The sequence below is a fragment of the Bacillus sp. 165 genome (genome assembly GCF_017742235.1).
In the GTDB taxonomy this organism is placed as follows: domain Bacteria; phylum Bacillota; class Bacilli; order Bacillales; family Bacillaceae_G; genus JAGHKQ01.
The window spans coordinates 230,687-285,778 of sequence record NZ_JAGHKQ010000004.1 but is presented as its reverse complement, the minus strand read 5'-3'; the positions used below and the strand labels follow the sequence as shown (position 1 = coordinate 285,778).

The window sequence follows — 55,092 nt, the reverse complement described above, 5'->3', positions numbered from 1 at the left end:
TTTTCCTCTGTTCGTGAAACTGCATTGAGTAATAAATTTGCAAAAAACTGCCCTAAATCAAAGCCAATAGGTCCGAATGTCGCAAATTCTGGATCAATCACCTTTGTTTCCGTTTCTGAAGCAAAAATGCTTCCCGTATGTAAATCGCCGTGTATCAGCGCTTCTTTTCTCGTTAAAAACTTATATTTTAAGCGGGCTGCTTGTAGTTTCAAGCTTTTATCCTTCCATAAAGAATGAATAACAGGCTGCAACTCCGGCTCAAAATCGTTCGTTTCATAGTCAGCAAACGGATCAGTAAAAACTAAATCTTCTGTAATTTTACATAAGTCCGGATTCACAAACTGACCATCTAACTCACGTTTTTCAAATGCCTGCAATCCAAAATCTGATGTATAAAATAATGTTTTCGCTGTATATGTACCAATATGTTCAGATAAAAGCGGATACTCTTCCCCTTCAATTAATCCTTTTCTAGCAATCATTAAGCGAGATAAATCCTCCATGACAGTAACTGCAAGCTCTTCATTGTGATAATATACTTTTGGAACAAAGTCTGGTACGTATTTTGCAAATGTACGAAGCGCATTACTTTCAATAGTCGCCCGTTTTAACGACAGCGGCCAGCTTTCACCCACAACCTTCGCATACGGCAACGCTTGCTTGATAATAATCCCTTTCTTTCCATCCTCTATATGAAATACTAGATTCAGGTTTCCATCTCCAATTTCTTCACAAATAACAGCTGCATCCTCTGTAAAATATCCTAGTTGCGTTGCCAATTGAATCGCAGCTTCTTCTGTTAACGGCTTATAAGTTGTCATTAATTTCTCCCCCTTAATCTGGGGTTTCCCATAAGAAAAACCCCTTTCATCATCGAAAGAGGTTTGAAGACATTCTTCTCCCCTCTTATCTGTCCAGAAAAAATTCTGGTGGAATTAGCACCGTGCCTTACAGGCGCAAATCGCGCCCCATTTCACAATGGTATTACGGTCGGTTGCTGGGCTTCATCGGGCCAAGTCCCTCTGCCTGCTCTTGATAAGAGTACTATTTTTTTAAAAATTAAAAGATTCTGATGAACACTATACCAATTCGTTCAAAATGTTGTCAACAACTTTTTGATTATCAGTTATTTTATTTATATAACTCCGGCCGGCGGTCCTCAAACACCGGGATTCCGCGGCGCACCTCTTCAATCTTTGTAAAATCGAGCTTCGCCTGCAGAATTTCCTGCTTCTCACCAGCTTCCGCCACCACTTCTCCCCATGGATCAATTACGAGGGAATGTCCTGCAAATATATTATTAGGGTCTCTTCCAGCACGATTACATGCCACAATATAGCATTGATTTTCGATTGCACGGCAAATTAGCAATGTACGCCAATGAGTTAAACGAGCCAATGGCCACTCTGCTGCTACAAACACCACTTTTGCACCGTTTACTGTATGTGTCCGTACCCATTCTGGAAAACGAATATCATAGCAAATCAATCCTGCACATGGAGTACCGTCTAGCTCAAAATGTCCCGTTCCGTCTCCCGCAACTAAAAATTTATGCTCCTCCATCAGCTGGAATAAATGCACTTTGCTATATTCTCCAGCAAGTTCCCCTTGCCTTGTATAGACATACATTGTATTTGTAACACCTAGTTCCGTACGTTTGGCAATCGAACCACCTGCGATATTCACTTTATAATCTCTAGCAAGCCCTGCTAGCAGCTTCTTAGATTTTTTACCTTCTTCATCTGCAAGTGCATCTAAACGAGTTAAGTCATAGCCCGTTGTCCATAATTCCGGCAGTACAAGTACATCCGGCTCATTCTTCATTGCTTTCTCAATTTCTCGTTTCACATTTTCTATATTTCTATCAATATCACCAAAGGCAATATCTAGCTGTAAACAAGCTATTTTCATCCTTTCACCCCCACATTTTAAAACTTTCACTTTACAAACTACCCATAACGATATATGATTTTGCACTATAATTGCAAGAATTTTTCGAAGAGGTGAACATATGAAACAATTTCGAGCATCACAACTTTTGCACGAGCTGCCCACACAGTTCTTCGCCTCACTTGTCCAAAAGGTGAATAAAGTTATAGCACAAGGTCACGATGTTATTAATCTAGGGCAAGGCAATCCTGATCAGCCGACCCCGTTTCATATAGTACAAGCATTACAAAAGGCTGCCGCACAACCGGTTCATCATAAATATCCTCCATTTCGCGGACAGCCAAGCTTAAAAGAAGCTGTTGCAATTTTTTATGAGCGGGAATACGGAGTAAAATTAAATCCTGAAACCCAAGTAGCCATTTTATTCGGCGGCAAAGCAGGTCTTGTTGAATTGCCACTTTGTTTTACGGAACCTGGTGATACTATCTTAGTTCCAGACCCAGGCTATCCAGACTATTGGTCAGGTGCTGCACTTGCTAAAGTACATATGGAAATGATGCCTCTGTTAGCTGAAAATTTCTTTTTACCAGACTACAGTTCCATTACAGCAGAAACTGCCAACCTGGCAAAGCTTATGTTTTTAAATTATCCTAACAATCCTACTGGTGCAGTGGCAACAAAGGATTTTTTCGAAAAAACTGTATCTTTTGCCAATAAGCATGACATCTTAGTCGTTCACGACTTCGCATACGGCGCAATTGGCTTTGATGGTAAAAAGCCTGTTAGCTTCTTAGAGGCTGAAGGTGCAAAAGACACCGGAATTGAAATTTATACGTTATCGAAAACATACAATATGGCGGGCTGGCGCATTGCTTTTGCAGTTGGAAATGAAAGTGTCATAGAAGCTATCAATCTACTGCAAGACCACGTATATGTGAGTGTGTTTGGAGCTGTGCAAGAAGCAGCCTGCACAGCGTTATTAAGTTCACAAACATGTGTCGACGAGTTGAACGCTTGCTACGAGTCACGGCGGCATGCATTGATAAGCGCGTGCCATGATATTGGCTGGCAAGTAACTGCGCCAAAAGGATCCTTCTTTGCATGGCTTCCGGTTCCTGATGGATATACTTCCTCAGAGTTTGCCGATTTATTACTGGAAAAAGCTCATGTTGCGGTTGCACCCGGCATCGGCTTTGGTGAATTTGGCGAAGGCTATATCCGCGTAGGTCTTTTACATACAGAGGATCGACTAATTGAAGCAGTAAGACGAATCGAACAATTAGAAATTTTCAAAAAATATTGACAACATAATCAAATCGTGCAAAAATCCAATTATTAAAAATTTTATAATCCATTTCTTATCAAGAGCAGGCAGAGGGAACGAGCCCTACGAAGCCCGGCAACCGACTCCACATGGAGCACGGTGCTAATTCTCGCAGCAATTATGCTGACAGATGAGGAGAACGTGTATAAAAACCTCTCCTTGTCGAGAGGTTTTTTATATTAAGGAGGTCAAAAATGAGCGGAGTAACAGCAACCTATCTAATTCATGACAGTTCACATAATTTAATCAAAAAAGCAGAAGGTATCGCTCTTGGCTTAACGGTCGGTTCTTGGACTGATCTGCCTAGCTTAGAGCAGGAGCAGCTAAAAAAACATAAAGGCTCCATTCTTTCAATTGAGGAGCTCGAAGACAATGAAAGGACAAATGCCTATCTCGGTAAAAAAGTCACGCGCGGTCTTGTACGTATTCAGTATCCAAGCGTCAATTTTAGTTCAGATATCCCAGCAATTTTAACAACTGTATTCGGAAAGCTGTCTCTTGACGGCGAGATTAAACTCTTGAATTTAGAACTGTCAAACGATATCAAGGAAGCTTTCCCTGGTCCGAAATTTGGCATTGAAGGTATTCGCGACCTAGTTCAGGTACATAACCGTCCCCTTTTAATGAGTATTTTTAAAGGAATAATCGGGCGCGATATGAACTATTTGCAAACACAATTAAAAGAACAAGCTCTCGGCGGCGTGGATATCGTAAAAGACGATGAAATTTTATTTGATAATCCGCTTACACCGTTTGAAGAACGTATAACAACCGGACAAGGCGTACTGCGTGAGGTCTACGAGGAGCATGGTATTCGTACGTTATATGCGATAAACCTTACAGGCCGTACATACGAGCTAAAAGAAAAAGCGAAAAAAGCGGCCGCTCTCGGTGCTGATGCGTTATTGTTTAACGTATTCTCCTACGGGATAGATGTACTGCAATCCTTAGCTGAAGATCCAGATATTCATATACCGATAATGGCGCATCCAGCAGTAAGCGGCGCTTGGATTCCATCTGAGTTTTACGGTGTATCACCATCCCTACTGCTCGGAAAGCTGCTTCGTCAGGCGGGTGCAGACTTTGTTTTGTTTCCGTCTCCGTATGGAAGTGTGGCAATGGAAAAAACAGACACCTTGCGTATCGCAGAGCAGTTGCGTTCAAAGATAGAACCATTCAAGAAAAGTTTCCCAGTGCCATCTGCCGGGATACATCCAGGTCTCGTACCTCTCCTTGTGCGCGACTTCGGTCTTGATTGCATCATTAATGCAGGCGGCGGTGTACATGGCCACTCTCAAGGAACCATCGCCGGCGGTAAAGCGTTCCGTGCTGCCATTGATACAACACTAAAAGGTCAATCATTAAGCGCAAGTGATAATGTATATTTACAAGAAGCACTTCATTTATGGGGCAATCCAACTGAAGAGGTGACAGCATGACGATCAAAATTTTTTGCGACTTTGACGGTACCATCACAGACAGCGATAACATAGTTGCAATTATGAAGCAATTTGGCCCTTCAGAAACGGAAAGTATAAAAAACAAAGTACTGCAGCAAGAAATCTCTATTCGTGAAGGAGTAACCGAAATGTTCGCTCTCCTTCCGTCAACACTTAAAGAAGACATGATCACATCAGTAAAACAAAAAGCACTTATCCGCCCAGGCTTTTCAGAGTTTATCAAATTTATACAGAAGCAGCGTGTGGAATTTTACGTTGTAAGCGGCGGCATGGACTTTTTCGTGTATCCCTTGCTAGATAGCTTAATAGATCGCAGCAGCATTTACTGCAACGAAGCAGATTTTACAGGCACATCCATTCAAGTGAATTGGATTCATAGCTGTGATAACATCTGCAAGAATGAATGCGGACTATGTAAACCATCCATCATTCGTAAGTTGACCAAGTCTGAAGATTACAAGATCGTGATTGGAGATTCCATTACCGACCTGCAAGCGGCTAAACTCGCAGACAAAGTATTTGCTAGAGATTTTCTTGCTGCTAAATGTGAAGAGCTTGATATTACATACACGCCATTTACAACTTTTTCTGATATTCAAATCGAGCTTGAAAGCATACTGGGGGTGAACATATGAAAAAACTCTTTACATGCTGGCAAGAATTAAGCGAGGTAAAGCAAGCACTCGCTTCACGGAATTGGTTTCCTGCGACAAGCGGCAATATTTCCCTTAAAGTGAGCGAAGAACCGCTTACCTTCTTAATATCGGCAAGCGGAATGGATAAAACAAAAACAACGCCAGAAGATTTTTTACTTGTAAACCATGAAGGCAAGCCGGTACTAGAAACTGATTTACGTCCATCTGCGGAAACGCTGCTGCATGTTCACATTTACAACAATACCAATGCCCGATGCGTGCTGCACATTCATACAGTCGATAACAATGTGATTACAAATCTCTTTGATAAGGAAGTAGTCCTAAAAGATCAGGAAATCATAAAAGCACTAGGCATTTGGGAGGAGGGAGCAGAAATTCGTATCCCTATTATTCCTAACCATGCTCATATTCCTACGCTCGGAGACAGTTTTCTGCCATATGTTCAAGGAGACAGTGGTGCTGTTTTAATTAAAAATCACGGCATTACTGTTTGGGGAACAGACAGCTTTGATGCCAAACGAAGATTGGAAGCCTATGAGTTTTTATTCAATTTTTATTTAAACCTTTTAACCTATCAAAAACATTCTATTCCAGTATAATAAGGAGGCTGCTATCATGGCACAAATACGTATTCATGAAATCAACACCCGCATCGAAGAGGAGCAAGAAGTTCTTGCATTTTTAGAAAAGCAGGAAGTAATCTATGAAAAATGGGATATTACAAGGCTCCCTGCCCACCTGAAAGAAAACTATGCATTAACAGATAAAAATAAAGAAGAAATATTAACAATATTCCACCAAGAGATTTCGAATATTTCCGAGCGCCGGGGATATAAAGCAAGTGATGTTATTTCTCTGTCTGACGCCACACCAAACTTAGATCAGCTATTAGAAAATTTCCAGCGGGAACATCACCATACTGATGATGAAGTTCGCTTGATCGTCAGCGGTCACGGTATTTTCATCATCCAAGGAAAAGACGGCCGTTTCTTCGACGTCGAGTTGGAACCCGGTGACCTCATTTCCGTTCCTGAAAATACACGTCACTATTTTACATTGCAAGATGATCGAAAAGTCGTTGCCGTTCGTATTTTTGTTACGAGCGAAGGCTGGGTGCCTGTTTATTAATAGAACAAGAACATTTTTACCAAAAAGCGGCTGTGTATTCAGCCGCTTTTTCTCTGAGTGAATTTCCCTTTGTCCACTTTTTGAACAAATCGTGACTAAATTTTGAACAAAATTTGAATAATTTGTGACAAATTTGTTAACATTGTGCTATAATAAAGACACAAATTAAAAAATGAATTTTCTAAAAAATAAAGGGGATGAGCTTATGTATCTAATCAGCGCGTTAATTATCGGAGTCATTTGTGGAGCAGTTCCTGCAATAACAGGAGCTTTAAAAGAAAAGTTAGAAATCGGTATGTTTGGGTTTTTAGCATCTGTTGCAAGCGCTGTCATCCTAGGTTTTTATTTATCCGTACCTGTTGCAATCGCATTTACATATTTTATGGTGAGAAAACCAAAACACGATGTCATCATTATTCCGTTTCCGAAAAAAAGCTCTCAAGAGGCTCTCTGAGAGCTTTTTTATTTCCTTTGTTTATTGATATAATGTAGGATGATCCTTTTTTATTTTCGTTTAGGAGGCTTATATATGATTAAACTTGTAAAGGACACACAATATTGGGAAGTATGGAACGATGAAGGTATACTCACTGTCCACTATGGCAAAATCGGAGATATCGGCAAAGCCGAAGAACTAGAAGCTGACAATGCAGAGGAAACGATGCAAAAGCTTGCCGAAGAAAAACTGCAGGAAGGTTATACATACGTTGAAGAAGACTCCTTAACAGAATTTGTTATCCAGTATCAGTATGAAGGTGACGAGCAAGAAGCGCTAGACTCCCGTTATTATATAGAAGAAATCATGAACGAATGCCTCGGATGGACAGGCAATGGCTTTTGCGGCGGCGGAGATATGAGCGAAGGTCTTATGAACATTTATTGCTTTGTTCTCAATGTCAATATTGCGACAGAGACGATAATAGAAGAACTTGAGCACCAAAATGCACTCCAAGGTGCAGTTTTAGCATACTGCAGCTCAGATGACGAATTCCAAGTTGTGTACCCCGTATAAAAAATGCCTCGCTCACCAGCGAGGCATTTTTAGTATAGCAGGGGTCCATCGGTACACTAGCATTCCCGCCGATATCTTCTCGCTCCTCCCAATGCTACCCAGCATAAAAAGGTCCTGCACATACCTGTACAGGACCTTTTTTATTGATTTTCTGCTAAAAACTGAAATAGTTCTTTTAGATGAAGAGCGTCTGTTCCATAGCTGACAGACACGTATACAACTCGGTCAATCTCCGCTTCCATCAACAAATCGATAAGTTCGCGCTCATGCTCTAATGCCATATAGTATTCCATTTGATCGTGCATTTCTTTTGTCGTACGTATAACGTAACGGCTTTCTTCATCCATACCGTACTCAAAGTGCGGCGTAAACTTATATTTCTTTTTCAGAGCCTCTTTTTGCGAATCAGTAATAGCTATTGTTTTCGTTCTCTGAACAATATCCACAATTTCATCAAACCGGTTAAAACTCTCCATTATATCCATCCTTTCTTATTTAATATATTTTTTATATAACGCTTGCGTTCCGCTATCTTCTTCCCCAGCTTCAGCAAGCTCATCATACAATAGCCGTGCAAGTGACAGCCCCGGAGTTTCTAATCCCATTGCATCAGCTTCTTCTAATGCTATATCCATATCTTTAATAAAGTGTTTGATATAGAAACCAGGCTCAAAATTCTCTTGTATCATTCGCGGAGCTAAATTACTTAACGACCAGCTTCCAGCTGCCCCCGTCTCAATGCTTTGCAGCACACGTTCCGGATCCAATCCTGCTTTCTTCGCATAAGCAACTGCTTCACATACCCCCATCATGTTAGAAGCAATAGCAATTTGATTACACATTTTCGTATGCTGACCACTACCCGCCGAACCTTGCAATACAACATTTTTCCCCAGCACTTCTAAAAGCGGCAAGCATGCTTGAAACACTTCTTCCTCTCCTCCAACCATAATGGCAAGGCGAGCTTCCTTCGCTCCTACGTCGCCACCAGATACAGGAGCATCGAGTGAATGCATATTACGCTTCTTCGCTTCTTCATAAAGACGCTTTGCCAATGTTGGCGTAGATGTAGTAAAGTCGATAAAGATCGCACCCTCTTTTGCATACTCAAGCATACCATCTTCCCCAAGATAAATTTCCTCTACATCACGAGGATAACCAACCATCGTCATAATGACATCGGCTTCTTGCACTGCTTGTGCTGGAGATTCCCTCCACAGAGCCCCTTCTTGCAGTAACTCTTCCGCTTTTTCCTTTGTTCGATTATATATGTATACAGTATATCCCGCCTTAATTAAATGGCGAACCATGCTTTTTCCCATTACGCCTGTTCCAATAAACGCAATGGATGTGCTCTCTGATGACATATGCTTCATAGTAAATCTCCTCTTTTTTCTTTCAGTATACCTTATTTAACTTAAAACTTCACCCTTGTGATTGCACCAAACGAATATGAGCAACCTGATGATTGCCCTGTCATAGGTATAAAGCAAGTGCCCTTTCCAAACTCATCGATTGTTTAGTTTCAGGATGATAAAATGTTTTTATAAAATCCTCCTTCTTCATAGAATGGAGCAATACAGTCCACCGTGTATGCAATGCTTCTAATAAACAAATGGACACATCAATAGATAAATCATAATCGGCGCATGCCGCCCATTTTTTCTCATCATACGGTTTAATTACAGGTTCTTCTTCTGTAAGTGCAGATCTAGCTGTTCATATGGCTGTCTGCTAGATGGTGAATCACTTGGCTTGCACATCCACCTTCTCGATAAGGAATAGATAATTGAACTTCTGTTAGAGTTGCAACAGCATTCCCTTTATCCTCAAATTAGGTACGTATATAAAATAGCTTATGGCAAACAGGCGTCTTCATGCAAAAACCCGTCAATGACGGGTTTTTTTATTTCTCGTATAATGTTGCTATTGAAGTTTATCCTTTCGATACTGGCACACCTGATTTTTACCATTTATCTTCGCCTGATACAAAGCGTTGTTAGCTTGTTCAATCATTCTTTCTCTGCTAACACCCTTTTCGTACTGAACGACTCCAAAACTGCATGTCATCTTTTTGACGCCGCTAAAATGTTTTGTTTCAATCAAAAAACGCAAAGCTTCCGCTGCTTTAAATGCTTCTCTTCCATTCATATTTGGCAGAAGCAAAATAAATTCTTCGCCTCCCCATCTTGCAAAGATATCTTCTGTACGAAGGCGTTTTTTTACAAGCTCAGTAAGCTGAATCAACGCAAGATCCCCATAGTCATTCCCGTACACTTCATTAACTTTTTTAAAATCATCAATGTCAAAAAGAACGAGAGATAACGGATGCTTTGTATGCTTCATGCGCTCCCATTCTTCTGTAAAAAACGACTGGAATTTAAAACGATTATAAATGTTCGTCAAGGAATCTCTAGTAGCAAGCCTCTCATGTTCTTGGCTTTCTTTTTCTAACTCCGTAATATCAGTGCAGTTTACAATAAAGCGACTCACATCATCCGGAATTTGCGAGACACGAATCATAAATACATATTCTATGTCCTCTGTATTTTTCATTTTAACTTTTTTATAACTATGCAGACACTCATCAATCCATAGCATTTGATTGGCCGGATAATAATAGCCGCGCTCATTAATAAACGATTCTGCAAATGAAAGATATTCTTCCTCATAACTTCCTAAATCATCATACCCGAAAAAATTCAGAAATGTCATATTGCAGTCCACGATACGATCATCCTCTACAATAAACAATAGATCGTCTTGAAATTCTAGAATGGCTTGCATCATTTCTTTTTGCTGCTGCAATTCTTTTTCCAAGGACATTTGATACAAGCATCGATGAACAATTTCAAGAAGTTTCTCTCCTGAAACGGGTTTTAAGATAAAATGCTGTACATTATGTTGTATCAAATCAATAACAGAATCAGTCGATGCAGCATCAATTATCACTATAACCTCTGTTTTCATGTTTCCTGCCTTTTGGATAAAGGAAAGCGCGGAAGAAGCCGAACTATTTAAAATAACAATTTGCGGTCTTACATTTTGAAAGATAGCCCAGCCTTTTTGGATATCTTCAGCGAAGAATAAGCATTTTGGCCGAAGAGTCTCAATTGTTTTTTTTTCTGTTTTTTCCGACTCTTCAATATAAAGCACATTGATTTCAAGATCTGTCAATAAATCCTGAAAAATAGTATTTTCTAACAAAAAGTCTAAAATTTTAAACACGGATGTCACTCATTTCGTGTTTATTCTTTCTTTTTCATCATTTATTGTATGTTTTTTCTACGTCGACAGTTTGTGCCAATATCCCGTAAGTTTTAAAAAAATAAAAAAACTTGGTAACCACCAAGTTTTCAAAAAGATTCCATCACCCATGCTATATGTTTTTTTGGGTAAGCTAAGAAAGGGCAAGCAGGAAATATCACATCCATTTTTCTGCCCAATGTTGAATTTCAGTAAGAGAGCGTTGTAGCTCGGTTCCTTTTTGCGTAAGCGCGTATTCGATCCGGACTGGTGTTTCAGGATACACAGATCGTATCACGATTCCGCACTCTTCCAGTTCCTTTAGCCGCTCTGCGAGCATTTTCTGGCTGATATTTGGAATCGTTTCGGTCAATTCATTAAATCTCTTTGGACCATTCATCATCACATGCAAAATTAAACCATTCCAACGCTTTCCAAGCAAACCGAACGCTGCTTCGTATTTAGGACAAACTTGAAACGAATCCATCAATACACCTTCTTTCAAACAATAAAATTTCGTAATATTAGAACTAAGCAAAACTCTTGACACTTTTATTATCTTTTTTTATTCTTATACACATGTATACTTACCATTCGTAAGTATAGTGATTCAACCGCTATACTTATTATTGAAAAATTATACAATATACCACAATCTTTAGACAATACATGGAGGAATAATAATGGAAAAAGACTTTTTTACTATTCTGAACGAGCGTACATCCACTCGTGCCTATAATCCAGAAAAAGAAATCTCACCGGGAGAGTTAGCAGAACTGCTGGAAGCTGCAATGCAAGCCCCTTCTGCTTGGAATCTGCAGCATTGGAAATTTTTAGTGTTCCATGGGGATGAAGCGCAGCAAAAGTTGCTTCCTATTGCCTATAATCAACAGCAAATCGTAGATGCTTCTGCGGTCATTGCTGTGTTAGGTGATTTAGAGGCTGAGAAGAAAGTTGACTCTGTATTCGGTCCTGCAGTAGCAAGCGGCTATATGGCAGCAGAAGCGAAGGAACGCTTAGCGCAAAATGTAGCCAGCGCATACCAAAATCCGCAAAATGCACGTGATGCAGCCATGACAAATGCCTCTTTAGCTGCCATGCAATTTATACTAGCAGCCCAAGCACAAGGCTGGAATACGTGTGCAATCGGCGGTTTTAATTCACAAGCATTAATGGAAACATTTAACGTATCTTCCCGTTATGTTCCAGTTATGTTAATTACTATCGGCGAAGCATCTTTAAAAGGACATCCGACTTCCCGCTTAAGTATAAAAGAGATGGTAGAATGGGTGTAATTGTTGAATTACTAGCTAGCCTTGCAATGCAGGGCTAGCTTTATTTATAGAGATAAAACTAAGTTAAAAGCAAAAAGCACCCGTTACAACGGATGCTTACTTATACCCCTATAACATATCGTTAGTGACGCTTATTAGGCAGCCTTTTACCCGGATCACCTTGACCCTTCCTATTTTGCTCAGCTTTTTTCTGTTTTTCATGCACTTTTTCGACAAAATCATGTGTGCTTTCCATAGATGATCCTCCTTAATTAAAGAAACTCGCTGTTACTTTAACCATAAAACATTCGAAACATACACACTTTATCGAATCTTTCTAACGCTTCACTTTCACACCAAGGGGCAAATAATATGACAAATTATTTGTAATCTGTCCTCCTACACGACATCCAATGCTGCTTGCTTTTCCATTTAGCAAAAAACTGCCGTACATTACATGCAATTCCTTCTCCATACCAGAAACTTTCGTTTTAACAGTCGGTAAATCGACATAGGCTTGATAGACGAATCCGTAATCTTCATATGACTTATACACACCTTCTAACCGTTTTTGTCCGGCCTCATTAAAAATTTCAATCGTATCGCCTTCTCGTCCGAAAATCGGCTTTTTAACATAGGGCAGGCTCTTCTCTTCAAACGGATCAGGCTCTAAGTATGTAGGCAAAAAATATTCTGTAATCCAAGCGTGTTCTTCTTCCGTAAAATACGGATGCTGTTCCTCACTCAATCCCCAAATAACAGCCTGCACTGCTTTGTTTTGGAGTAAAAAAGCGGAAGGCGGATTTATAATGGCAAGTTTGTTTTGACACACTAAATCCAGTAGCATACCTCCGATTGGCACTCCTTCTTCATCATAATCGAGCAACAAGCATTCAATCGGAAACGTTTGCCGATATAAAACATCAATTTTTCTACCACACTCATCATATAATCCTTCATTTTCCAGAATCTGCAGCTTTTCAAGAGGTACAAACCGAGAATCAGCACCATACAATTGCTGTAAATACAACACAGTATATTTGTCTTCTATGTTCTGGTCATGTGCAGTGAACACTATGTATGCATCGTCTTTTTGTACTTGTTGCTTTGCAAGTTTCACAGCTTGCTGAATAGCTTCCTGTAATACCGCTTCTTCTCCTTCATTTATATCAATCGATCCAAACCTATCACATACTTTTTTATTGACAAAAAATAACTCCTTAATAAAGGTAGGAGTATCCGCATTTAACTCAAGCACTTTAAATGTCCCTGCAGACTCTACAAAATCAACACGGGCAATGACAGATTCCGAAAGCAAAGAAGGCATCTTTAGAAATGATAACGATTCTTGTAAGTACCCCATTTCAAGCAGCGTCTCATCATCGAGCTGGCGAAGAAGCTGTGCAACTTTAAAAAATATATGTCCAACCCTATTGGTTGCTTCCCGAATTTTTTCTCGCTGTTTATTTTCTCTCAGCAGCACATCATATAAAGCATACTCTTCTCCATATAAATCCGGCCAAAACTCAGGAATCCCTCTATAAAATATATCCCGTTCCATTATGAACCGCTCACCTTTGAACCTTTTCCAAATCCGCTCTTGAATTCTGGGCTATTTTTATATGTTTTATATTTGCTGTCTGCTCGCAATCCTGCTACAGAAGAAAACATTCTTCCCGCAAAATAATAATATCCGAAATGGGGTGAATTTCTATCATCACACTCCCATACTCCCTCGTCACTGTCAAATTCATAGTCATTACACTGCAGATCATCCGGCACCGGCGGCAGCGATTGTTGCGAATTACAGCCTGCCATACCTGCAGCAAAAGCAGTCACTACTCCTGCAAGTACTTTTTTTGTTTTTCTCATGAACACCCTCCCTCTCATCTCTTTCTTACATACTATTATATGATAAAATATAAGCAATATATAGAAAAGGAGCAGAAACAATGGAACTCACTTACTTTTCGCTTCGCACAGATGACTCGTACGAACCCTTATATACATATAAAGAAGGCACTATCGATCCAAATGAGATATATGCGCGCCAGCTTTGTGAATACTTTGTAAAAAATGGTTTACAGTATGAACTCATAAGCAACGAAATGGAACAAAATATGGAAATGCTGATTGTTAAAGAAATTGGTCCTTCTATACGTATAGAGGGGGAGCGATTGTATACAAATACAAATGAAGGACTGCACCTAGAGTTCCGCCAATACAACTCTCCATCCGACATGCCATTATTATACACGCTTGAAATTAACAAATACGGTCGCGGCCATTGGGACATTATCCGTTACTTATTAAAAGACTATATAGATATACCAGGCATTGGCATACGAAAACGGGATAGCGCAGAATTAGACGAGGACCGTAACTGTTATGTAATGTATGTAACCCCTGAGATTTACTAATATCTTTTACCCTACAATTATGCTACAATTTTCAAAGCATATATAGAATGATAATGGGGGATACGGCTTGAAATTCAATCCAAACTACATGGCGTTATTATGCTACTTGGTAACTGCTTTGCTTCTCTTTTTGATTGGGGATGTATTTGATATAGATTGGCTGCAACTTCATAAAGAAACCTATTTTCGAGACGGATCGCTAAAAGAAATTTCGGCTTCTGTGATTCCATGTATACTTGCTTTACCAGTATACTTTCTCGTTTCCTATAAAATGAAGAAAGTATAAAAAACGAGCACGGTGAACTCACCTGTGCTCGTTTTTTATATCAACATATGTCTAACAATCCTTCTTTTATAAGAATACTATCATTATTTTTAAAAGAAGATTATACGTTCCTATCTTTTTAGCATTCATACCTCTAAAAAAGGTGCCTTTTTTATATCCATCGTTACGAATGCCCGTCCCTTTTCAAACTACCAGAATATACTAGTAGCAGAAAGGAGGGAGATAACCATGTCTTTTTACCACAACCACTCCAATTCTAAGGGTTCAAATGTTCCAGGCCAAAAAAATAAACTGGCCGGACTAACTAAAGGCCAACGAGACACATTGCAATTTGAGCAAATGTTTATCCGCGATTTAGCTATCCCTCAAACCACAAGAAAGAAAAAGGGCTTTATTGATAATACTTCTAATCTCGCTGCCCCAGAAATAAGCGATGGACAATTAATAAATGAGGACCCTTGCCGCTCTCAACGCAGATCTCGCCGTTCTGATTTCCGATCCAGGCGACGTTCTCAACGCAGATCCCGCCGTTCTGATTCCCGATCCGCTCGACATTCTCAACGCAGATCTCGTCGCTCTAGTTCCCGATCCACTCGACATTCTCAACGCAGATCTCGTCGCTCTAGTTCCCGATCCACTCGACGTTCTCAACGCCAGTCTCGTCGCTCTGGTTCCCGATCCGCTCGACGTTCTCAACGCCAGTCTCGTCGCTCTAGTTCCCGATCCGCTCGACGTTCTCAACGCAGATCTCGCCGTTCTGATTCCCGATCCGCTCGACGTTCTCAACGCCAGTCTCGTCGCTCTGGTTCCCGATCCGCTCGACGCCAGTCTCGTCGCTCTAGTTCCCGATCCGCTCGACGTTCTCAACGCAGATCTCGCCGTTCTGATTCCCGATCCGCTCGACGTTCGCAGCGCAGATCTTTTTAAAAATAAGGGATTTTGTCCAATCCTCTAGTAGACAAGTAACATATTTTGTAGCAGGGAGGTGAACAGTATGTTCAATTTCGGTGGTCATCGCTGCGGTGATGATGAATTTGTAGCAGGTGCACGCGACCATGGCCATGGCCATGTACATGGTATTGTAAGAGGGCTAGCCCCAGGTCAAGAGGTCGCAGTATGGTTTGACTCTTCAGGCTTCATTCGTGCGCGATTTCAAACAACACAAGGTAACTTTACATTATTTTTAATCGGTGGAGTCGTGGTTCGTATCTTAACAAGAGATATTAGAGCAATTGCTCTTTTATAAAGTATACTTTCCATTAGCGCGTATTGCCGCACCTTAATATGGGATAAAAAAACGAACAAGGCAATCCTTGTTCGTTTTCTACATATTACAAGTCGCACGTTTCTTCTACCGTTTGCACGAGCTGTTTTAAAAGCTCAACCGAAGCCTCTAACGCTAACGAGTAGTACCGTTGCGTTCCTTTTTGTTCAATGGTGACAAGGTGATTATCTCGAAGCACCTTCAAATGATGGGAGATGGCCGGACGTGATAAAGAGGAATGTTCAGTAATCTCATTTACGGTTAAAGCATCATGCTGTGCTAACAGTAAAATGATATCTTGCCTTGCCGTATCGCTCAACGCTTGAAAAAGCGGAATACATGCACGAAATGTTTCAATTGCTTTTTGTCCCATAGAATTTCTCCTTTATTTTACACTCAATTCGTTTAAACTTATAAACGAATCGTAGTAGAAAATAGAGGTGTTGTCAAGGGCTTCCTTTTTGCATTGCTTTATGGAAAGATAATTAGACATAGTAGAATTTATGACATGCAGAATCTATTACACCTATTTTCATTAGGAGTTGGAAACAGGTGAACCGACGCAGATGCAAAACTCTCCCACTGCATTGTTCCCTGCAATTATTTCAATAGTTAAGTCTTTGATAGCAGGAAACGTTTCCGCAAACGAATTTCCTCTTGGAATAGAATTAGATACCTCTGAACCGCTCATTGTTGTAACTGTAAATTGAACTACGGCGTTATTATCCGATCCACTCTGATTCAAGCTTACTATTACTGTTGCCGGTACAAATGAACCATCACTCGTCTTCCAAACTAAACGTGAATTTGGAGTTTGGTTACTAAAATCAAAATTCCCGCAAACATTACATGTTCCGCCGCAAACAACTGTAGTGTTTGAATCTGGTGAACAGCATGGATACCACATAAGCTTGCACCTCCTTTCTAAGATATTATAAAATCAACAATCTGTATGAAATATACTAAAAAGGAGAATATTCATAGTCCCCTTCTTCTGGCTACTTCAAAACTATGCTCAATAATTGTATTAAGCAAAAATTGCCTTGTATAAAGTGATACAAAATTTACCGTGCGTTCCAGCAGGTACACTAACTATTCTAAGAGCAGCAGGATTATTTACTGATACAGCAACGGAATTTCCTGACGGTACATTTATTGGAGAAGAACCACCATTAATATCTAAAACATTTGCATTGATAATTCCAGGTCCTGCATTAAAAATTTCAAATGTACCTTGAAAATAATCATTTACGGCTGGCCCTTGCCATGCTATGAAGGGAACTTCAGCTGATCCAAGAGATCCTGTCAAATTCCCGCAAATTTTTTCTTGAAATACAACTCTATCAGGACAACAATTTCCTTTAGACCCACACATTACACAATTCTCCTTTTATATTATAATTTTTTATCCAAATACTCGTTTATATAACGTAATACACCATTTCCCAGTTGTTCCCGCTACCGCTCCTCGTTGTCCATTAGTTTGAACGATGAAGGTACTCGGATTATTTACTGATACAGCTTTGCTCGTTCCTGGCGGTGCAGTAAACACCACTCCATTGACTGAGAAATCTATTGTTCCCGGTCCAGCACTAAATACTTCAAATGTACCTTGAATATAGTCATTAGTTGCAGGAGCTACCCACACTGCCTGATCGATCGGATCTGTAATATTTCCACAAAGTTGCTCTTGGAAAATCATCGCATCTGGACAACAATCTCCCCCAAAAGCATTTGATCCACACATTCCACATTTCTCCTTTACTTATAAGCTTGTACATGCTCTACAATACTATTAAATGCAGTATCGACATGCTTGGTGACAAAAACTTGTCCGATTTTGTCACAATTAAACATAAAAGCCATACTTTGTACTATAGTAAATTTTAATAGATATGAGGGAATATTTGATGAGTAAGAACAACTGCAAAAACTCTCGTTTTCCGAAGCCTTTTCCATTTGCTTTTCCGGTTTCTTCACCATGCCCGGAACCTTTTCCTAAGCCCTGTCACAAACCGCATAAACCATTATCAAAGGAAATTATATGTACTGAATTATGCGGAAATCTTTTATTACACAACGAATCACTAGAGATTTGGAAAGAAGAAATTCAAGCCAGGGCAGTCGTGACACTCTCCGTATTTAACAGCTTTAGAAGTCCTTCTCCTATGCAAGTAACTGTTACTAGAAACATCGGTCTTCCTACTATTTTAATAGTACCTCCTGGGAACACACTATCGGCTACTATTGAAGATGTACATTCTATCACTGTTACATGTGAAGGAACGAGTGCTTGCGAAGGAAAATACTGCTTAAACATATGCTTTCCACCTGCATTCGAAAAAAGAAAAACCTGGGATAATCAGTAATACAGGCGGGCTTACTGCCTACGGGTTAATTGTAGTAAGTTGAGAGGATAATTATAAGGAGCAACTGTATATTTTAATTCGAAACAAGAAGCTTCATTTTTATATTAGAGTACTTTATCATATGAGCTTCAATAAAAAATGTCATGAACTTATATAAGTGTGTCATGCATTGTACTGTGTTTCTAATTATTTGCTCCAAAACAAAAAAAGCCGGCAAACACCGGCTTTTTTCAATAATTATATGCTTTTTACAAGCTCGACAACTTCTTCAGCTGTAGACATGCTTAGTGCTTTTTGCGCTAGTTCTTCCATTTGTGCTTTGGATAGCTTACGGATTTGCGTACGTGCCGGCAAAATAGACGTTGCGCTCATGCTGAACTCGTCTAAGCCAAGTCCAATAAGTAGCGGAATTGCTAGTGGATCTCCGCCCATTTCACCACACATGCCTGCCCACTTGCCTTCTTTATGCGCAGCATCAATGACCATTTTCACAAGACGTAAGATAGCAGGATTGTACGGCTGATACAAGTACGCTACTTGTTCATTCATACGGTCTGCTGCCATAGTGTATTGAATTAAGTCATTTGTTCCAACAGAGAAGAAGTCCACTTCTTTTGCAAATTGGTCTGCAAGCACTGCAGAAGAAGGAATTTCTACCATCATTCCTACTTCAATGTTGTCAGATACTTGTACGCCGGATGCAGTAAGTTTGTCCTTTTCTTCTATAAGAATTGCCTTAGCTTCACGGAACTCGTTGAGCGTCGCAATCATTGGGAACATAATCTTTAAGTTTCCATATACGCTTGCACGCAGTAATGCACGCAGTTGTGTACGGAAGATGTCTTGCTCATCTAAGCAAAGACGGATAGCACGATACCCTAAAAACGGGTTCATTTCTTTCGGTAAATGTAAGTATGGCAATTCTTTGTCGCCGCCGATATCTAGCGTACGGACAACAACTGGTTTTCCTTCCATACTCTCAAGAACCGTTTTGTATGCTTCAAATTGCTCTTCTTCTGTCGGAAGATTGTCACGGCCCATATACAAGAACTCTGTACGATATAAGCCAACGCCTTCTCCCCCGTTATCAATAACACCTTTTACATCGTTTGGTGTACCGATGTTCGCGACAAGCTCAACATGGTGACCATCCTCTGTAACTGTAGCTTCGTTTTTCAACTTCGCCCATTCTGTTTTTTGCGCTTCAAACTGTGCCTTTTTATCTTCGTACTCACGAAGAATCTCTTCAGAAGGGTTTACGATAACGTTCCCATCCAAACCGTCAACAATTACAAAGTCCCCATTTTGAATCTTCTCTGTTACTTCTTTTGTGCCGACAACTGCTGGAATTTCCATAGAACGAGCCATAATAGCAGAGTGAGATGTACGTCCCCCTATATCTGTCGTAAATCCTTTAGCGTATTTACGGTTGAGCTGTGCCGTATCAGACGGAGTCAAATCTTCTGCGATAATGATTACTTCTTCAGAAATTGTGCTTGGATTCGCAAAGCGAACACCTAGCAAATGAGCAAGTACACGCTTTGTTACATCGCGGATATCTGCCGCACGTTCTTTCATATACTCGTTGTCCATGCTTTCAAACATGCTCACAAACATAGAAGCCACTTCATTAAGGGCAAATTCAGCATTGGCGCTCTCATTTTGAATCTTATCTTTTACAGGGTTCAGAAGCTCAGGGTCATTTAACACTAACAGATGCGCTTCAAAGATAGCTGCTTTATCTGCACCAAGTTCAGCAAAAGCATGATTCTTGATTGCTTCCAGCTCTGTTTTTGACTGTGCTAAAGCAGCTTCCAAACGTACAATTTCAGCACCTGCATCAGCGATTGTTTTCTTCTCAATAGTTAAATCAGGGTTTTCTAAACGGAACGCCTTAGCGATAGCGATTCCGCTGGATGCGGCAATACCCTGGATGTGTAATGTCATTATTCGCCTAAGCCTTCTTTAGCGATTGTTTCTTCAATAGCTGCTAATGCTTGCGCCGCATCTTCACCATTTGCAGTAATTTTAATTTCTGTACCTTGTTGAATACCAAGTGACATAACACCCATGATGGATTTTAAGTTCACAGTTTTCCCGCTATATTCTAAGTTGATATCAGAGTTGAATTTGCTTGCAGTATTTACTAAAAGAGTCGCCGGACGAGCGTGAATTCCAGAATCAGCAGTAACTTTAAAGATTTTTTCCATTTCTATCAATCTCCTTCATTTCCATCATTTTTCATTTAGGTTGTATAGACATTTACTCTACAATACATATTTTATACAATAGGTAATGCAGGGTCAACTACATTACCTATTATAAATTATGAACTTTTTCAAACAAAATCCTACACTTATTTAATAGAAATAATGTCCTTTTCTCCTTTTTGCACCATCTTTCCTGCTTCCAATTCCACATGCTGTCCTTCAGACAAGTTTGTGAATACAACCGGTGTAATAATAGAAGGAACATTCTTTTTCACAAAATCTAAATCGACTTTTAGAAGCTTCTGTCCTTGCTTCACTTTATCTCCTTGTGCCACAAACACTTCAAAGCCTTCACCTTTCAATTTCACTGTATCAATACCGAAGTGAATTAAAATTTCGCGGCCACCCTCAGATTGAATGCCGATCGCATGCTTTGTTGGGAATACGTTGACAATTTCTCCATCTACAGGAGACACTACTGTACCTTCAATTGGATCAATCGCAAATCCATCCCCCATCATTTTCCCGGAAAATACTTGATCTGGTACTTCTGTAATAGATAACAGCTTTCCTTCGATTGGAGAAACAATCACTTCGTCTGTTTTGCTTGGAGCAGGACTCTCTGCTTTAGGAGCTTCCTTAACAACTACAGGTGTTTTTCCTTTCATGATGTCATGAATTTGGGACTTCAATGTATCAGATTTCGGTCCGAAAATTGCTTGAATGTTATTGCCTACTTCAAGAACACCTGCTGCGCCAAGCTCTTTTAAACGAGCTTTGTTTACTTCTTTTTGGTCCTTTACTTGTACACGCAAACGAGTGATACAAGCATCTAATGAACCAATGTTTTCTCTTCCGCCAAGCGCCATAAGAACTTCACGAGGAAGCTCGCCCGCTTCTACCGGAGCACTCTCATCATCAGTATCGGCCACTACTTCACGCCCCGGAGTCATAAGGTTCCATTTACGGATTGCAAAACGGAAACCGAAGTAATAAATCACTGCAAACACTAAACCAACAACTGGTATCCACCACCACGCTGTACGGTTAGGAAGGACACCGAATAGTAAGAAGTCAATTAGACCTCCAGAGAAGGTCATCCCTACTTTTACATTTAACAATTGCATTGTCATGAAAGAAAGACCTGCGAAAATCGCATGAATACCGAATAATACAGGAGCTACGAATAAGAATGAGAATTCGATTGGCTCTGTAATACCTGTTAAGAAAGACGTTAATGCTGCAGAACCTAAAATACCCGCTGCTAACGTTTTGTTTTCCGGACGAGCTTCATGGTACATTGCTAACGCTGCTGCCGGAAGACCGAACATCATGAATGGGAATTTCCCTACCATGAATGTACCAGCTGTTAATTCTACACCGTCTTTTAATTGTGCAAAGAAGATTTTTTGATCTCCGCGTATGATATCTCCAGCTTTGTCAGTATACTCACCAAACTCAAACCAGAATGGAGCGTAGAAAATATGATGTAAACCAAACGGAATTAGAGAACGCTCAATCACACCGAATATGAAAGCTGACAGTGTTAAGTTCGCATTAACCATGTTATGAGAGAATGCGTTTAGACCTGCTTGAACAGGGGGCCACACGAAGCACATTACGATACCAAGCACCAAAGCAAATGTTGCAGTGGCAATCGGAACGAAGCGCTTTCCTGCAAAGAAGCCTAAATAAGAAGGCAATTCGATATTAAAATATTTTTTATAACAATATGCTGCTAAAATACCAACGATAATACCGCCAAACACACCTGTTTGAAGCGTCGGAATGCCGACTACATTCGCAAAGGCTGGATCTGTTCCAATCATATCTGGAGTTACAGCTTTGAACACGCTCATCGTTTTGTTCATAATCAAGAAACCAACGATAGCCGCAAGACCTGCAACGCCGTCTCCTCCTGCTAATCCTACGGCTACCCCTACTGCGAATAATAGCGCAAGGTTCCCGAAAATAATATCACCAGACTGTTCCATAACTTTTGCTACTAATACAAACCATTCTGCTTTTAATGCCGGAATACGGTCTGTAAGTGCCGGGTTTTGGAATGCATTACCTAATGCAAGTAAAATACCTGCTGCGGGCAAGATTGCAACTGGTAGCATTAAAGCCTTACCAACTTTTTGAAGAACACCAAAGATTTGTTTAAACACTTGGCTCTTCCTCCTTATATTTTATTTTTCACCTGCGACAAACAAAAAAGGCATGAGTAAAAAAGCGCAGAATTATAGCTTTATTTCGGATATTATATCCTAAAGCTATCATTCAATACTCTTCTTTACTCATGCCTGATCGAATCAGTAACACGTTAAGAATGGATATTAGATGAGTTCGATATATAACTGCTACTCGAGAAAACGATTTCTTTTTCTCGTTTCAACAGTTGTCGAAAGTGATGAATTTCTATGAAATCGATTATACACAGCTCATGTAAGCGATTCAATAGTTTTTTTGAATTTTATTTTTTCGACAAATTCAGACAAAAGTAAATTACTTTTAACTGAGCATAATTGGACTACTTATACACCTTCTCTAGAGAGCAAGGGAATTGCTTCATAATCAAGGACTACTCCCATCGAACTAACCCTTACAGTACGCTCTCTGTCTTGCTTTGCACAAGCCGGTGCAAATGCATCGTTAAATACACCGTTTCTGCCTCATATACCGGCTTTTGCAATTGCTTTTGCATGATTTTTACAAGTTTCCACGCTAAGTCGTATAGCACTGGGTACTCTTCTTTTAAAATTTCCGCAAAGCGTTTTGGCTCCTGTACCTCTTCTCCACTTTTTACCCGTTCAATTGCGTAATGGAGATGGCGGACGAGACGTAAAAAATGAATACTTTCTTTATCAATCTCAATCCTTAATTCCTCTTCGATGAAAGAAATCAGCTTACCTATGAACCTTGAGTTTTGATTCACAGCCGCAAGCTCTGAATCCGTTACAGAACTGTAGATATGCAAAGCAATAAAGCCAATTTCCCCTTCAGGTAAATGAATATTCAGTCTTTTATTAATAAAGTCCACTACTTCAGCAGCTATTTTATACTCATCCGGATATAGTGCCTTCGTTTCCAGCAAAAAGGGATTATCGATTGCAAAGCCTTGCTTTAATCGTTTAATTGCAAAGGCAATATGATCTGTCAGGGCAATGTGAATATGCTCATTTAAAGGTGCTTCAACACGGCTTTGAATATGAAGCATCACATCGTTCATAATCTCAATAAGCCGCTCGCTTACATGCGGAACGAGGAGTTTGTATTGCTCACGCTCACGTTCATTTTTCAATACAAACATTTTTTCTGCTAGCTCTCCGGACAGTTCGTCACCAGCCTTTTTCCCAAATCCAATTCCTTTGCCAATAACGACGACCTCTCCATGCTCTGGGTGCCCGCCAATGATGACATTATTATTTAATACTTTTTTAATCTTGAGACCCTTTTCCATAACACTCCACCCTTTTTATTGCCAACTGCTTTTCATCTTACAAAATTAAAATTGTTTTCGTCAATGAAAAGAATGTACCAATTTTTCGCACCCTGTTTTTTAGACAAATAAAGCTCAGACACTTATAATGAAAGAGTGATTTTGTCAAGTTAATATATAAAAACTATCGAAGGGAGTCAATGCGGGATGATAAAAATGTTTGTCAGCGATATAGATGGAACGATGATGCGAGACGGCGGATTGATTGATAACAATGATGTAGAAGCGTTAAAGCAAATGAGCGAGGAAGGGGTTATTTTATGTTTCGCATCCGGACGCTTGGATAATGAAATTGCCGATTTGATGATAGATGTCGGCAGCCACTTTCATCGTATCAGCATCAATGGCGGATTTATTTATACCAACGAAAATAAACTGCTTCACTCTGCTACCTTTGATCCTTCCATTTTAGCTCAGTTATATGAAATGACAAGAACAGATAAATTTCTTTCATATGTCAGCGATGAGCATGATTACTATATTGAACAAAAAACTCCTAAGGTACTCGAACTTGAAGAACGTGTCACCATGACTTCCATTGAAGAGCCTCTTCTTGCAGAAAAGCTTGGAACAACCTTTTTCCCAAATAAATTCAGCATCGGGGGATTACAACCTGACCTATTAGAGCTACAAAAACAAGTAGAGGCAAAATTCGAAGGACTTGTCAATACCTTTATTTCTGCGGAGCAATGCCTGGATATTATGCCTGCAAACGTAAGTAAAGGCGCTGCCATTTCTGTACTACTAAATGAACATGGAATAAAGCAAAAGGAAATGGCTTGCATCGGTGATTCCTATAATGATATCTCCATGTTTGAGTTAACTCCGCACAGTTTTGCCATGATGATTGCAGACGATGCCGTAAAACAGCATGCAGCACATACCGTACATACAGTAAAAGAAGCGGTCGATTACGTAAGAGATTACAATAAGAAGCTGCAAGCTGCAAATTAAAAAACACTATTGAGCCGTTGCTCAATAGTGTTTTTTTATGCAAAATTCGGCATATTCTAAGCATAACAACATAGGAACGGCTTGATTGGATGGAAGCAGCAATTATTGGCAGCATCATTTCAGCAATGGTGACTGGCACAGGTGCCATACCTATTTTATTTATGAGAAACGTCACTCACAGTCTTCGCGATATTTTATTGGCTTATACAGCAGGAGTTATGGTCGCAGCCTCCATGTTCGGACTAATCCCCGAAGCACTAGGACAATCCAATTTGGCCGTTTTTATAATTGGAATCACTCTCGGCACACTGACTTTGTTAGCTCTTGAGTTTGTGCTTCCGCATATTGAAATCGAAGACATGCATTTTACAGAAGGCATTGAACAAAAAGCAATGCTTGTCATCGCCGCTATTACTCTTCACAATTTACCCGAAGGCTTATCAGTAGGGGTTAGCTATGCAAGCCAAAACGAATCGCTCGGCGGGTTAATCGCCTTTGCCATCGGGATTCAAAATGCGCCCGAAGGCTTTCTTGTCGCCTTATTTTTAGTGAATCAAAATATCGGCAAATGGAAAGCGCTCGGTTTGGCAACGCTTGTAGAGGCAGTCAAAATTATTACCGCTCTTGTTGGATACTTTGCGAGCAGCTATGTCAGCGGTCTCGTTCCCTACGGCCTGTCCTTCGCGGCAGGTGCCATGCTGTTTATTGTATATAAAGAGCTTATTCCTGAAAGCCATGGCGATGGACATGCCAGAACAGCAACCGTTTCCTTTATTACAGGTGTGGTGACAATGATTTATTTATTAACAGTATTCTATTAGACAAGTGGCTTCTTTCTGTAATATAGTATATTTTTTCTAATTTTACTCACTCTATATCTTAGGGAAGGAGTGAAATATATGATTAAGGTTGAAGATATTTTATTGAATATGCAAGATATGGATGATTTAGTGAAAAAACAAGTTTCTGTAGCAAATAAAAACATACTTGTTTTGTATTTAAAAACAATGGTCAGTGCTCAAACCTTTGAAAGCTTCATCATTCAGACCATGAACCGTAAGCAGAACGAAGAATACTGCAATTTAAAGCAAATCTTTCCTTCCGCTGTAATTGTTACAAATGATACTGCGGACGAAATTATCGAAAGCCTTTTAGCAGGCTTTACCCTCCTTATAGACCAGAACGAAATGATAAAAGTCGATACATATTCAGTACAATTTCGCTCCATCTCGCCTTCGGAATTTGAACCAACTGTCCAAGGGCCGCAGGATAGCTTAACCGAGTCGCTTGAAACAAATTTATCACTTGTTCGGCGTAGGCTTCGCTCCCCTCATTTAAAAACCAAGTTTTTTACAATTGGGAACGAATCAAAAACATCTGTCTGCGTTATGTATATGGAAAATATCGCAAATGAAGAAAATATTAGCTTTGTTTCTAAGCGACTGAAAAATATTACTGATAATGCGATATTCAGTGGATTGACTCTGGCTGAGTTTCTTTCAGATAATCCTATTTCTCCATACCCTCAACTTCGCACCACCGGTCATCCGGAATTGATTGCAAGGATGCTGTTAGATGGACGAATTGCCACCTTTATAGATGGTGCGCCAGATTGCGTAGTTGGTCCAATAGCTTTTCAAGAATTGTTTATTACATCCGATGATTACATTCGACACTGGACTTGGAGCTCTGTAATAAAAATATTGCGATTTATAGGTTTTTATGTGAGTTTATTGCTGACTTCTTCCTATGTATCCGTCTTAACATATCATTCAGAAATGCTGCCGCCAAGGCTGCTGTTGTTAATTGCACAATCACGCTTGCAAGTTCCAATCCCCCCAGTTCTTGAAGTCTTATTAATTGAAGTGATTTTAGATGTTATTCGCGAATCCTCATCAAGGATGCCTACCAGAATCGGACAATCTCTTGGCATCGTTGGAGCAATTGTCACTGGTACAGCGGCGGTAGATGCAGGGTTGTTCAGTAATGTTTTAATTGTTTTAGCTTCCATGACTGCATTAATGGTGGGCTTACCAGGCAGTCCAAATATAACATTTTCCCTACTGTTTATGAGATATATCTTTATTATTTTTGCTGGATGGCTTGGTATGTTCGGGCAATTCATTGCCTTAACGTTCATGCTCATCCAATTGTTAAATTTGACTTCTTTGGGAACACCTTTATTCGCTCCTGTGATTCCGCGTGCCTGGAGTGATTTGAGAGATTCTATCATTTTATTCCCTCAAAAGTGGAGAACGAAAAGAATGGCTATCAGTCGTCCGAAACAAATGCAAAAAGAAATGGGAAAGGAGAAAAAATAAATGGATGTTCACAAGCAGCATGTATTAAATGCATACCACGTCATCTTTCTTATACAAGGCGCCATGACTGGAATCCAGCTTTTAAGTCTTTCCCATGACTTGTCAGACGTAGGCTATAGTATGTGGGTTATTCCTCTTTTGTTAGGAATCATTTACCAAATCATATTAGTTTATACGATAGCGCTATGCCGCCAATATCCAAATGACACAATTCTTGTTATTAATCAAAAGGTGTTAGGCAACTTCCTCGGCAAAGCAATGAATATATTGCTTTTTGTTTACACATCATTGATTATAGTGCTAACAATACGTCCTTATATAATAGTCGTGATTCTTTATACTATCAGTAAGGAAAACTTACGCATATGGTTCCTTTTCTTTCTATTATTTAACACGATCTATTTGTGCAAAGGCGGTATTAAACTAATTGCGCGTTTTTCTACAGTATCTTTTTTTTTCAGTATTATGATGCTGATATTAATTATAAATGTCTTCTTTGAAGGCACATGGTCTCATCTGCTGCCTTTACTGAATACAACAATAAAGGATACTGCTTTGGGCCTTCATAAAGGAAGCCCAGCGTTTTTCGGCTGGGAGCTTATTTTATTTTATTTCCCTTCTATTATCGAGAAAAAAAAGGCATTAAAACATGCTAGTATCGGATTATGGCTTACTGCTTGTGTATATTTCATTAGCTTAATAGCCAATATCATTTATTTTAATACATGGCAGCTTCAGCACAATGTATTTCCGTATAACAGCTTGCTGCAATCATTCCACTCCTCCTTTATCGAAAGGTTAGAAAATATAGGTACCTATGTAGGAATGTTTTTAGTCCTGTCCACAGCAGCTACTTATCTTTGGGCAGCGACGACTGCATTTGGAAATATAGTAAAAAAAGAAAGCCATTGGCATGTGTATGTTGTTGGAGGGATTTTATTTATGTTCATGTGTACTCCGTATTCAAAAACAGCCCATTCCTATATCTTGGCTGTTGTTCAATACTTAGCATATGGCATTTATCTTTTACCACTGCTATTGATGCTCATTCGAAAGGTGAGAGTATGAAACAATTTATTTTTTTAATATGCTTGCTTATTATACAAACTGGGTGCAGCGAGTCAGTTAAAACTCCTTATATTGAAGATAAAGGTCTTATAACACACTTGGCTGTGGATACAAATAATAAAGGAGGTGTCACCGTTACCGCAGCAGTTCCTGTTGCTTCTCAATATTCAAAGAAAAATGTAAATTTTTATTCCGCTTCCGGCAAAAGATTCCGAGGTGCGCTTATTAAACTATCAAGCTTCAGTGACAAATATCTTGAAGTATCGCAGCTGCAGTCGGTGATCATCAGTGAAGCATTCGCAAAAAAATACGGTGTGCAGCAGGTGATACAAAAGTTATATAATTCTCCGAAAGCAAGTGATAATATAAAATTGGCCATAACAAAAGGCCCCGCCCAAAAAATACTGAAAGGAAAGTATGAGGGAATGCCACTCATTATTCCATATATCGCGACTGTGTTAACACCAAAACAAAGCAATTTATTCAGCTCATTCGCCACATTTAGGAGCTTCATACTTTATGCCACAAGCGCAACACGAGATCCTGCGATTCCTTACTTAGAAGAACAAAACAATCACCTAACAATTACGGGAAATGTTATGTTTAAACACTTTAAGTACATAAGGAAATTAGGCCCGGAAGAAAGCTCTGTTGTAGCAGTTATATTTGGCAAAAAGAAATTTGTTAATGTACTAGATATAGCTGTTAAAGAAAATAATAAAAAATACAGCTTGACTATTAATGACGCACAGAAAAAACTTCGTCTAAAAGTCATCGAGGATTCCACAGCTCCTCTTGTAAATATAGATCTGCATTTAAAAATATTTGCCGTAACTTATGAAGGTACCTTCAATATTGAAAATCCAAAAAATATAAAAAAAGCAGAACAGGTCATTGCAAAGGCGCTTAAAAACGCAGTGTATGAGGAACTCTTAACGCTGCAAAACGAAAACGTCGATCTATTAGGATTAGGAGAGGAATTTCGTAAAAAAACCAGGGGCAAATGGACACAAAAGAAATGGGAGGAAATCTATCCAAAAATAAAATTTAAAGTCCATGTCACAACCAAATTACTAGACAATGCTGTCCAAATACAGTAAGAAATACGAACACAGACCGCACCGCTTTCTGGACAAAGGAACCTGTTCGTAAAAAAAATCGGCTTTGCATAGTCTATTTAATAAAATGTTTCTTGTGTTCTACATCAGTGTATAAGGTTATTTATGCAAAAGGGAGCATATCTTCTAAAATTCAACAATGTATCATCAAGTAAAAAGCCTGCATATGCAGGCTTTTTACTTATTACGGTTAATCGAAGTAATGAACTTATACCGATCACCACGGTAAATACATTTTACATATTCAAGCGGCAAATCACCAACGGCATATGATACTTGCTCTACTACTAACACAGGCGCTTTTTTGCTGATATTTAAATACTCGGCTTCATTTTCTGTCGCAACTGACGCTTCAATCGTCTGTGTAGCACTCATTAATTTGTAGCCTAAGTTTTTCTCTAAATGCTCATACAATGAATGTTGTAAAATTTCTTCGTTAATGTCCTTCACCAAAGAAGGAGATAGATATGTTGTTTCAATTGCAATCGGTTCATCGTCCGCCAAACGGGTGCGGCGCACTTCATACACCGGACTTCCTTCTTCGAGTTGTAGCTCCTGCGCCACTTTTGTGGAAGCTGAACCAATTTGAAAGCTCAGCAACTCGCTGCTTGGCTTTAAGCCCCGCGCGACCATATCCTCTGTAAAACCGGTCATGCTTTGCAGCTTTTGCTCCATCTTCGGAAGTTGTACAAATGTGCCTATACCGCGCTTTCTCTGCAAATATCCTTGCTCCACCAAGTTGTTAATCGCTTGCCGAATCGTCATGCGGCTCACTTCAAATTGATCGCACAGTTCATTTTCAGACGGAATTTTATCTCCCGGCTTCAGATACCCTTCATCAATGCGTGTTTTAACCCATTCTTGAATTTGATAATAAATCGGGAATGGAGAATGCTTGTCGATGCTCATTCAAACTCTCCTCACTGCATAAAGATAATGCTTCTTCATCTGCAATAATAGTTACATTTGAGTGGCGTTGTAACACAGTTGCCGGACAACCCTCACTCACCGTACCTGCAATCATCGCTTTTACAGCTTCTGCTTTTTTCGGCCCCATTGCTACAAGTAAAATTTGCTTCGCTTTCATGATAGACGCAATTCCCATAGTAATTGCATGCGCCGGTACATCTTCTTCCTTCTCAAAGAAACGGCGGTTTGCTTGGCGAGTCGATTCTGTCAGCTCTACAATATGCGTTGTGGAATCGAACGGCGTTCCTGGTTCATTGAAGCCGATATGACCATTTTCTCCAATTCCTAAAATTTGTATATCTACTGAGTGCGTGTCTACAATAGCTTCATATCGTTTGCATTCTGCTTCCAAATCTTCTGCCATGCCCCCTGGTACAAACGTTTCTTTAAACGTAAGATGATCGAATAATTGCTCTTTCATGAAATAATGATAACTGTTTTTATCTTCATACGGTAAATTCACGTACTCGTCTAAGTTTATGGTTGTAACACCACTTGCATCAAGTTTATTTTCACGCATACATGCATAAATGCCCAGCGGTGAGCTGCCCGTAGCCATCCCTAATGTAACATTCTCCTTTGATTGTACCATGTTTTTGATTATTTCGTATCCTGCTTTTGCCAATTCTTGCTGATTTTTTACTACAATAATATTCATTCCGACACCTCATTCATATGTTTTCCCAAACGAATTGTATCCTTTACATACAAATCTTGTGACATCACTACAAAATCTGCATCTTTTCCTGCTTCTAACGTCCCTTTGTTTTTAAGTCCAAATTCCTTCGCTTGGTTGATTGATGTCATCCACACAGCTTCTTCAATAGAGCATCCTGTAAACGCAATAACATTACGAAAAGCTGCATCCATTGTCAAAATGCTGCCAGCCAATGTTCCGTCTTCTAGACGCGCGCTTCCTTCCTTCACATAGACCGGCTGTCCACCAAGCTCATACGTACCTTCTTCCAGTCCTTTTGCACGCATAGCATCAGTGATAACACTGACCTTTTTCGGACCTTTCAGCATATATGCCAGCTTGACCATATCAGGGTGAATGTGAATACCGTCCGTAATCACTTCTACCATCACATTAGGATTTAATAACACCTGACCGACTACACCAGGCTCGCGATGATGTAACCCTCTCATTTGGTTATAAAGGTGTGTCGCATGGGGAATATTACGTCCTTGGAAATCATGTGCATAGGCATCCGTATGGCCGCAAGAGCCGATTACGCCAGTTTCTTGAAATACTAGCTCTAGTTCCTGTGCTCCTTCTTCTTCAGGTGCATAAGTTACAAGCTTAATTAAACCTCCAGATATTTCCTGCCATTTTTTGAATAAATCTACATCCGGCTTTACGATATGCTCCAACGGCTGGGCACCGGCACGCTTTTTTGATACGAATGGACCTTCTAAATGCATATATTCAAAATGAGCTCCGATTTCCTTTGCTTCCTTTGCTGCTTGCAATGCTTTTTCTATTGATGCATGAGCTTGTGTCATTGTAGTCGGAAAGAAGGTTGTGACTCCTTCCTTCATTAGTTCATGGCTTAATTTTACAAGTGTATTAGCATTTGCATCCATTACATCAATCTCATATCCGCCGTGAATATGAACATCTATCATCCCTGGAATAATGATATCACCTTGTCCATCCTGTACATCTTCTTGTATGGGGACGTAGCTTTCCATTAAACCTATCTCGTCAATTTTGTCAGTATAGCGAATAAAACCGTTTTCAATTATTTCATTTCCAGTGTAAATTTTCGTATTGATTATAACCCTTGTACTCATCTTGAATTCAATCCTTCCTAGTCTCGGGTAGTTTTTTTCTTATTTTGTCCGCCTTAAACGTCATCATTGTTGTTGATATTTTACAATTTCATATTAATATATATATGATTAGTTGTCTATACATTATGGGTTAAATTTATATTTATGTAAAATAAAAAAAGCGCCTATGCGCCCTTTTTATGCTCTACAAGACAAAAGCGGTTTCCATCCAAATCTTGAAAAACTGTTTGAGTACCCCATTCTTCTTCCATCGGTGGAGTAAGAAATGTTACGCCTTTTTCAATCAACATTTTATATTTTTCTTCAATATTACTTGTAGTTAAACGAATAAGCGGACTATAGCCAATTGTGGAGAGCATTTTCTCCGCTTCCTCTTCACTGTTCCATTTTAATGGGTTATGCAAAGAAAGTTCCAAATTCGGCTGATCCTTCGGTGTCACCGTAATCCAGCGGGGTGATTCTAAATAATCGCCAAAAGCATCGTACGTATGCTGCTGAAAGCCTAATACATCTGTGTAAAACTTTAAGGCGGCAAGCTCATCACGCACATAAACACCTACTACCGATACATTTGTTATCATCTCTCCCACTCCCCTAGAGCTTCTTTTTTAGTAATTTCGCTTTAGAGGATGCGCATTCCTTCTTAAATCATTCTCCAAAAACCTACATTCTATGGTTGCTACTTCAATAGAGGAAATAACAATTCTCCTTCTATTTCAAGGTTTTTTCCATCTGTGACAAATTCGACATCTCCATGCTTAGCTGTCGAAAAAACCCGGATACCATGCTTTTTTAAACGCTTTCTTACTACTTGATGCGGATGTCCATACGGATTATGCTTATCGTATGAGATAACAGCAAACTGAGGATTCACAGCATGCAAAAATGCTTTAGATGTGGAGGTATAAGAGCCATGATGTCCTACTTTTAACACATCCGCGTGTGTATCGTACCTTTTTATGATCATTTCCTCTGTCGCTGTATCCGCATCCCCCATTAATAAAAAATCCGCATGCTTGTATCGCAGCTTCAGGACAATGGAGGATTCATTGTTCTGCTCTTTTGCTTTTCCATTATTCAACACTTGAATCACAACATTGGGATCAATGGGCAAATACTGTCCCTCTTTAGCAAAAATGAACGGAATGTGCCGCTTGCGTATCGTACGAATATATTCTAAATACGTATATGAGTTATAACGTTTCCCACTATCGAGCACCATACGAACCGGAACTTGCTGGAGTACAGTAATCAAACCGCCGATATGATCAATATCTGGATGCGTGCTAATCACTAAATCAATCCCGCCGATTTTCTTTTCCTCAAGCTTACGGACTACCAGTTCTCCCGCTTCATGAGGTCCTCCGTCAATCAAAATGGTTTTTCCATTCGGAAGCACAATTAACGTACAGTCCCCTTGTCCGACATTAAAAAATGAAATCGATAACTTAGGATAGTACTCCCGGTAATATTGTGTCTCATATTGAAAGGACGGAATGGTATGTGCAGGAAAATTCTGTTTAGCAAAGGCACTTGCAGCTAAACAAAAACAGAGAAAAGAAAGAATGCAAGGGACAAAGATAATCCGCACATACTTCATCTCTACTTCTCCTTTTTCTCCTTAGTATATCTCGGCTCACTCTATTCAATGTACTAAAATTTTAAAAATACAAGTTTTCTAGTTACACACTGCATTGCGCCTATTGTTATACCAACATAGCTGCACGATTCCATGCTTTTCCTGTTTCATTCTGTATATAAAAAAGATCGTGACTCATGCCCTAAGCTTTTATTCTGCAGGCAGCTCCCGCAGGGAATCGAAGAATAGATCAGCTTCTTGCTCCCCTTCGACTTGATCGGGTAACGGTGGTAATTCCTCTAAGGTTTGCAGCCCAAAGCTATCTAAAAATTCCTTAGTTGTCCCATATAAAATCGGACGCCCTGTTCCTTCTGCACGTCCTACTTCTTTTATTAATAAGCGTGAGATGAGAGTTTGGAGCGCTTTTTCTGTTTTTACCCCTCGCACCTCTTCTATTTCTGCTCTCGTAATTGGCTGACGATATACTATAATGGCCAATGTCTCTAATGCAGCTTGTGACAAGCTTGCGGAAGTTGGCGTGTTGACCAGCTTTTTGTAATACAAAGCATGCTCCTTACGTGTAGCCAGCTGATATACATTTGCATAGCGGACAAGCTGAAAGCCTCGCCCTCCTTCATTGTAGTCAGCCTGTAACTCTTCTAATAATAACTCCGCTTCTTCTATATTGATTTCTAGAACATGCGCAATTTGTTTCACCTGTATCCCTTCATCTCCCGCTACAAACAGCAGTCCTTCCACAATCGCTTTTAACTCTCGTTGCTCCAAGCAGCTTCATACTCCTTTCTTTGTTTCATTATAAAAATCTCATCAAAGTTTCGTTCCTGCTCAATTTCTATTTCCTGTGTCTTCATCAACTCTAACACTGCAAGAAACGTAACGACAACCATATCACGTTCTTCAAATGGAAATAAGCTAAAAAAGCTTTTTCGGCCGTCTATGTCCAACTCTTGCAAAATTTCCTTCATACGCTTCTCAATCGAAATTTCTTGTCTCGTAATTCGGGTTTGCATCGGTTTTTGCAATTTTTTTCGTCTCATTAATTTCTGAAACGCTGAAAGCATATCATAAAGCGTGACATCAATAGGTAATTTCGTCTCTATTTCTTGTTCAAACTGTCCTAATTCCACAGGCGGTCTCGTAAATACATGTGACCGTTCTTCTCCTCGCTCTTTTAAATTACTTGCGGCTGTTTTAAATTTTTTGTATTCTAACAACCTTTGCATCAATTCTTCTCGAGGATCCTCTTCGACATCAGAAAACTCATCGTCAAATAATTCGTTCTCCTGTTTTGGAAGCAGCATTTTGCTTTTAATGGCTAGCAGCGTAGCTGCCATCACCAAAAATTCACTCGCTACGTCCAGCTCCAGCTCCTTCATCGTATGTATATAAGTCAAATATTGCTCTGTAATTTCTGCCACAGGAATATTATATATATCAATTTCGTACCGATTGATTAAATGCAGCAATAAATCCAACGGCCCTTCAAATGCATCAATTTTTACGCTGTACTGCACAAAACATCCCACCATTTTTTTTCTGTAACATTCTAAGTATAGAGCATTGGCACGTACTATCCAATATGATTTTGCATTTAGGAAGAAATTTGAAGGAAGCAAGCTCTAAAATAGACAGACGCCCACGCATCTGCCCACCACCTACATATGATATGAATGTAATCAGCACACAACTTGTAGGAGGTTAAAAACTATGGGAAACACTGAAGGATATTACGGCGGATTTGCTTTAATCGTAGTGCTTTTCATTCTTTTAATTATCGTTGGAGCAGCTTGCATCTGCTAATAACCATTCGGCAGCCGGAGTTTCCGGCTGCTTATTTTATGGTACACTATAAGAAAAAGGAGGATACCCCATATGTACCCACAAGCCTACATACAGTATTTGCTCCAATTTCATTGCCACCGTGATTATTTTGAATGTCATGAAATATTAGAAGAACATTGGAAAGCTGACCCGCCAAAAGAACGAAAAGTATATTGGGTAGGGTTAATTCAACTTGCAGTATCGCTATATCACCAAAGACGCAAAAACTTTAACGGTGCGGAACGAATGATGAAAAAAGCCGTTGCGATTCTAACACAACATAAGGAAGCCATGGAACAGTTAGGACTGGATTATACACTGCTTTCCCAAGAGTTAACAACTCGACTGCAGCAAATTCAAGATAAAAAGCTCTATACAAGTATCAACTTGCCCATTAAAGATTCAGCATTATTGGCTCTTTGCGCAAAGTTATGCACTAGTAATGGACTAGTATGGGGACAAAAAAGCGATATGGCAAATAACGACCTCATCCATAAACATAGTCATCGTGACCGAAGTGATGTGATTAACGAACGCTTAAGACAAATCAAACTCCGTAAAGAAACACTATAAATAAAGGCTTCATTTGCTGTGCAAATGAAGCCTTTATCATAAACTTACTTTACTTTGTTCAATACTTTGGCATCTTTCACAAAAAGCAGCCGTATGTTCATTACCGCATACAGCAATACTAGGCATCATGTTGTAAAGCTCATTGACCATCTTTGTTCCGATTCCTGCATGCCTATGCGAAGGTGTCACGCAAATATGTTGAATTTGCACAACTCCATCTTCTTTTTTCACTGTCCCGATAATACCTAAAATATCGTCCTCTTCTTTCCATAAATACAATTGCCAATTTTGATTAGATTCATATTCCTTAATGGTTGCCTGCAGCTTTTTTATCTCTTTTTCCGTTGGCATAAACGAAAGCAGACCCATTGCAATTTTTTCGTAGTTTTTCTTAAATCGAATTAGCATATAAGATTATCCCTTCTTATCGAAAAAACTTTCCTATTAAAGATAGTAAGTAAAGAAAAGCTACAGCTGCGATAATCAGCATTAAAACTTTTTCCTGTTTTCTGCCCTTATCATTTTTCAATGAAATCAGCTCTCCTGATGTAACATAGAATTTGTATTTAATTCTACACCATTTCTGTTTGAGTGAGAAGTCATAGTTTTCGCAAACAAAAACAAATAATAAAGGATTTTGAGTTTCTAGTCAAATGGTAATATTTTTCCACACTCTCTATATATGCTTGTTCTAGTAGTATTGTTCATCATTTTAAAGTACATAATGCGACTCTTTTACCAGCACTATACAAACAGGCTATTGCAGGGATTTGCTTCACTCATTTCGAATTATTTCCTTTAATAATATACTTAGATGGAGGTATGTACATGCAAGCAGGAACTGTCGTATGCTTTGAACGAACATTTACAAAAGAAGATGTTCTTCAGTTTGCCGTTCTTTCTGGTGATAGGGGGAATCACCATATGATTCCTGATGAACAAGGCCGGTTGATGGCACAAGGGCTGCTTACAGCCACTTTACCGACAAAAATCGGTGGAGATTATAATTTTATTGCCCGCGAAATTAAGTTTACTTTTCTTCGTCCCGTTTTTACCGGTGATATCATTCGCTGTGAAGTAACTGTAGACGAAACGGAACAAGAAAACGGACGTTTGAATGTGCTGTCATCCTTTTTCTGTGTCAATCAACATGGGAAAGAAGTATTGAACGGCAAATTTAAGGGCGTTATCCTGCAATAAAAAAGAGAGGCAATCCGCCTCTCTTTTCATATTAAAACTTGTCCTCAGTATTAGATTCATCAAACACGCGTACTTCTTTCATTACATCGCCTTGACGCATTTTTAACACTGTATCCATACCGCTTGTTACTTCTCCAAATACAGTGTGCACACCATCTAAGTGCGGCTGCGGCTCATGAACGATAAAAAATTGGCTTCCGCCTGTGTTTCGGCCTGCATGTGCCATAGATAATACTCCTGCTTTATGTCTATTTGGATTACCTTCTGTCTCACAAGGGATTGTATAGCCAGGTCCCCCAGTACCATTTCCAATTGGACAGCCGCCTTGGCTCACAAATCCAGGGATTACGCGATGGAATGTCAATCCATCATAAAAACCTTGACGCGCAAGCTTCTCAAAGTTTTCTACAGTGCCAGGCGCTTCTTTATCAAAAAATTTCAATTCGATTTTCTCACCGTTTTCCATTAATATATATCCTTTTTTCATATGTATAACCTCCTTGATATCGACTCTTGTCCATAATACCATATTTTCACAAAAAAACAAAAGCAGGGGGAGGTTATGCCACTAACTCAAATAACAGTATAACCCGCTTATCCTTTGCAATGTCCTCCGGATATAAAAAAACCTACGCTGCTCGCTTGAAAAGTAATGCCTGCTTTTTGCAAGCATTCTTCAATCAGTTCTGAAAAAATATATTCTTGATTATCCTTATGTCGACCTATTCCTAATGCAATCGGAGAGACAATTCGCCCATCTCGTCCTTATCCTAGTTTCGGTTCAACAAATCCATTCCAGTGCCAATCACATTATACAATATCTCTTGTGTTGCTTTCTTTATTTCCTCATGACGCACAAGATATATAGTTAGCGATAAATCTGACTTTTCCTTTTAAAATACGAAAATCCATCTAAAGTCTGATGACAATGCATAAAAATATACTATAATGAGCTTATTGCCCTAAAAAATTTATAAATAAAAGGAGCGATCTTCGTTGAAAACGAAATGGATAGCGTTTCTTCTTGTACTAGTTGCCTTATTCATTCCAACATCCGCGTTTGCTGATGCGGTTGAAGGAGAAACTATTGTAACACTTGGAGAAAACCTTACAGACCAACAAAAACAGCAAATATTAGATGAAATGCAAGCCCCTAAAAATGCGCAAATGATTACTGTAACTAATGCTGAAGAGCATAAATACTTGGGGCAATACGTTCCTGTGGCACAAATTGGGACAAAGGCACTATCTTCTTCCATGATTACGTATACGAAAAAGGGATCCGGCTTAGTCGTACAAACACGAAATATCACATGGGTTACAGAAGCAATGTATACAAATGCTTTAATTACAGCAGGTCTTAAGGATGCAAATATTTATATTACAGCACCATTTAAAGTATCTGGCACTGCAGCTTTGACTGGTATCATGAAAGCTTACGAAGTTTCAGCAGATAAAACAATTCCGGAAGATGTAAAGCAAGTGGCAAACCAAGAGATGGTAGAAACAGCCAAGCTTGGAGATAAAATTGGATCAGATAAAGCAGTTCAGCTTATCACTGCGATAAAAGAAGAGATTGCCAAAAATCCGCCACAAACTACGGAAGAATTACGCGCACTCATCCAAAAACTTGCTGACCAACTGGGTATTTCCCTAACAGAGGATCAGTTAAACAACTTAGTGACGCTGTTTGAAAAAATGAAAGACTTAAATATTGACTGGAACCAAGTTGGCGATCAGCTAAATAAGGCTAAAGATCAAATCGCAGCATTTATTAACTCAGAAGAAGGCCAAAACTTCTTAGACAAATTAAAATCCTTCTTTGCAAGTCTGTTCGATTTTGTTGCATCTCTTTTTAAATAAAAAATGAAGCGTGGGATATTTTCCGCGCTTCATTTTTTGTTCCATATATTCATTTATTATTTTCTTGCTGCCGGCGCACATTACGAGGGTGAACAATACTTGGGCGAAGCTTATCTCCAGTAACAGTCGGACGAATCACAATTTGCATAAGAGCCCCTCCATCAAATGGAAGAAATGGCCATAAATAAGGCGTTTGCAAAGAACGAATAGAAACCATGTAAAGAAATATCACTGTAATTGCGACAATAAATCCTATTTCATGAAAAACGGCCGTTGCTACAATAACCATCATTTTAGCGACCTTATTTGCTAATCCAAGCTCATAGCTAGGTGTAGCGTACGCCCCAATTACAGAAACCGCTATATATAAAATTACCTCAGGTACAAACAATCCTACTTCAATGGCAATTTGTCCGATCAAAACGGCAGAAATCAAACCAAGAGCAGTAGACAACGATGATGGCGTATGAATAGATGCCATCCGTAAAAATTCGACCCCTATTTCTCCTAAAATAATTTGTAAAAAAATAGGAATATTCGTTACTTCATTTGGCCCAATAAACGCAAGCCGAGGCGGAAGCAGAGACGGATCAAATACAAAAACAAGCCAAAACGGAAGTAAAAATAATGAAGCCATTATTCCAGTAAATCTAACCCACCGAAGCAGTGTGCCCACTGCTGGATTTTGCCGATACTCTTCTGCATGCTGTACATGATGAAAGTATGTGGTTGGAGTAATCATCACGCTTGGTGATGTATCGACTATGATTAATACATGACCTTCTAATAAATGAGTCGCAGCGACGTCCGGCCGTTCCGTGTAACGAACAAGCGGAAAGGGATTATATCCTTGCTTTACCAAAAACTCCTCTAATGTTTTATCAGACATCGTCAATCCGTCAATATCGATACTGCCGATCTCTTTTTTTATAATTTTAATTAAATCCAGGTCTGCTACATCCTCTATGTAGGAAATACATATATCGCTTTTAGAACGCTGTCCAACACGGATGATTTCATTACGAAGTCTCTCATCCCGTATACGTCTCCGAATGAGAGCAGTATTAACGACAATGTTCTCTGTAAATCCATCCCGTGCCCCGCGGACCACCTTTTCCGTATCAGGCTCTTGCGGCGTTCTTCCAGGATAACTTCGAACATCCACAATAAATGCTTGTTCTTCTCCTTCTACAAAAATGACAATTAACCCAGACAATACCTGCAATACAATGTCTTCCATATTATCCGCTTTGCTTACCTGCTGATGTACAAGACGATTTTCTATGATTTTAGCAGCTTTATTCCCTGGATGCTCAACATCGTTCGTATCAACCATTTCCTCAAGAATTTGAATAATATATGCCGTATCGCACAAGCCGTTAACATATAAAACGGTAACGTCTCGTTCCAGCACTTTCATTTTGCGGATACCTATATCATAGGTAATACCGATTCCTAAGCGCTGCTTTATATAGTTCTCATTGTCGGTGATAAACGTCGAAATTGGAATCTTAATCGCTTCTTTTTCCTTCTGCTTTTGAGCCATAATATCCACTCCTTTCCAAAATTAATTGAATTGCCTTTTTTGTGACAGGTGATCCTAGTTTACTGTCATCATTGCCGCACATTTTCCCTATATCTCCAATTCCCACAATAATTGGTATATCTTTTAATTGATCTAAACAATACACGGTATCTCCGTTAATGCGGCCAATCTCAATATCAGGCAACCCAAATTTATCGACGCCGTATTCCGTTAAATGTCCATATCTATCTATGCTCACATCTACTCTCGTCCATTCACAATGATGAGTATTAGATGCCACTGCTAGAACTCCTAACACATGAATTTCCGCATGATTGGCTACATATTTCAGTGCTTTTTCTCCTGATCCTTCACCGATAAAGCCGCTATCATCAAACATCACAAAAACAGGGTCATATGGTGTCTGCTTAATCAAATTAACAATATCTCGTCCTGTTAACCGCGTAGGATTGCTTTGCGAGGCAGAAATACAGCGTCCGCCAAACTCTTTCGCTAACAATTCTATCGTCCGTTGTGCATACTCATCTCCGTCAGTCACCAAAATAACCCTTCTTTTCATATTTCATTATCCTTTCGGCTTAAAAATCAGCGCTGCTAAAAAAGCAAATGTAATCGCAGCAGATATACCGGCAGAAGTTAATTGAAAAATCCCCATTCCTATGCCAATAAATCCATGTTTTTTTGCTGCCACCATCGCTCCGTGCATAAGAGAATGACCAAAGCTTGTAATAGGAACAGTTGCTCCTGCTCCGGCAAAGCGAATTAAATTATCATACAACCCGAATCCATCCAAAACTGCTCCTAGTACGACAAAACTGCTCATAACATGAGCTGGTGTAAGTTTCGCTACATCTAAAAGCAACTGCCCAACTACACAGATAGCTCCGCCGACTAAAAAAGCATATACAAAATCCATCGTTCTCTACACTCCCTTCGCTGCTTCAAATACGACCCCATGAGCGATTGTAGGTATTGTTTCTTTCTGCTGTACCATCGTCGGACTCAATAGCGCTCCTGTTGCAACTACCAAAATTCTTTTTAAATTTCCAAGTTTTATTTCTTTCAACAGATGTGCATATGTAACAACTGCAGAGCAGGCACAGCCACTGCCGCCTGCAAATACTTCTTGGTCTTCATGATAGATCATTAAACCGCAATCATTGTAGACACTCCCCAAATCGTATCCTTCCTCTAAGAGCATCTGCCTCATAATAGGAGAACCTACACCTGATAAATCTCCCGTTACTATCAAATCATAGTCTTTCGCTGTTCGGTTTAAATCTTCAAAATGCTGTTGAATTGTATGTGCCGCTGCCGGAGCCATGGCAGATCCCATATCAAACGGATCTTTTATACCAAGATCCTGAACCTTTCCAATTGTAGCAGACGTTATCTTAATAGGACTAGGCTCTTGGCTTACTAGAGCGCACCCTGATCCTGTCACAGTAAAGGTAGCTGTCTTCGGCTTTTGTCCGCCATATTCAGTAGGATAGCGAAATTGTCGTTCTGCCGTTGCATTATGGCTGCTAGTCGCTGCCAAAATTCGATTCGCAAAACCTCCATCCACCAAAGCAGAACCTACCGCTAGTGTTTCCATGGACGTAGAGCAGGCACCAAACATGCACAAAAACGGGACACCAAGCGCTCTTGCAACATAATTAGCAGTGACATTTTGATTTAATAAATCTCCTGCTAATAAAAAATTAATATCGCTCGGCTGTAAATTCGCTTGTTTTAAACTTGTACCGATAGCATCAAACATTAACCGGCGCTCGGCAAGCTCCCAGTTGTCTTCTCCGCAGTGCAAATCTTCATACTTAGTATCAAATAATGCTCCGAGCGGGCCGAGAGCTTCTCTTGGTCCTACTGCTGTACCCGTTGCATTTACATATACATCATTCTCAAACACCCATGTTTGCTTTCCAGTCAATCTCATGATGCTTGCCTCCCTCTACATGAGAAATTTTAAAAAGTATCGAATCATCCCTACGATATATGCAGAAGCAGCCCCGAACACAATGACACTTCCTGCGAGCTTAAACATATTTGTCGCTATCCCCAGTACAACCCCTTCACTTCGATGTTCAATAGCAGCACTTGCCATTGAATTAGCAAAACCCGTTACGGGTACAGCAGATCCCGCTCCCGCAAACTGTCCAATCTTATCATATATGCCGAACCCTGTTAAAAGAACCGAGATTAAAATAAGTGTAGCAACCGTCGGATTCCCCGCATTTTTTTCAGTAAAATTAAAATAATGCATATAAAATTTCATCAGCACTTCACCAAATGTACAAATTGCTCCCCCTACTAAGAATGCTTTCAAGCAATTTTTCACATAAGGCCGCTTTGGCTGAAATTGTTTAATCCCATTTGTATAATCATCCTTAAGCTTTTGTTTTGCCATGTTGCTCCTCCTATTTTTCAATAAAATAAATCCAGTGAAACAACGAGCCTAATATTTTCCCAAGCACCATTGCCATCAGCAGCAAAACAATTTTGTCATACACACCCACGCGCTTCGCCAGTATCGGCAGCACATTCAACACTTCTGTTAATGCTGCAGCGAGCATACCGATAAATGTTCCACATGCAAGGCCAAGAGGAACGAGCCAATAGTCAGACATATGAAACACTGTATTCTGCAAACTGAACCAACCTCCGCATGAAGCTCCTAACACAACCGCCATTTCATACGCTGGAATATACTTAGCAGACTTGGTTAACTGAGTCAGACGCGGAATTAAGCCGAACACTGTTAGAAAAGCAACAAATCCTCCTCCGACCGCAATCCCTCCGGCCAGTCCGACAAACATCACAACAATGCTCTCAATCGTCTTCAAGCTTTTTTGTACTTTCCTTATTTTCGTTAAATATGACATAATGGTCGAGAGCTTGCTGGTATTGGAACATTTCTACTTCCAAAGGGCTCGGTTCTTCATTAATACGCTTTTTAAATACATGGTTAAAAAATAAGACCATCCCAAGACCTAGCCCCAATGAATATGGGATTTGGAATATCAATGGCTTTTTCTCTATTTTACCGGTCACCATGTAATAAATACGCTGATGTACCTGCTGCATACTGACATCTTCATGAAAATATATAATTGCAAGCCCTGCACCGACAAATAAAAGAAGCCAGACGAGCGCAAAGAAAAATGGGTTAACCGCTTTCTTTTCAACTACAATTTCAACAATTGTTTGAGTAGGGCCTATCAAATCAATCTCCCACTCTTCCCCATACTGTTGTATGGTTCGAATGACCATCATCGCATCAATGACAACGTGCGTTTTGTCACGCTTTGTAATTTGATAGACAGGCAGTTGTTTCAATTGCTGCACTTCTTTACTTCCCGTTATTTGAGCAAGGTCTTCAAGCTTTATCTGATAAGAAGGGCCTACCTGCAGCCGTTGTCGCATTTTTACGTAGACTGTCTTTTCCACCGCCATCACTTCTTTCGCATGAAGAGTTCCTCGTACCTGTAGTATGCTTGTAGTAAAATTTTCTCATACAAGTTTTTGTAAAATATCATAATAAATTCAAATAAAAAAACCTTCTGCTTAGTTTTTTACAACTACATGAAACCGTATAAACTTTAAATTGCAACTCAAAAAAAAGCTTCTGCACCTTATCGATGCAGAAGCTTTTTTACGCTTTTTTCTTTCGGAACAGGTTCGCAATACTAACGACCAGTCCGCCCCAAATAATCACCATTCCTGCTGTCATCATAGCAATTGCGGAACCGCTCATTACGATACACCTCTCTCTTTTTTCTCTTCAGATACCTCTTGATTGCCCCACTTTCTAAAGCTAATGAGCACAGCTACAATAAACATACCAGCTAAAAGCGCCCATCCGTATGTGACAACAAATTCAGTTGGATATTGCCCGTAATTTTCTTGTAAATTTTGACGTATATTATCAATCATCATATAACTTAAGATAATTGGAGTTATTATAAGCAAACTTATCTTCCAAAGCATGCCAAGTTTCATATCCGATACTTTGTTTGCATGGTCTTTATATACATCTAACCGTCGCAGCACAAGTGCAATCGTAGCAACTTCAAGCAATGCTAGAACAATTAAGCCAATGTTATTTACAAAGTAATCTACTACATCTAAGAACATTAAACCACCACGTGTTGCGTATACAAGAGAGATAGCAACAGCTATGCTGCCTGTAATAGCAATTGCTTTATTACGGCTGATACCAAATTTCTCTGCAACCGCTGAAAACACAACTTCAACAATCGAGATTAAAGACGTTAATCCTGCCAATGTTAATGATAAGAAGAACAATACACCAAATAAGGACGAGAATGGAAGCTCATTAATAATTTGCGGAAACACTACAAACGCCAAACCGACACCCGCAGATGCTACCTTATCAACTGGAACCTGTAAATTATGAGCCATAAATCCTAATGCTGCAAATACACCAATCCCTGCTAACAATTCAAATCCTGAATTTGCAAACCCTGCGATAAATGCATTATTCGTTGTATCTGAGCTCTTTGGCAAATAGCTGGAATATGTAATCATAATGCCGAATGCCACAGATAAACTGAAGAAAATTTGACCATAGGCTGCTACCCATACTTTACCGTCAAGAATGCGATCCCACTGCGGCTGGAAAAATGCATTTAACCCTTCAGTAGCACCCTCTAGTGTTATAGCACGAATAACAATGATTAAAAACATTATAATCAAGGCTGGAATGAAAATACGGTTCATAACCTCAATTCCCTTTTTTACCCCTTTAAACGCCACACCTAATGTTACAATCCAAACGATTGCCAACGGGAGCAATACCCCAGGTACAAGCCCACCGAATTCACCCGGATTTTTAGCGATGTGAAGATATGAATTAAATAAAAATCCTTCTGTATCTTTCCCCCATGCCTGTGTAAAAGAGAAATATGTATATGACATGGACCAGGCAATAATCAAAGAATAATATGTCGCAATTGTAAATGCTACAAGTACTTGCCACCATCCGATAAATTCACTGCGACGGTGAATACGAAAGAATGTAAGTGGTGCAGATCCGCGATGACGATGCCCAAGCGCAAATTCCAGCGCAAGTATAGAAAGGCCTGTCGTTAAAAGTGCAAATAAGTATGGAAGAAAGAACGCTCCTCCTCCGTTTTCATACGCTGTGTAAGGAAAGCGCCAAATATTACCTAGCCCTACTGCAGAACCTACTGCAGCAAAAATAAATCCTGATCGTGTTCCCCATTGTTGTCGATTTTCCACTGGTATCCCTCCAAATTACCAATACTATTTCATAAAAATGTATCGCTAAAATTACTTGTCTATGTGCATTATACGAACGTTTCTTTTAATTGTCAATCTATTCTGTATATTTTAAAAATAATATTTGTATATTATCACTTTGGTAGAAAATGTCGATTATTGACTTTTTGTATTTCGATAAAAAAGAAGGAAATAATATGTATTTTTTATCAATGAAGATTTTACTTCCAAAGCGGAATAAAAATAAGACCGAATAGGTTATTCACCTATTCGGTCTTTGATTTGCTTCAATATTTTCTTTTCTAAGCGCGACACTTGAACTTGTGAGATACCGAGTCTTTCTGCAACCTCAGATTGCGTTTGATCTTTATAATACCTAAGATATACAATTAGACGTTCCCGCTCATCCAACTCTCGTATCGCTTCTTTTAAAGCAATTTTATCAAACCATTTCGGTTCAGATTGATCCGCAATTTGATCCAAAATTGTAATAGGATCTCCATCGTTTTCATACACGGTTTCATGAATAGAAGCTGGAGTACGGCTTGCTTCCTGTGCCAGCACCACTTCTTCAGGAGTAATTCCCATATGCTCAGCAACTTCATTAATAGTAGGAATGCGTCCGAATGATTTCGCCAACTCGTCCTTTGCCTTTCGGATTTTATTCCCCGTTTCCTTCAAAGATCGGCTCACTTTCACGGTTCCGTCATCTCGAAGAAAGCGTTGGATTTCCCCTATAATCATAGGGACAGCATACGTAGAGAATTTAACATCAAATGATAAATCAAATTTATCTACTGACTTCAATAGCCCGATGCAGCCTATTTGAAACAAATCCTCAGGTTCATAGCCACGGTTAATAAAACGCTGCACAACAGACCAAACTAGCCTCATATTATTTTGTACAATTGTATCCCTTGCCTCTTGATCTCCATCTTGACTCCGTTTAATCAATTCCTTCAGTTCATGATCCTTTAACTGCACTTTTTGATTTTCGTTTCTGACCTCGATCTCCATAGGCAATTCTCCTTAATTGCATAGAGCGTTACTTTTTGAAAGAAATTTTGTAAGATGGATAGTTGTACCGTACTCTTCTGTAGAGATTACTTCGACTTCATCCATGAAATTTTCCATGATTGTAAATCCCATTCCTGAACGCTCTAATTCAGGTTTTGTAGTGAATAATGGCTGTCTTGCTTCTTCCAAATTCCCGATACCGATACCTTCATCGCGAATAGTCAATTTCACCATTCCATCTTCAAGAACAGCAGTAATATACACAATCCCTTGCGGATTGTTATCATATCCGTGAATAATAGCATTAGTAACAGCTTCAGAAATGACCGTTTTAATTTCTGTCAGTTCGTCCATCGTTGGATCCAGCTGTGCAATAAAGGCAGCGACTGTAACGCGGGCAAATGACTCATTTTGGCTTAGCGCTGAAAATTGAAGATGCATCTCATTTCTCATTTACGCCACCCCCAATGTTTGCAGCGCATTTTCTTCATTTGGCTCCAAACGTATGATTTTAAACAAACCGGACATTTCAAACAAACGTTTTACCGCCGGGGAAATCGCACAAACAACCATTTCGCCGCCCAAGCTTTTAATATGCTTATATCGCCCTAAGATGACACCTAACCCAGAACTGTCCATAAAGCTAAGCTTTTCTAAATTCAACACAATATGATTGATTGCTTCTTTTTCAATCTTGTCCGTGACTTCTCTACGAAGCTTTTCCGCCGTATGGTGATCAAGCTCCCCTGCCAATCGAATACATAGAACACTTTGTTTCACTTCGAGATTAATGGAAAGACTCACTTGTACTTCCTCCTCTTGTCAGCGCGAAAGTGCGCGGAAAGTATACAATGTCTTTCTCTATACTGACAGAAGAATCCTTCTCACTGACAAAAGAAGTGTTTTTTCGCTAGAAAATGCAAGAAAAGGTAAAGCCATATGCCGCTTAACCTTCATTCTGCACAGATACAGAGCATACCCCGTTCATAGAAGCTTCTCTTTATTCAGATTTAGAAAAAATGCTGATTGTACGCTTAAATAATTCCCACCAACTCGCTTCGTCAATATCAGCACTTGCCACTAGCATAGTTTTGGAAATTACTTCATCACCATTTTTTAGCACCAACGTTCCAAGTGCATCTCCTTTTTTTATAGGAGCCTTAACACTTTTTTCCATGATGACTTGCTTTTTCACTTTTGCAATACTCTCGCCTTTTTTAGATAAAACAGATACATTCTCAGCAGCTACTAAGCTGACCTTCTTTTCACTCCCGCGATTCACTTTAATAGCTGCAATCGGCTGGTCCTTCTTGTACATTTGTTTTGTTGTGTAATGAGCGTACGCATAATCAAGAAGCTTTGTTACCTGAGCGTTACGCTCTTTTGATGTAGGCGCACCCATTACGACCGCGATGACACGCATCCCATTTTTCATCGCAGAAGCCGTTAAACAATATCTTGCCTCTCCTGTAAAGCCTGTTTTTACTCCATCCACACCCGGATAGAAACGAACAAGTTTATTTGTATTCACAAGCCAAAATTTCTTCTCTGTATTTTGGCGCAAATAGTCTTCATATTTTCCTGTATATTGACGAATCAGCGAATACTTCATAAGCTCCTTCGCCATTACTGCCATATCATACGCAGTAGAATAATGATTTTCAGCAGGCAAACCGGTCGGATTTTGGAAATTTGTATTTTTCAAGCCTAAACTCTTTGCCTTTTTGTTCATCATCTCTACAAACGCTTCCTCTGAGCCCGCGATGTGTTCTGCCATGGCGACAGATGCATCATTTCCAGACGCAATCGCAATGCCTTTTAACATCTCATCGACGGTCATCTCTTCACCTGGCTCCAAAAAAATTTGAGAGCCCCCCATGGAAGCTGCATATTCACTGGTACGAATCTTGTCTTTTAAGGTCAGCTTTCCTTTATTAATCTCTTCCATGATTAAAAGCATCGTCATGATTTTCGTCATGCTTGCCGGTGGCAGTTTTTCATTGCTGTTTTTTTCATACAATACTTTTCCTGTATCTTGCTCAAGCAAAACCGCTGAAGAAGCCTTATCCACCAGGTTCAACTTACTTTCCTGCGTCTTAGCTTTCGGCTTCGCTTCTGATTGAGCGAAGCTTACGGAAGCAAGAGGGAAAATCAGCGTCATACATACTAGTATTCCAACTAATCGTTTCATCTCCATAACCCTCCATTCAGTATCAAACCTATTTTTTCCATTTTTCTCGTTTTTATACCAATTATTGCTAATAAAAGCGAAACTGGCTTGTTTAGGTGCAGAACCACATTTCGCACATAATTGGGATTCTACCTGTAATCCATGCCCTAGACGAGATTATTGTCATACAAACACGCTTGCTTCTCGAAATCAAAATAAAAACTCCTTGATTTTCAAGGAGTTTTTTTCCGTAGCTCTTTCCTTCGCTTCATATATTGCTTTTCATCTTTTGTTTGAAAGCCATGTCCACTTGCAAACAATTGATCTGTTGGTGCAATTCCGCTTTCGGCTATATGCCAGCTTCCGTTCTCTTTGACAAGCACTTGGAGGAAATAATTTATTCCATTCAGTTGATACGGATTTTCCTTCTTCACCTTATACTCCACAGCAATATAAAGCGTTTTAACACCATCATTCCCAAAATAAGAAAGATACTTTGACAAATGTGGAAGATAATGATGGGAAACAGAAATCGGGAGCTCTTTTACATTTTTAAGTGCAGCCTCTTCTATATTAAAAATCGTAGGATACCCTTTTATACGAGAGCCGTGAAAGAGGAAGATTTCGTTTTCCATCCCTCTCGTCCATAGTCTAGAATACTTCACAACATCACCTGTCGCCAAGCATTCTACTTCCTTTCTGACCAATTGCTCTGGTTGCATTCCTTCTTCTGCCTGAACTTTTCCACTACAGAAAAGCAACACCATCATCATGAAAAGTATGATACGCTTCATAATTTCACTCCTTGTTCATCCCTTATTAGAAAAGTATGGAAAAACAAAGGAGAAATTATACTAAAATAAAATAGACCTACTAAATTTGCAACGAATCTTTTACCTAATGCTAGCATTTCTTGTTTTACATCATCTTGAGGCAGCAACCTCACTAATCACACACAAACAAAAAAGCGAGAAAACACTTCCCGCTTTTATTGTATACTTTGACACAACGTGATCATTATTTTCATTTCTTCTTCACTTAAATGAGCAAATTTTTCTTTATAATACTGTAAACGTAATTCTTCGAGCTTACCCGCTACTTCTCTTCCTTGTTCTGTGATTTCTAAATACACGATACGTCTGTCAGAATCAGAGCGTTTGCGAGTCATATATCCTTTTTTAACAAGACGGTCAGTTACCGCCGTGATATGGCTCGATGTAACGTCCACTTCATACGCAATTTGAGAAGCCATTTGCGGACTTTTTGCTTTTAACACACGCAAAACAACGAACTCATTGTAAGGCATATACTTCGTAAAAAGTTCATTGACTTCAGTTTGAAACATACGAAATAACTGACGAAATCCTGCAGATAAATCCAATATGAGTTCTTCTCGTTCTTCTCGTTCTTCTCTCACTGTCCTCTACCCTTTTCTTAATATTCGAATTATTATTTTCAATAATTAAAATAATTATACTGCATATTATATGATTTTGCATACATTTTATTATATTTTCATTATTTACACTTGTCTTGTCAAAATTGAATTTTTGCTTGTAATTAAAGAGTATATTTAATGAATTTTTATTTTACACCTGTTAATTTCGAATACATTTTGCTATTCTTCTAAAATTCTTTATATCTTCAGTTACAAGAAAAATAGTTGGCCTCCTCTAATTGAATACATGATTTTGTCTTCCTCATTCATATATATGTAATGAAACTTTTCTTAGCAGAAGGCAATAGCCACATTAATCCGAAATAAAGGGGGTGCTCCTATATTTTAGTTTGATCAAGGAAAAGAAGGTGAAAAAACATGCATTATGGAACAAATTCTCCCTATTATTATTCTCAAGAGCGAGCAGGCAATCCCCAAACTGTAACTGTGGATGGCCATGGAATGGTAAAGGCAAAACCTGATATTGTTGTACTTACACTGGGAGTAATAACAGAAAATGAAAATGTAAAAGCTGCACAGCAAGAAAATGCTCTGCGCACTAACAGTGTCATTGCTGCGCTAAAAGCACTTGGAATTGATGAAAAAAATATTGAAACCACATCCTATACCATGTCTCCTCAATACGAATATGTTGACGGGAAGCCGCAGTCTAGAGGGTATCGAGTAGAGCATATGCTCGAGGTAACAGTGTTAAATGTTCAGCAAGCAGGGCAAGTATATGATGAAGCAGTGCAAAACGGGGCAAATATAGCCAGAAGCCTTGTGTTTAAAGTATCTAATCCTTCTTCTTATGAAAATGAAGCATTGACCCTCGCTGTTAAAAATGCTCAAGAAAAAGCTAAAGTGATTGCAGGGGCATTAGGAGTCTCCATCAACCCTGTACCAGCGAACATCAAAGAAGAACAAACGAATGTGCAGCGTGAATACGTAGCTGCCTTTTCGAGCATGTCAACAGAGTCAGCGACTCCGATTCAAACCGGGGATTTAGACGTTTCAGCAACTATACGTGCTGTGTTTCAGTATATGTAAACAAGGGTGCTCCTCTGTATAAGAAGAGCACTCTCCTTGTAACAAGATGAAACATCAATCAGTGGGGTCGTTTTCTTCCTCCACTTATCCTTCTTACTTTTCGCACAGTCTGGCATAGATAATTGAAGTTCATGGTAATGCAAGATAAAGAACACATCCTTGCTTTTTTATTGCGCTTTTTCTTAAGTTCAAGCACTTCCTATATTTAATCGACACACACAAAAGGTCTGTCCTCTTACTTTTATATATGCTATAATTGGCATCGTGACTATTTGTCATGGGTGGGCGAGGGATACCTGCAAAGTAGGAATTTAATTATGAAAGGATTGTTAGAAAAGAGATTTGATTTAACAGGTCATAGTACAACAGTAAAGCAAGAAATTACCGCAGGATTGACATCATTTTTTACCATTGTTTACATCATGGTTGTCAACGGAGCTATTTTATCTGATGCCGGTATTCCGGTAGAAGCCGCAATTCTCGCAACAGTACTAACCTCTGTTGTCGGCTGTATGATAATGGCTATTTGGGCGAATGCCCCAATTATTTTAGTGCCTGGTATGGGCGTTAATGCCTTCTTCACGTACACAATTGTTCAATCGATGGGGTTATCCTGGCAGGAAGCTCTTGCAGCTGTATTTTTATCCGGCCTTATCTTCATGCTAACGGCATTTACCCGTTTAGCGGCCCTGTTAACACAAACCATTCCTAAGACTTTAAAAGAAGCTATCACGGTTGGGATAGGTGTGTTTTTAGCGTTTATTGGATTGCAAAAAGGCGGCATAGTTGTTGGTAACAGCAGTACCTTTGTTGCATTAGGAAAGTTGAGCGATCCTCAAGTACTGGCTACATTATCAACCCTGGTACTGGCACTGTTTTTATTTATCCGAAATGTGAAAGGAAGCTTTTTGCTTACTGTTTTTGCTGGAACTGGCATTGCATCGCTGTTTGGCCTTGTTAGCTTAGACACCTTGCAAGATACGAATTTTTCTTTCCAAGATTACGGTGTTTTGTTTGGTGCTATGTCATTTGACAAATTACTGTCTGTTCCATTTTTAATTGCAACCTTTTCACTGACGATGGTGCTTGTGTTTGAAAATATGGGCTTGCTTCATGGGATGCTCGAACGTCCTGAAAAATTTTCACGATCATTTCAAGCGAACGCTTTGTCTGTCGCAGCTTCCGGCTTGTTCGGTACAAGTCCAACGGTTTCCACAGTAGAAAGCGCAGCAGGCATTGCAGCAGGAGGAAAGACAGGCTTAACTTCTTTAGTGACTGGCATGCTCTTTTTACTTTCTCTCTTCTGTATTCCGTTTGTTAAGCTGATTCCTGATAGTGCAATTGCACCTATTCTAATTATTATCGGCGGTTTGATGATCCAAAATATCCAAAACATCAATCTGCAGGATTTTTCAGAAGGATTTCCGGCGTTTCTTATTATTGTAATGATTCCGCTAACATACAGCATCGCAGATGGAATTGCCTTCGGCTTTATCGCTTATCCAATTTTAAAGCTTGCTTTAGGAAAGCGAAATGAAGTTGGCAAACCATTATATGTAATTGCAAGCCTCTTTTTCCTTACATTTGTGCTGCATGCGTTGGGTTAATATATAAAAGTTTCCTTTAGAGTAAAGGAAGCTTTTTTTATATATTGCTATATTTATCCGTTGACTTTTGATACAAGTACATACGTTGCCGCATATCCCAGAAATAACCGTAGGTTCCTGCATTGGTAGCCCACTGCTGAATTTTTTCTATATTATAAAATACAAGAACAACCATTACTAATGGAACTGTAACGCCCAAAATAGTGTACAAGGTATTTCCATAATTGACATACTGAAGAAACAGCTTGTTCACTCCGATATGCATATACATAATTGACATGCTTTTGCTATTAATAAAGCTTAACGGAGCAGTCAGCCTCGTAAAAGAAACCTTTTGGAAAAGACCGCAACATACTATAGTCATCGTAAGCGGAATGATTATATCTAATAAAGGATTTTTGTAACGCAAAAACTTTAAGCTTAAATGATAGTCTAATAATTCCATTTGTTGCAGCGTAATACATAGTAGTGTCAGTATCGTACACACCGTTGTAATCCATAGAGGAATTTTCTTTAAAAGCGGCTTTGTAAAATAACCGATACTAAAATAAAAGATTGTGAGCATAGCTACATCCGCATTCCAGGGTACTCTAATATGTAAATGAGGGCTCCATGCCTGCCAGTCCGGTTACAAAATAGGCTTCTGCATGAGCAGTTGCTGAACACGTTGCTTAATCAAATCTCCAAGCTCATTCCACTCCTTTATATTAAACACATAACCGCTGAACAGGAAAAATGCCGGCATATGAAACCAATAAATACACGTAGTAATTTCACTTGTTTCATATGCATGACCTAGAACAACCAGGATCATACAAAATCCTTTTGCTGCGTCGAGCCACACCTCTCGTTTCCTCTGTGCCATCCTCTCACCTCATTTAGAATATTTCTACGTGATTACCATTCTATAAGGATACGAGGTACTCTCTCTACAGTTTCACAAGGTGGTTAATGCCATTTAATTGTCATGCAACATTGTAATGGTTCTTGTAATAGATGTATCGAATTTGAAAATAAACTTACTATTTCAAAAATGAGCACAGGAAAATTTCAGTGCTCATTTTTCGAGAAGCAACTACGATGCTGCATGTTGGCAGGTCACTTGAACCAGCCTTTCTTTTTAAACCAAAGAATCATAAATAAAGAGATTCCTGCCATTATAAACAACGCTGCAAAATATCCATATCGCCAGTAGAGCTCTGGCATATGCTGAAAGTTCATACCGTATACTCCTGCAATAAATGTAAGCGGCATAAAAATAGTCGAAAACACTGTTAAGGTTTTCATAATACTGTTCATATAATCGGAATTCAATGAGAAGTAACTATCACGAATGTCAGCTGTCAAATCTCGGCTTGCTTCAATCATTTCAGTCAGCTTCAGTAAATGGTCATAAATATCCTTAAAATATAGTTCATGATCATTACTGCCCTGAAAGCGAGTAGAATTCAATATGCGATAAAGCAAGTCCCGCATTGGAATTATCGTGCGACGCAACTTCGACAAATCATACCTAATATCAAATACCTCTTCTAGCACGCTGCTTTCCGAATCTCTCGTTAAATTATCATCAATATCATTTAATCGATCCTCTAAATAATATACAGGGGGAAAATAGTCATCCACTATTTGATCTATAAGCATATGAGCCAAATGCAAAGGACTAATCTTAATACG

The 55,092-nt window shown here is 39.3% G+C and carries 68 protein-coding genes and 2 riboswitches (2 of these 70 only partly in view); of the genes, 24 read left to right on the top strand and 44 right to left on the bottom strand.

The window, feature by feature from the left end; genetic code table 11:
• A protein-coding gene (mtnK, locus tag J7Q84_RS09220) for an S-methyl-5-thioribose kinase (RefSeq protein ID WP_209094227.1) crosses the window boundary here: on the bottom strand, window positions 1–821 show its 5' portion. 367 nt of this gene lie to the left of the window's left edge; only the first 821 of its 1,188 coding nucleotides appear in the window; its start codon is at window positions 819–821; the stop codon falls past the left edge of the window.
• Between the two features lie 82 nt (window positions 822–903).
• A riboswitch (SAM riboswitch) is annotated at window positions 904–1,042 on the bottom strand.
• An 89-nt stretch (window positions 1,043–1,131) separates the two neighbouring features.
• Window positions 1,132–1,977 carry a carbon-nitrogen family hydrolase gene (locus J7Q84_RS09215; protein ID WP_481747543.1) on the bottom strand — a complete coding sequence of 282 codons (846 nt, stop codon included), beginning with the start codon at window positions 1,975–1,977 and terminating at the stop codon, window positions 1,132–1,134.
• A gap of 34 nt (window positions 1,978–2,011) precedes the next feature.
• Here J7Q84_RS09215 and J7Q84_RS09210 point away from each other — a divergent pair, with 34 nt between their 5' ends.
• The 7 genes from J7Q84_RS09210 to J7Q84_RS09180 all read left to right on the top strand — a co-directional run bounded on the left by J7Q84_RS09210 (window position 2,012) and on the right by J7Q84_RS09180 (window position 7,470).
• Window positions 2,012–3,193 carry a pyridoxal phosphate-dependent aminotransferase gene (locus tag J7Q84_RS09210; RefSeq protein ID WP_209094225.1) on the top strand — a complete coding sequence of 394 codons (1,182 nt, stop codon included), beginning with the start codon at window positions 2,012–2,014 and terminating at the stop codon, window positions 3,191–3,193.
• A gap of 52 nt (window positions 3,194–3,245) precedes the next feature.
• Window positions 3,246–3,351, top strand: a riboswitch (SAM riboswitch).
• Window positions 3,352–3,408: 57 nt separating this feature from the next.
• Entirely contained in the window at window positions 3,409–4,653 is a 1,245-nt protein-coding gene (mtnW, locus tag J7Q84_RS09205; RefSeq protein WP_209094224.1) for a 2,3-diketo-5-methylthiopentyl-1-phosphate enolase, read from the top strand.
• Window positions 4,650–5,309, top strand: a complete 660-nt coding sequence (locus J7Q84_RS09200) for a 2-hydroxy-3-keto-5-methylthiopentenyl-1-phosphate phosphatase (RefSeq protein ID WP_209094223.1) — start codon at window positions 4,650–4,652, stop codon at window positions 5,307–5,309. The genes mtnW and J7Q84_RS09200 overlap by 4 nt, the downstream gene beginning before the upstream one ends.
• Window positions 5,306–5,929, top strand: a complete 624-nt coding sequence (locus J7Q84_RS09195) for a methylthioribulose 1-phosphate dehydratase (RefSeq protein ID WP_209094222.1) — start codon at window positions 5,306–5,308, stop codon at window positions 5,927–5,929. Before J7Q84_RS09200 ends, J7Q84_RS09195 begins: the two co-directional genes overlap by 4 nt.
• 16 nt (window positions 5,930–5,945) lie before the next feature.
• Window positions 5,946–6,458, top strand: a complete 513-nt coding sequence (locus tag J7Q84_RS09190; RefSeq protein ID WP_209094221.1) for a cupin domain-containing protein — start codon at window positions 5,946–5,948, stop codon at window positions 6,456–6,458.
• Between the two features lie 205 nt (window positions 6,459–6,663).
• Window positions 6,664–6,912, top strand: coding sequence for a hypothetical protein (locus J7Q84_RS09185; RefSeq protein WP_209094220.1), 249 nt, complete (start codon window positions 6,664–6,666; stop codon window positions 6,910–6,912).
• Window positions 6,913–6,987: 75 nt separating this feature from the next.
• A complete protein-coding gene (locus tag J7Q84_RS09180) occupies window positions 6,988–7,470 on the top strand; it encodes a hypothetical protein (protein WP_209094219.1) in 483 nt (160 codons plus the stop codon).
• Between the two features lie 140 nt (window positions 7,471–7,610).
• Here the strand turns inward: J7Q84_RS09180 and J7Q84_RS09175 are convergent, their stop codons facing one another.
• The 4 genes from J7Q84_RS09175 to J7Q84_RS09160 form a co-directional block, all read right to left on the bottom strand.
• Complete coding sequence (locus tag J7Q84_RS09175; RefSeq protein WP_481747542.1) at window positions 7,611–7,946, bottom strand: DUF3909 family protein; 336 nt, start codon at window positions 7,944–7,946, stop codon at window positions 7,611–7,613.
• A 15-nt stretch (window positions 7,947–7,961) separates the two neighbouring features.
• Window positions 7,962–8,846 carry an NAD(P)-dependent oxidoreductase gene (locus tag J7Q84_RS09170; protein ID WP_209094217.1) on the bottom strand — a complete coding sequence of 295 codons (885 nt, stop codon included), beginning with the start codon at window positions 8,844–8,846 and terminating at the stop codon, window positions 7,962–7,964.
• Between the two features lie 550 nt (window positions 8,847–9,396).
• Entirely contained in the window at window positions 9,397–10,698 is a 1,302-nt protein-coding gene (locus J7Q84_RS18695) for a sensor domain-containing diguanylate cyclase (RefSeq protein WP_209094216.1), read from the bottom strand.
• A 196-nt stretch (window positions 10,699–10,894) separates the two neighbouring features.
• Entirely contained in the window at window positions 10,895–11,203 is a 309-nt protein-coding gene (locus tag J7Q84_RS09160) for a winged helix-turn-helix transcriptional regulator (RefSeq protein WP_209094215.1), read from the bottom strand.
• 193 nt (window positions 11,204–11,396) lie between these two features.
• Here J7Q84_RS09160 and J7Q84_RS09155 point away from each other — a divergent pair, with 193 nt between their 5' ends.
• Complete coding sequence (locus tag J7Q84_RS09155; protein WP_209094275.1) at window positions 11,397–12,011, top strand: nitroreductase family protein; 615 nt, start codon at window positions 11,397–11,399, stop codon at window positions 12,009–12,011.
• 121 nt (window positions 12,012–12,132) lie between these two features.
• Here the strand turns inward: J7Q84_RS09155 and J7Q84_RS09150 are convergent, their stop codons facing one another.
• The 3 genes from J7Q84_RS09150 to J7Q84_RS09140 all read right to left on the bottom strand — a co-directional run bounded on the left by J7Q84_RS09150 (window position 12,133) and on the right by J7Q84_RS09140 (window position 13,862).
• Entirely contained in the window at window positions 12,133–12,246 is a 114-nt protein-coding gene (locus tag J7Q84_RS09150; RefSeq protein ID WP_209094214.1) for a DUF4023 family protein, read from the bottom strand.
• Window positions 12,247–12,327: 81 nt separating this feature from the next.
• Window positions 12,328–13,551, bottom strand: coding sequence for a glutathionylspermidine synthase family protein (locus J7Q84_RS09145; RefSeq protein WP_209094213.1), 1,224 nt, complete (start codon window positions 13,549–13,551; stop codon window positions 12,328–12,330).
• Complete coding sequence (locus tag J7Q84_RS09140) at window positions 13,551–13,862, bottom strand: aminotransferase yhxA (protein ID WP_209094212.1); 312 nt, start codon at window positions 13,860–13,862, stop codon at window positions 13,551–13,553. The genes J7Q84_RS09145 and J7Q84_RS09140 overlap by 1 nt, the downstream gene beginning before the upstream one ends.
• A gap of 80 nt (window positions 13,863–13,942) precedes the next feature.
• Between J7Q84_RS09140 and J7Q84_RS09135 the strand changes: the two genes are divergently transcribed.
• The 4 genes from J7Q84_RS09135 (at window position 13,943) to J7Q84_RS09120 (ending at window position 15,942) form a co-directional block, all read left to right on the top strand.
• A complete protein-coding gene (locus J7Q84_RS09135) occupies window positions 13,943–14,410 on the top strand; it encodes an RNA helicase (protein WP_209094211.1) in 468 nt (155 codons plus the stop codon).
• A 67-nt stretch (window positions 14,411–14,477) separates the two neighbouring features.
• A complete protein-coding gene (locus J7Q84_RS09130; protein ID WP_247739161.1) occupies window positions 14,478–14,696 on the top strand; it encodes a hypothetical protein in 219 nt (72 codons plus the stop codon).
• Between the two features lie 448 nt (window positions 14,697–15,144).
• A complete protein-coding gene (locus J7Q84_RS09125; protein WP_209094210.1) occupies window positions 15,145–15,651 on the top strand; it encodes a hypothetical protein in 507 nt (168 codons plus the stop codon).
• Window positions 15,652–15,690: 39 nt separating this feature from the next.
• Window positions 15,691–15,942 carry a hypothetical protein gene (locus J7Q84_RS09120; protein WP_209094209.1) on the top strand — a complete coding sequence of 84 codons (252 nt, stop codon included), beginning with the start codon at window positions 15,691–15,693 and terminating at the stop codon, window positions 15,940–15,942.
• An 85-nt stretch (window positions 15,943–16,027) separates the two neighbouring features.
• Here J7Q84_RS09120 and J7Q84_RS09115 read toward each other — a convergent pair whose 3' ends face one another.
• The 4 genes from J7Q84_RS09115 to J7Q84_RS09100 form a co-directional block, all read right to left on the bottom strand.
• Window positions 16,028–16,333, bottom strand: a complete 306-nt coding sequence (locus tag J7Q84_RS09115; protein ID WP_209094208.1) for an ArsR/SmtB family transcription factor — start codon at window positions 16,331–16,333, stop codon at window positions 16,028–16,030.
• Between the two features lie 162 nt (window positions 16,334–16,495).
• Entirely contained in the window at window positions 16,496–16,867 is a 372-nt protein-coding gene (locus tag J7Q84_RS09110; protein ID WP_209094207.1) for an S-Ena type endospore appendage, read from the bottom strand.
• A 120-nt stretch (window positions 16,868–16,987) separates the two neighbouring features.
• Entirely contained in the window at window positions 16,988–17,335 is a 348-nt protein-coding gene (locus tag J7Q84_RS09105) for an S-Ena type endospore appendage (RefSeq protein ID WP_209094206.1), read from the bottom strand.
• A 30-nt stretch (window positions 17,336–17,365) separates the two neighbouring features.
• Window positions 17,366–17,707 carry an S-Ena type endospore appendage gene (locus J7Q84_RS09100; protein ID WP_209094205.1) on the bottom strand — a complete coding sequence of 114 codons (342 nt, stop codon included), beginning with the start codon at window positions 17,705–17,707 and terminating at the stop codon, window positions 17,366–17,368.
• A gap of 148 nt (window positions 17,708–17,855) precedes the next feature.
• Here J7Q84_RS09100 and J7Q84_RS18735 point away from each other — a divergent pair, with 148 nt between their 5' ends.
• On the top strand, window positions 17,856–18,329 hold the full coding sequence (locus J7Q84_RS18735) for an S-Ena type endospore appendage (protein ID WP_481747541.1): 474 nt from the start codon (window positions 17,856–17,858) through the stop codon (window positions 18,327–18,329).
• Between the two features lie 237 nt (window positions 18,330–18,566).
• Here the strand turns inward: J7Q84_RS18735 and ptsP are convergent, their stop codons facing one another.
• From ptsP to glcT, 4 genes are all read right to left on the bottom strand, one after another.
• A complete protein-coding gene (gene ptsP, locus J7Q84_RS09090) occupies window positions 18,567–20,276 on the bottom strand; it encodes a phosphoenolpyruvate--protein phosphotransferase (RefSeq protein WP_209094203.1) in 1,710 nt (569 codons plus the stop codon).
• Window positions 20,276–20,539, bottom strand: coding sequence for a phosphocarrier protein HPr (locus tag J7Q84_RS09085; protein ID WP_209094202.1), 264 nt, complete (start codon window positions 20,537–20,539; stop codon window positions 20,276–20,278). Before J7Q84_RS09085 ends, ptsP begins: the two co-directional genes overlap by 1 nt.
• Window positions 20,540–20,685: 146 nt before the next feature.
• Window positions 20,686–22,710, bottom strand: coding sequence for a glucose-specific PTS transporter subunit IIBC (gene ptsG, locus J7Q84_RS09080; RefSeq protein WP_209094201.1), 2,025 nt, complete (start codon window positions 22,708–22,710; stop codon window positions 20,686–20,688).
• A 434-nt stretch (window positions 22,711–23,144) separates the two neighbouring features.
• The gene (gene glcT / locus J7Q84_RS09075; protein WP_209094200.1) at window positions 23,145–24,002 is read right to left on the bottom strand and encodes a glucose PTS transporter transcription antiterminator GlcT; all 858 of its coding nucleotides are present in this window, start codon (window positions 24,000–24,002) and stop codon (window positions 23,145–23,147) included.
• A gap of 186 nt (window positions 24,003–24,188) precedes the next feature.
• Here glcT and J7Q84_RS09070 point away from each other — a divergent pair, with 186 nt between their 5' ends.
• From J7Q84_RS09070 to J7Q84_RS09050, 5 genes are all read left to right on the top strand, one after another.
• Entirely contained in the window at window positions 24,189–24,995 is an 807-nt protein-coding gene (locus J7Q84_RS09070; RefSeq protein WP_209094199.1) for a Cof-type HAD-IIB family hydrolase, read from the top strand.
• A gap of 89 nt (window positions 24,996–25,084) precedes the next feature.
• Complete coding sequence (locus J7Q84_RS09065; protein WP_209094198.1) at window positions 25,085–25,816, top strand: ZIP family metal transporter; 732 nt, start codon at window positions 25,085–25,087, stop codon at window positions 25,814–25,816.
• Window positions 25,817–25,894: 78 nt separating this feature from the next.
• Window positions 25,895–27,316, top strand: coding sequence for a spore germination protein (locus tag J7Q84_RS09060; protein ID WP_209094197.1), 1,422 nt, complete (start codon window positions 25,895–25,897; stop codon window positions 27,314–27,316).
• The gene (locus tag J7Q84_RS09055; protein ID WP_209094196.1) at window positions 27,317–28,384 is read left to right on the top strand and encodes a GerAB/ArcD/ProY family transporter; all 1,068 of its coding nucleotides are present in this window, start codon (window positions 27,317–27,319) and stop codon (window positions 28,382–28,384) included.
• Entirely contained in the window at window positions 28,381–29,484 is a 1,104-nt protein-coding gene (locus tag J7Q84_RS09050) for a Ger(x)C family spore germination protein (protein WP_209094195.1), read from the top strand. Before J7Q84_RS09055 ends, J7Q84_RS09050 begins: the two co-directional genes overlap by 4 nt.
• 195 nt (window positions 29,485–29,679) lie before the next feature.
• Here the strand turns inward: J7Q84_RS09050 and phnF are convergent, their stop codons facing one another.
• From phnF to J7Q84_RS09015, 7 genes are all read right to left on the bottom strand, one after another.
• Window positions 29,680–30,411: a phosphonate metabolism transcriptional regulator PhnF gene (gene phnF / locus J7Q84_RS09045; RefSeq protein WP_209094194.1), complete on the bottom strand. Its 732-nt coding sequence runs from the start codon at window positions 30,409–30,411 to the stop codon at window positions 29,680–29,682.
• The gene (gene nagB / locus J7Q84_RS09040; protein WP_209094193.1) at window positions 30,353–31,129 is read right to left on the bottom strand and encodes a glucosamine-6-phosphate deaminase; all 777 of its coding nucleotides are present in this window, start codon (window positions 31,127–31,129) and stop codon (window positions 30,353–30,355) included. The genes phnF and nagB overlap by 59 nt, the downstream gene beginning before the upstream one ends.
• Window positions 31,126–32,268, bottom strand: a complete 1,143-nt coding sequence (gene nagA, locus J7Q84_RS09035) for an N-acetylglucosamine-6-phosphate deacetylase (RefSeq protein WP_209094192.1) — start codon at window positions 32,266–32,268, stop codon at window positions 31,126–31,128. Before nagA ends, nagB begins: the two co-directional genes overlap by 4 nt.
• Window positions 32,269–32,432: 164 nt before the next feature.
• Window positions 32,433–32,849, bottom strand: a complete 417-nt coding sequence (locus J7Q84_RS09030) for a VOC family protein (protein WP_209094191.1) — start codon at window positions 32,847–32,849, stop codon at window positions 32,433–32,435.
• Window positions 32,850–32,947: 98 nt separating this feature from the next.
• Entirely contained in the window at window positions 32,948–33,868 is a 921-nt protein-coding gene (locus J7Q84_RS09025; protein WP_209094190.1) for a ComEC/Rec2 family competence protein, read from the bottom strand.
• A 189-nt stretch (window positions 33,869–34,057) separates the two neighbouring features.
• The gene (scpB, locus tag J7Q84_RS09020) at window positions 34,058–34,633 is read right to left on the bottom strand and encodes an SMC-Scp complex subunit ScpB (RefSeq protein ID WP_209094189.1); all 576 of its coding nucleotides are present in this window, start codon (window positions 34,631–34,633) and stop codon (window positions 34,058–34,060) included.
• Window positions 34,615–35,382: a segregation/condensation protein A gene (locus J7Q84_RS09015; RefSeq protein ID WP_209094188.1), complete on the bottom strand. Its 768-nt coding sequence runs from the start codon at window positions 35,380–35,382 to the stop codon at window positions 34,615–34,617. Before J7Q84_RS09015 ends, scpB begins: the two co-directional genes overlap by 19 nt.
• Window positions 35,383–35,575: 193 nt before the next feature.
• On the opposite strand from J7Q84_RS09015, the gene J7Q84_RS09010 reads away from it, so the two are divergent.
• Window positions 35,576–35,668: a YjcZ family sporulation protein gene (locus J7Q84_RS09010; RefSeq protein WP_209094187.1), complete on the top strand. Its 93-nt coding sequence runs from the start codon at window positions 35,576–35,578 to the stop codon at window positions 35,666–35,668.
• Between the two features lie 72 nt (window positions 35,669–35,740).
• Window positions 35,741–36,262: a DUF309 domain-containing protein gene (locus J7Q84_RS09005; protein ID WP_209094186.1), complete on the top strand. Its 522-nt coding sequence runs from the start codon at window positions 35,741–35,743 to the stop codon at window positions 36,260–36,262.
• A gap of 36 nt (window positions 36,263–36,298) precedes the next feature.
• Here J7Q84_RS09005 and J7Q84_RS09000 read toward each other — a convergent pair whose 3' ends face one another.
• Window positions 36,299–36,670, bottom strand: a complete 372-nt coding sequence (locus J7Q84_RS09000; protein WP_209094185.1) for a GNAT family N-acetyltransferase — start codon at window positions 36,668–36,670, stop codon at window positions 36,299–36,301.
• 414 nt (window positions 36,671–37,084) lie between these two features.
• On the opposite strand from J7Q84_RS09000, the gene J7Q84_RS08995 reads away from it, so the two are divergent.
• Window positions 37,085–37,462: a hotdog family protein gene (locus J7Q84_RS08995; RefSeq protein WP_209094184.1), complete on the top strand. Its 378-nt coding sequence runs from the start codon at window positions 37,085–37,087 to the stop codon at window positions 37,460–37,462.
• Between the two features lie 31 nt (window positions 37,463–37,493).
• Here J7Q84_RS08995 and J7Q84_RS08990 read toward each other — a convergent pair whose 3' ends face one another.
• Window positions 37,494–37,949, bottom strand: coding sequence for a peptidylprolyl isomerase (locus tag J7Q84_RS08990; RefSeq protein WP_209094183.1), 456 nt, complete (start codon window positions 37,947–37,949; stop codon window positions 37,494–37,496).
• A gap of 509 nt (window positions 37,950–38,458) precedes the next feature.
• Here J7Q84_RS08990 and J7Q84_RS08985 point away from each other — a divergent pair.
• Window positions 38,459–39,325, top strand: coding sequence for a DUF1002 domain-containing protein (locus tag J7Q84_RS08985; RefSeq protein WP_209094182.1), 867 nt, complete (start codon window positions 38,459–38,461; stop codon window positions 39,323–39,325).
• Window positions 39,326–39,374: 49 nt separating this feature from the next.
• On the opposite strand, the gene J7Q84_RS08980 is transcribed toward J7Q84_RS08985, so the two are convergent.
• The 15 genes from J7Q84_RS08980 to J7Q84_RS08910 form a co-directional block, all read right to left on the bottom strand.
• Complete coding sequence (locus J7Q84_RS08980; RefSeq protein WP_209094181.1) at window positions 39,375–40,871, bottom strand: spore germination protein; 1,497 nt, start codon at window positions 40,869–40,871, stop codon at window positions 39,375–39,377.
• Complete coding sequence (gene spoVAEA / locus J7Q84_RS08975; RefSeq protein WP_209094180.1) at window positions 40,837–41,430, bottom strand: stage V sporulation protein SpoVABEA; 594 nt, start codon at window positions 41,428–41,430, stop codon at window positions 40,837–40,839. Before spoVAEA ends, J7Q84_RS08980 begins: the two co-directional genes overlap by 35 nt.
• Window positions 41,431–41,436: 6 nt before the next feature.
• Window positions 41,437–41,787 (bottom strand): stage V sporulation protein AE, encoded by a 351-nt coding sequence (gene spoVAE / locus J7Q84_RS08970; protein WP_209094179.1) that lies wholly within the window; start codon window positions 41,785–41,787, stop codon window positions 41,437–41,439.
• 6 nt (window positions 41,788–41,793) lie between these two features.
• The gene (spoVAD, locus tag J7Q84_RS08965) at window positions 41,794–42,807 is read right to left on the bottom strand and encodes a stage V sporulation protein AD (protein ID WP_209094178.1); all 1,014 of its coding nucleotides are present in this window, start codon (window positions 42,805–42,807) and stop codon (window positions 41,794–41,796) included.
• 15 nt (window positions 42,808–42,822) lie between these two features.
• Window positions 42,823–43,278: a stage V sporulation protein AC gene (gene spoVAC, locus J7Q84_RS08960; protein WP_209094177.1), complete on the bottom strand. Its 456-nt coding sequence runs from the start codon at window positions 43,276–43,278 to the stop codon at window positions 42,823–42,825.
• 10 nt (window positions 43,279–43,288) lie between these two features.
• On the bottom strand, window positions 43,289–43,714 hold the full coding sequence (locus tag J7Q84_RS08955) for a stage V sporulation protein AB (protein ID WP_280635576.1): 426 nt from the start codon (window positions 43,712–43,714) through the stop codon (window positions 43,289–43,291).
• Window positions 43,701–44,318: a stage V sporulation protein AA gene (locus J7Q84_RS08950; protein WP_348519840.1), complete on the bottom strand. Its 618-nt coding sequence runs from the start codon at window positions 44,316–44,318 to the stop codon at window positions 43,701–43,703. Before J7Q84_RS08950 ends, J7Q84_RS08955 begins: the two co-directional genes overlap by 14 nt.
• A 205-nt stretch (window positions 44,319–44,523) precedes the next feature.
• Window positions 44,524–44,625, bottom strand: a complete 102-nt coding sequence (locus J7Q84_RS08945; protein WP_209094174.1) for a methionine/alanine import family NSS transporter small subunit — start codon at window positions 44,623–44,625, stop codon at window positions 44,524–44,526.
• The gene (locus J7Q84_RS08940) at window positions 44,625–46,133 is read right to left on the bottom strand and encodes a sodium-dependent transporter (RefSeq protein WP_209094173.1); all 1,509 of its coding nucleotides are present in this window, start codon (window positions 46,131–46,133) and stop codon (window positions 44,625–44,627) included. The genes J7Q84_RS08945 and J7Q84_RS08940 overlap by 1 nt, the downstream gene beginning before the upstream one ends.
• Window positions 46,134–46,391: 258 nt before the next feature.
• A complete protein-coding gene (sigF, locus tag J7Q84_RS08935) occupies window positions 46,392–47,150 on the bottom strand; it encodes an RNA polymerase sporulation sigma factor SigF (protein ID WP_209094172.1) in 759 nt (252 codons plus the stop codon).
• A gap of 12 nt (window positions 47,151–47,162) precedes the next feature.
• Entirely contained in the window at window positions 47,163–47,603 is a 441-nt protein-coding gene (gene spoIIAB, locus J7Q84_RS08930; protein WP_209094171.1) for an anti-sigma F factor, read from the bottom strand.
• Entirely contained in the window at window positions 47,604–47,954 is a 351-nt protein-coding gene (gene spoIIAA / locus J7Q84_RS08925; protein ID WP_209094170.1) for an anti-sigma F factor antagonist, read from the bottom strand. It lies immediately after the preceding gene.
• 196 nt (window positions 47,955–48,150) lie between these two features.
• The gene (locus J7Q84_RS08920; RefSeq protein WP_209094169.1) at window positions 48,151–49,341 is read right to left on the bottom strand and encodes a D-alanyl-D-alanine carboxypeptidase family protein; all 1,191 of its coding nucleotides are present in this window, start codon (window positions 49,339–49,341) and stop codon (window positions 48,151–48,153) included.
• A gap of 212 nt (window positions 49,342–49,553) precedes the next feature.
• A complete protein-coding gene (locus J7Q84_RS08915; RefSeq protein WP_209094168.1) occupies window positions 49,554–50,114 on the bottom strand; it encodes a hypothetical protein in 561 nt (186 codons plus the stop codon).
• A 194-nt stretch (window positions 50,115–50,308) separates the two neighbouring features.
• A complete protein-coding gene (locus J7Q84_RS08910) occupies window positions 50,309–50,737 on the bottom strand; it encodes a MarR family winged helix-turn-helix transcriptional regulator (RefSeq protein ID WP_348519839.1) in 429 nt (142 codons plus the stop codon).
• A gap of 399 nt (window positions 50,738–51,136) precedes the next feature.
• On the opposite strand from J7Q84_RS08910, the gene J7Q84_RS08905 reads away from it, so the two are divergent.
• Together J7Q84_RS08905 and J7Q84_RS08900 are read left to right on the top strand one after the other, a co-directional pair.
• A complete protein-coding gene (locus J7Q84_RS08905) occupies window positions 51,137–51,808 on the top strand; it encodes an SIMPL domain-containing protein (protein WP_209094167.1) in 672 nt (223 codons plus the stop codon).
• Between the two features lie 317 nt (window positions 51,809–52,125).
• A complete protein-coding gene (locus J7Q84_RS08900; protein WP_209094166.1) occupies window positions 52,126–53,415 on the top strand; it encodes an NCS2 family permease in 1,290 nt (429 codons plus the stop codon).
• Between the two features lie 37 nt (window positions 53,416–53,452).
• On the opposite strand, the gene J7Q84_RS08895 is transcribed toward J7Q84_RS08900, so the two are convergent.
• The 3 genes from J7Q84_RS08895 to corA form a co-directional block, all read right to left on the bottom strand.
• The gene (locus J7Q84_RS08895) at window positions 53,453–53,980 is read right to left on the bottom strand and encodes a hypothetical protein (RefSeq protein ID WP_209094165.1); all 528 of its coding nucleotides are present in this window, start codon (window positions 53,978–53,980) and stop codon (window positions 53,453–53,455) included.
• Window positions 53,981–54,043: 63 nt separating this feature from the next.
• On the bottom strand, window positions 54,044–54,280 hold the full coding sequence (locus J7Q84_RS08890; RefSeq protein ID WP_209094164.1) for an acyltransferase family protein: 237 nt from the start codon (window positions 54,278–54,280) through the stop codon (window positions 54,044–54,046).
• Window positions 54,281–54,513: 233 nt separating this feature from the next.
• Window positions 54,514–55,092, bottom strand: partial view of a magnesium/cobalt transporter CorA gene (gene corA / locus J7Q84_RS08885; protein ID WP_209094163.1) — the 3' portion only. 372 nt of this gene lie beyond the right edge of the window; only the last 579 of its 951 coding nucleotides appear in the window; its start codon lies off the right edge, out of view; its stop codon occupies window positions 54,514–54,516.

What these genes read in the sequence shown, in the direction of transcription:
- J7Q84_RS09210 (WP_209094225.1), top strand. Translation starts at nt 2,012, where the DNA reads ATGAAACAATTTCGAGCATCACAACTTTTGCACGAGCTGCCCACACAG.
- mtnW (WP_209094224.1), top strand. Translation starts at nt 3,409, where the DNA reads ATGAGCGGAGTAACAGCAACCTATCTAATTCATGACAGTTCACATAAT.
- J7Q84_RS09200 (WP_209094223.1), top strand. Translation starts at nt 4,650, where the DNA reads ATGACGATCAAAATTTTTTGCGACTTTGACGGTACCATCACAGACAGC.
- J7Q84_RS09195 (WP_209094222.1), top strand. Translation starts at nt 5,306, where the DNA reads ATGAAAAAACTCTTTACATGCTGGCAAGAATTAAGCGAGGTAAAGCAA.
- J7Q84_RS09190 (WP_209094221.1), top strand. Translation starts at nt 5,946, where the DNA reads ATGGCACAAATACGTATTCATGAAATCAACACCCGCATCGAAGAGGAG.
- J7Q84_RS09185 (WP_209094220.1), top strand. Translation starts at nt 6,664, where the DNA reads ATGTATCTAATCAGCGCGTTAATTATCGGAGTCATTTGTGGAGCAGTT.
- J7Q84_RS09180 (WP_209094219.1), top strand. Translation starts at nt 6,988, where the DNA reads ATGATTAAACTTGTAAAGGACACACAATATTGGGAAGTATGGAACGAT.
- J7Q84_RS09175 (WP_481747542.1), bottom strand. Translation starts at nt 7,946, where the DNA reads ATGGAGAGTTTTAACCGGTTTGATGAAATTGTGGATATTGTTCAGAGA.
- J7Q84_RS09170 (WP_209094217.1), bottom strand. Translation starts at nt 8,846, where the DNA reads ATGAAGCATATGTCATCAGAGAGCACATCCATTGCGTTTATTGGAACA.
- J7Q84_RS09160 (WP_209094215.1), bottom strand. Translation starts at nt 11,203, where the DNA reads ATGGATTCGTTTCAAGTTTGTCCTAAATACGAAGCAGCGTTCGGTTTG.
- J7Q84_RS09150 (WP_209094214.1), bottom strand. Translation starts at nt 12,246, where the DNA reads ATGGAAAGCACACATGATTTTGTCGAAAAAGTGCATGAAAAACAGAAA.
- J7Q84_RS09145 (WP_209094213.1), bottom strand. Translation starts at nt 13,551, where the DNA reads ATGGAACGGGATATATTTTATAGAGGGATTCCTGAGTTTTGGCCGGAT.
- J7Q84_RS09140 (WP_209094212.1), bottom strand. Translation starts at nt 13,862, where the DNA reads ATGAGAAAAACAAAAAAAGTACTTGCAGGAGTAGTGACTGCTTTTGCT.
- J7Q84_RS09135 (WP_209094211.1), top strand. Translation starts at nt 13,943, where the DNA reads ATGGAACTCACTTACTTTTCGCTTCGCACAGATGACTCGTACGAACCC.
- J7Q84_RS09125 (WP_209094210.1), top strand. Translation starts at nt 15,145, where the DNA reads ATGAGGACCCTTGCCGCTCTCAACGCAGATCTCGCCGTTCTGATTTCC.
- J7Q84_RS09120 (WP_209094209.1), top strand. Translation starts at nt 15,691, where the DNA reads ATGTTCAATTTCGGTGGTCATCGCTGCGGTGATGATGAATTTGTAGCA.
- J7Q84_RS09115 (WP_209094208.1), bottom strand. Translation starts at nt 16,333, where the DNA reads ATGGGACAAAAAGCAATTGAAACATTTCGTGCATGTATTCCGCTTTTT.
- J7Q84_RS09110 (WP_209094207.1), bottom strand. Translation starts at nt 16,867, where the DNA reads ATGTGGTATCCATGCTGTTCACCAGATTCAAACACTACAGTTGTTTGC.
- J7Q84_RS09105 (WP_209094206.1), bottom strand. Translation starts at nt 17,335, where the DNA reads ATGTGTGGGTCTAAAGGAAATTGTTGTCCTGATAGAGTTGTATTTCAA.
- J7Q84_RS09100 (WP_209094205.1), bottom strand. Translation starts at nt 17,707, where the DNA reads ATGTGTGGATCAAATGCTTTTGGGGGAGATTGTTGTCCAGATGCGATG.
- J7Q84_RS18735 (WP_481747541.1), top strand. Translation starts at nt 17,856, where the DNA reads ATGAGGGAATATTTGATGAGTAAGAACAACTGCAAAAACTCTCGTTTT.
- ptsP (WP_209094203.1), bottom strand. Translation starts at nt 20,276, where the DNA reads ATGACATTACACATCCAGGGTATTGCCGCATCCAGCGGAATCGCTATC.
- J7Q84_RS09085 (WP_209094202.1), bottom strand. Translation starts at nt 20,539, where the DNA reads ATGGAAAAAATCTTTAAAGTTACTGCTGATTCTGGAATTCACGCTCGT.
- glcT (WP_209094200.1), bottom strand. Translation starts at nt 24,002, where the DNA reads ATGGAAAAGGGTCTCAAGATTAAAAAAGTATTAAATAATAATGTCATC.
- J7Q84_RS09070 (WP_209094199.1), top strand. Translation starts at nt 24,189, where the DNA reads ATGATAAAAATGTTTGTCAGCGATATAGATGGAACGATGATGCGAGAC.
- J7Q84_RS09065 (WP_209094198.1), top strand. Translation starts at nt 25,085, where the DNA reads ATGGAAGCAGCAATTATTGGCAGCATCATTTCAGCAATGGTGACTGGC.
- J7Q84_RS09060 (WP_209094197.1), top strand. Translation starts at nt 25,895, where the DNA reads ATGATTAAGGTTGAAGATATTTTATTGAATATGCAAGATATGGATGAT.
- J7Q84_RS09055 (WP_209094196.1), top strand. Translation starts at nt 27,317, where the DNA reads ATGGATGTTCACAAGCAGCATGTATTAAATGCATACCACGTCATCTTT.
- J7Q84_RS09050 (WP_209094195.1), top strand. Translation starts at nt 28,381, where the DNA reads ATGAAACAATTTATTTTTTTAATATGCTTGCTTATTATACAAACTGGG.
- phnF (WP_209094194.1), bottom strand. Translation starts at nt 30,411, where the DNA reads ATGAGCATCGACAAGCATTCTCCATTCCCGATTTATTATCAAATTCAA.
- nagB (WP_209094193.1), bottom strand. Translation starts at nt 31,129, where the DNA reads ATGAATATTATTGTAGTAAAAAATCAGCAAGAATTGGCAAAAGCAGGA.
- nagA (WP_209094192.1), bottom strand. Translation starts at nt 32,268, where the DNA reads ATGAGTACAAGGGTTATAATCAATACGAAAATTTACACTGGAAATGAA.
- J7Q84_RS09030 (WP_209094191.1), bottom strand. Translation starts at nt 32,849, where the DNA reads ATGATAACAAATGTATCGGTAGTAGGTGTTTATGTGCGTGATGAGCTT.
- J7Q84_RS09025 (WP_209094190.1), bottom strand. Translation starts at nt 33,868, where the DNA reads ATGAAGTATGTGCGGATTATCTTTGTCCCTTGCATTCTTTCTTTTCTC.
- J7Q84_RS09010 (WP_209094187.1), top strand. Translation starts at nt 35,576, where the DNA reads ATGGGAAACACTGAAGGATATTACGGCGGATTTGCTTTAATCGTAGTG.
- J7Q84_RS09005 (WP_209094186.1), top strand. Translation starts at nt 35,741, where the DNA reads ATGTACCCACAAGCCTACATACAGTATTTGCTCCAATTTCATTGCCAC.
- J7Q84_RS09000 (WP_209094185.1), bottom strand. Translation starts at nt 36,670, where the DNA reads ATGCTAATTCGATTTAAGAAAAACTACGAAAAAATTGCAATGGGTCTG.
- J7Q84_RS08995 (WP_209094184.1), top strand. Translation starts at nt 37,085, where the DNA reads ATGTACATGCAAGCAGGAACTGTCGTATGCTTTGAACGAACATTTACA.
- J7Q84_RS08990 (WP_209094183.1), bottom strand. Translation starts at nt 37,949, where the DNA reads ATGAAAAAAGGATATATATTAATGGAAAACGGTGAGAAAATCGAATTG.
- J7Q84_RS08980 (WP_209094181.1), bottom strand. Translation starts at nt 40,871, where the DNA reads ATGGCTCAAAAGCAGAAGGAAAAAGAAGCGATTAAGATTCCAATTTCG.
- spoVAEA (WP_209094180.1), bottom strand. Translation starts at nt 41,430, where the DNA reads ATGAAAAGAAGGGTTATTTTGGTGACTGACGGAGATGAGTATGCACAA.
- spoVAE (WP_209094179.1), bottom strand. Translation starts at nt 41,787, where the DNA reads ATGGATTTTGTATATGCTTTTTTAGTCGGCGGAGCTATCTGTGTAGTT.
- spoVAD (WP_209094178.1), bottom strand. Translation starts at nt 42,807, where the DNA reads ATGAGATTGACTGGAAAGCAAACATGGGTGTTTGAGAATGATGTATAT.
- spoVAC (WP_209094177.1), bottom strand. Translation starts at nt 43,278, where the DNA reads ATGGCAAAACAAAAGCTTAAGGATGATTATACAAATGGGATTAAACAA.
- J7Q84_RS08945 (WP_209094174.1), bottom strand. Translation starts at nt 44,625, where the DNA reads ATGAGCGGTTCCGCAATTGCTATGATGACAGCAGGAATGGTGATTATT.
- sigF (WP_209094172.1), bottom strand. Translation starts at nt 47,150, where the DNA reads ATGGAGATCGAGGTCAGAAACGAAAATCAAAAAGTGCAGTTAAAGGAT.
- spoIIAB (WP_209094171.1), bottom strand. Translation starts at nt 47,603, where the DNA reads ATGAGAAATGAGATGCATCTTCAATTTTCAGCGCTAAGCCAAAATGAG.
- J7Q84_RS08920 (WP_209094169.1), bottom strand. Translation starts at nt 49,341, where the DNA reads ATGAAACGATTAGTTGGAATACTAGTATGTATGACGCTGATTTTCCCT.
- J7Q84_RS08915 (WP_209094168.1), bottom strand. Translation starts at nt 50,114, where the DNA reads ATGAAGCGTATCATACTTTTCATGATGATGGTGTTGCTTTTCTGTAGT.
- J7Q84_RS08905 (WP_209094167.1), top strand. Translation starts at nt 51,137, where the DNA reads ATGCATTATGGAACAAATTCTCCCTATTATTATTCTCAAGAGCGAGCA.
- J7Q84_RS08900 (WP_209094166.1), top strand. Translation starts at nt 52,126, where the DNA reads ATGAAAGGATTGTTAGAAAAGAGATTTGATTTAACAGGTCATAGTACA.
- J7Q84_RS08895 (WP_209094165.1), bottom strand. Translation starts at nt 53,980, where the DNA reads ATGCTCACAATCTTTTATTTTAGTATCGGTTATTTTACAAAGCCGCTT.
- J7Q84_RS08890 (WP_209094164.1), bottom strand. Translation starts at nt 54,280, where the DNA reads ATGGCACAGAGGAAACGAGAGGTGTGGCTCGACGCAGCAAAAGGATTT.